We start from the raw sequence: 57671 nt of genomic DNA, 5'->3' as shown, positions 1-57671 counted from the left end.
TTAATGGCAGATTACATTGCCGCTTCGAAAATCGCAGAGATTTCTTCGTGGGTCGCTTGTTTAGGATTAGTAAAACCACATGCGTCTTTCAGTGCGTTGTCAGACAGAGTAGGGATATCTTCTAGCTTCGCACCAAGTTGCGCGATACCTGTTGGGATGTTCACGTCATTTGCTAGTTGAACAATTGCTTCGATCGCAGCTTCTGCACCTTGCTCTGGTGACATACCCTCAACGTTAACGCCCATTGCTTTTGCAACATCACGTAGACGCTCAGGACAAACTTGCGCGTTGTAGCGTTGAACGTGTGGTAGCAAGATAGCATTACACACACCGTGTGGAAGATCGTAGAAGCCGCCTAGCTGATGCGCCATCGCATGAACATAACCTAGTGACGCGTTGTTGAACGCCATACCCGCCATGAACTGTGCGTAAGCCATTTGTTCACGTGCTTCAATGTCTTCGCCGTGCGCTACTGCCGTTCTTAGGTGAGCTTGTACAAGTTCAATGGCTTTAATCGCTACAGCGTCTGTAATTGGTGTCGCTGCGATAGAAACGTAAGCTTCGATTGCGTGTGTTAGCGCATCCATACCTGTTGCAGCAGTCAGTGATGCAGGCTTAGCAAGCATTAGTTCAGGATCGTTTACTGAAATAAGCGGTGTTGTGTGCTTGTCAACGATCGCCATTTTAATGTGACGTTCCTCATCAGTGATGATGCAGAAGCGTGTCATTTCTGATGCTGTACCAGCCGTAGTGTTGATAGCGATAAGAGGCATCATTGGCTTTTCAGATTGGTCTACGCCTTCGTAGTCTGCAATCTTGCCGCCGTTAGAAGCAACCAGAGCAATGCCTTTTGCACAGTCGTGTGGAGAACCGCCACCTAGAGAAACAACGAAATCACAATCGTTGTCAGTCAGCAATTCAAGACCATCGTTAACGTTCGTGATGGTTGGGTTTGGTTGAGTGCCATCGAATACAACTGCGTCTACGCCTCGCTGGCTAAGAAGGTCTTGTACCTGCTTAACTACACCAATTTGATTCAAGATCTTATCAGTTACGATCAGACCTTTTTTAAAGCCTTGAGACTGAATACTATCAGCAGCATCCTTCAGACAGCCAGTACCCATGAAGTTGATTGTAGGGATGTAAAATGCAGTAGACATTGGAAAACTCCGTTAATTATGATTTTTAATTTCCTACATGTTGTCGGCATTCAAGTGGTCGACCATTGATCTGGAACAACTTTGAATTCGAACTACCACTTTGTGGCTAGTCGTTGTGATAGGGCTCATATAGCAATCGTTTTCATGGTTTTTGGCTGTGTTGATTGTCAGTAATAGATCGCGATAAATCGACTAAATTAGAGACAGTATGGAGCTCTATAACAATGAAAAATAAGGTTTTTCATTGAAAACTCTTCTAGTTAGGCTGGTGTCGACGTTTTATCTGAGTCATCGCTGCATTCAATTTCAGGTTCTTGTGACTCTTCAGAATCAAGCGTGTCTTCTGACTCCTCGTCATAGTATTTGACAAGAAAAGGGGTAAGCATGACAGACGATGGTAAAAAGTGCTTCATAGTACCTCCCGGTACCTAAGTGTATTTATTGTATGGTATTGGTTTAATATGTGGCAAAATTTGCGATACATCATGACTTGTGGCTTGTTTTCTATAAATTATTAGAACTATATTCAGGCTCACAAAATTGGTAGTAGAATGAACATCTGGTCTTTGAGCCAATGAACAACTAAAGATAAACGCAGCTCAACAGCGTGATTAATAGGAAATAAAATGAAGTACGACTGGATATTCTTTGATGCAGATGAAACCTTGTTCCATTTTGATGCTTATCAGGGAATGAAGCTGATGTTTTCTCGTTTTGGTGTGGACTTCAACGAACAGGATTATTCCTTTTATCAAGAAGTTAACCTACCACTATGGGTAGACTATCAAGATGGTCGCATTACGGCTGATCAACTGAAACACACGCGCTTCGAAAGCTGGGCTGAGAAATTAGAGACAACAACCGCTGCTTTAAACAGTGCATTCTTAACAGCGATGGCGGATATCTGCTCTTTATTACCGGGTGCACAAGAGTTGATGGAGTCTTTAAAAGGCAAAGTGAACATGGGCATCATCACTAACGGTTTTACAGAGCTGCAGTCAATTCGTTTAGAGCGTACAGGAATGACGGATTACTTTGAGCACGTGATAATTTCTGAAGAGGTTGGGGTAGCCAAACCGGATGCCGAGATTTTTGAATATGCGCATAAGCTTGTTGGCTTACCAGCAAAACAACGCGTATTGATGGTCGGAGATAACCCGCATTCAGATATTTTAGGCGGCTTGGATTTTGGTATTGAGACGTGTTGGTTGAACAGCCAAGAGAAAGCAGCACCAGCAGGTATTAACCCTCATTATCAAGTTAAGTCTTTAGCTGACCTGCAAGCTCTGTTATTGGCATAATTGCTTTTAGATTTTTGAGTGAATGATTGATAGCCGAGTGCAGTTATGTGCTCGGCTACTTATTTTTACCTACTGTAAGTTATCGATAGTGGTGCTTAAGTCTATCTTTGCTTTAAGCTCGCTTTGATTACCCAATGACAATAAAGAAAAGGAAGAGGTGTGTTTAAATCTCATCGCCATAGCTGCTACGGCATTGCTGCCATTCTACTTTGGAGCTGCTTAATCGCGCTGTCTCGAAGCGTATCTGAACAACTGGGCCCAATCGGTGGTGCGGCCAGCCTTTACACGGTGAGTGCGCTGTTGTTGATCTGTGTTATGGGTCTACCAAAGCTGTCACGCTTTTCTAAGTCTTATTTGCTGATTGGCGGCACCTTGTTCGTTTGTTATGAGATCTTCTTGGCTCTGGCTTTAGGAATGGCAAACAATAGACATCAAGCCTTGGAAATGGCTGTCATCAACTACTTATGGCCAGCACTGACGGTGTTATTTGCGGTGCTGCTGAGCGACAAGAAAATTAACTGGTTGGTTTACCCAAGTATCTTCTTGGCCTTCTTTGGCGTCGCTTGGAGCATCAGCGGCGATCAGGGGCTTTCTGTTGAACAAATCGCTGCCAATGTTGCTACTAACCCAAAAACTTATTCAATGGCGTTTTTCGGTGCGATTATTTGGGCTGTTTACTGTAACTACACCCAGCGTGTCGCGAAAGGGCAGAATGCGATTGTACTTTTCTTTATCGCTACGGCGATCACTCTGTGGATCAAATACGCATTGAGTAACGAAACCGGCATGGTGATGACAACCAGTGCTGCGATTGACTTAGTGTTGGCAGGCGTGTGTATGGGCGCAGGTTACGCGCTTTGGAATACAGCGATACTTGGCGGCAATATGGTCTTCTTGGCGACCATGTCGTATTTCACGCCTATTTTTGCGACCTTACTGTCTTCTATTATTTTGGGTTTGTCATTGAGCATGACGTTTTGGCAGGGCGTTTGTATGGTAACGATTGGCTCTTTAGCTTGCTGGTGGGTAACCAGAGACAAAAAGCCGACGGTTACGGCGTCGGCTTCTAAAAAGGTTCAATCAGAGTCTTAGTCAGCGAGAGGTTGATTGGTTAGCTCTTGGTTCTTAACTCTCGACTCTTAACTCGCGATATTGAGATTCAATTGAAGCTCATAAGGCATCTTCGATAAGCGTCGCTTAAGTTGGCGGCGCGTACGTTCAATATCATCGACCGCAATCGCTTGTTGGTCGTTGGTATGAATATCAACATTGATTCGTAATTCTGGACCAACCTTAGTCACACCCATCAGCTCCAAATCTTGCTCCGCTTCTTTGTCTACCGCGACAACGTTCTTATCTACCGCATCACAAATATCTTTGTTTGCCGACATCATAAGCAGTTCGCGCATGGCTTCACGTAACATGTCGAAAGGAACTTTGATGAAGTAGAAAGACATTAGCAACATCATCATTGGGTCGGCATACACTGCGTATTCTGCAAGCGGAGAAAAAGTAATTAACCAAGCCGCTACGAAACCCGCTGTTACCGCTACACTCAGTAGCGTATCCATCTGCCACTGCTTAGATTCAGCCTGAATCAGACCTGAAGAAATACGTTTGCTCTTATTCGCGATGTACCACCAAGCGTAACCACAACCCAACACGTTGAAAATACCAAACAGAGTTGCAATAGAAGCATCAACTTCACGGCCACCCGTCATTAGGGCACCAATCGCAGAGTAAAGTGAATAACCAACCACAAGAAGAATCACAACGGCTTTGATGGCAATAACAATCGGTTCGATAATTGCTCGACCAAACGGGAACTCAGTGTCCGAAGGGCGATTGATGTATTTCGAGGCAGCTAGTGACAATAAAGTTAACAGTAAGCTGATAAGAGAATAGACACCGTCAAATACTATGACCAGAGAGCCAACGAGAAGACCCAACACCAATCCGCCAATTGCGAAGCCTGATGCTAAAAGGGCTGAGAACAATAGTACTCGATTTTCGTTTTGGCTTTTCCTGTCACACATAATATTTTCCAGATGTTTTTGATAACTTCATTGTTCTAATAATGAGCTAACTTTACAAACTTTATCTGATGATGTTTATATGTCTTATTTAATTCGAACATATAAATCAATAAAATTCAGTGACTTAAGATCAGGGTGTGGTGTCAATAAAGTTGACGTTGAGTGTTTTTTGGTGATGGTGTGCAACTGAAATAGGATCGTTTATGATTAATAAAACACATTAGTCGCTAAGGTCTTATTGGTCTTCTAGATTTGACTGCGACTGCGATGGACAAGGAGTGAATCAATATGAAGTTTGACGATATCAGTGATAACGAGTTGTGGGTGATTGCTAACCCGATTATGGATAATCTGATGGACGGTTCAACCAAGGTCGATCATGAACAGCACTGTCGAGACTTTACTCAAAGGATGAAAGACATTGTTACGCCGGAATATTTAGAAAAGGTGTGTCACCATTATCAGCACAGTAATGGCTTTTTTGCTGAGCGAGAGCAAGTCGCGCTGTTTAGACGTTCAGACTCCATCGCTTTTGTGTGGAAACAAGCTTACACCATCGCCAAAGGCGAGTTTGTCGCCGAAATGGTATTGGTTGAAGAAGACGGACGCTACTTAGTGGATCACGTGATGGTTTTCTAGAGCAAGACTTAAGTATGGAGTAAAAGTCGTCCGTCTAGAAATCAAACAAATAATCACTAAGCTGGTCGGCCAACCAATTCATTCCTGGGTGCTCTGCCATGCCAGCCGCGGTAAACATACAGTAGTCTTCTTGTGTTAAACCGTAGGTGTGTTTGATCACGGCAAGCTCTTGTTCACGCAGTAAATGGCGAATCAATGGCTCAGGCATTACGCCCCATGCTTCTTCACGTAGAATCGTATCCAACATAAAGTCGAAGCTAGAGAAGCCAATGTAACGACGCGAGAAGGGCTCAAGCTCAGGGTTATCCTTTTCATTAAGATAAACCATGGTTGCTTGCATCGAATTTCTCAGTACTTCATCAGACACTCGTCGCATCGCACTCAAATCATGTCCTTTCTTACATACAGACATCATTCGAATCTTACCAAGCGGGTTGTAGATAATTCTTGGGTCATCGACGCGTTCGTAATCGACACCAAATGCGAAGTCGACTTGCTGAGTTTCAACTAGGTTAGCTAAGTCACCGCTCGATGCGAGAACGAAGTTGAATGAGGTAGAAGGGTACTTGTTATTTAAGGCGTGAGATAAGTCCTGCCACATTTCATCGGGTAGGGAGTCATCTCGTGCTATCCAAATTTCTGCGTTGAATTCGCCCGAAACATGCAAGCAGGTTTGTTTAATACGCGCGGCTGTCACCAACATGCCTTCGCAATCTTTGTAAATCGCTTTACCCGCTTCTGAAAGCTCAACGTGGTTTCCGCTGCGGACGAACAGCTCGACATCTAACTCTTTTTCCAAGGCTTTAATCGACATGCTGAGTTTGGTTCGGTTGCATTCTAACTGGCGTGCAGCTTCAGAAACTGATCCTAAATCAGCAACGGAACAAAAGGCTTGGACTTGAGAAAGGTTCATTTCATTTCCATATTGAGCGGGGGTCGGTGCATATTATCTGAATATTGTGCTGACTATCTTAGAAATAGTCCATCTTTGCATGATAACTCTATGACGAATTGACTAATTTGGTTTACTCTGGGGAAGTTCCGAACCTACAAGAAGTAAAGATGGAGGCCATGATGGCGAAACAATGGGACGAATACGCCGTTGATTGGGATAAAGATCCCGCAACTGCAGTATTCGCACAATCCGTATTTGACCAGTTAACACAGCTCGTTGATTTAAACGGAACCCGTGTCTTTGATTTTGGTTGTGGTACAGGACTACTCAGCCAGAAAATATCTCCTTTAGCAAAAGAGATCATCGCACTTGATATCTCTGAAGGGATGATTGAAGAGTTAGATAAGAAAGAGTTACCTAACGTTGAACCGGTAGTTGATATTTTATCGCGCGGACTTGCAGCGCAGCATCCAGCATTCAGAAACCAGTTTGACCTAGTGGTAGCCTCTTCGGTGTGTGGTTTTATCCCGAACCTACAAGACACAGTCAGTCTGATTTACACGCTGCTTGAAAACGACGGCACGTTTGTACACTGGGATTGGTACTTGGAAAGCGACAATGAAGACTACGGTGTAAGCCAACAGCGCTCAGAAAATGTATTGAGTGCAGCGGGCTTTGCAGTCGTTGAAGTCTCCACACCGTTCTCGATTGACACTCCACAAGGAGAGTTAAAGGTATTAATGGGTGTTGGACGTAAACAAGCGCTTCCAGATCTGTAATCGTGTGTATGCCTTGAGCTAGCATTCAGAATGCTCATTTAAACTACTAAACCCACATTAACGACTCTACCGTCAGTTATGTGGGTTTTCTCTTTTTGGCGCTATCGTTTTAAACAGAACGACTCAGCGCTTTCTCATTTCTTCACTATTAACTCTGGTTTCTCTATTTCTCTGTTTCTCATCTCGCTCATAGAAAACTCAACACCGCTAATTTACAAATCACTTATTTCCATTTTGGAAATATAGTCTTGCATACATTTCATTAGTGGAAATATAGCGGTGAGATATAAAATAAGCCCATAATAACATTAAGGGTTTAATCATGAGCCACCAATCTGCGTCATCTACTTCTTCACCACTTTCAGAGCAACAACAACGCTTTAGCAATATCATTTCAGATGCCAACCTGTCACCAAAACAGAAGTCGAGCTATCTTGCCTTAGAAGCTGAAGCCAGCTTACCGTATATGCCGGTAAGCAAAGAAGTAGAGCAAGCCTTACAACAAGGTGTGCTGTGTGACATGTTTGAAGGGCACGCCCCATTTAAGCCGCGCTATGTACTTCCAGATTATTCTAAATACTTACATCAAGGCTCAGAGTATTTAGAGCTTAGCGCGGCAACCAACTTCGATGAAGCATTGAACATGCTTACCATCCTTTACCACCATGTTCCGTCTGTCACTTCAATTCCGGTTTACCTAGGTCAGTTGGATGATGTGTTGATGCCTTTCGTGGGCGACTTAACAGAAGAGCAGGTATACCAAAAGATTAAGCTGTTCTGGATCATGTTGGATCGCACACTGCCAGACGCCTTTATGCATGTGAATATCGGCCCAACAGACAACATTATCTGCCGTACGATTTTACGTGTAGACGCTGAATTGAAGCAGATCGCGCCAAACTTAACCTTTATGTACGACCCAGCCGTGACACCTGATGATCTACTTCGTCATGCGGCGAGCAACATCTGTGAATGCAGTAAACCACATATTGCAAACTATCCAGCGCATGCCGAGGCTTACGGCGATAAGCGTTTTGGTATTGTGAGCTGCTACAACTCTCTGCCGTTAGCGGGTGGTTCAAACACCTTGGTGCGTATGAACCTTAAGCAAGTGGCGTTGAAGTCTGAGGACAGTGCTGATTTCTTACAACAAGTATTGCCGAACTACAGTGGCATCATGGTTGAGTTGATGAACGCTCGAAGCCGCTTCTTGCATGAAGAGTCTAACTTCTTCGAAGGCTTCTTAACCAAAGAAGGTTTGATCGAAGAGGATCGCTTTGCGCCAATGTTTGGTATTTACGGCATGGCGGAAGCAGTCAACATCTTGTTGGAGAAAGAAGGTCAAGCAGGGCGTTATGGTCACGATGAACTGGCGAATCAGCTTGGTCATCGTATCTCTGAAAAGCTGGCTGAGATCGTTGAACGCTCTGAAGTGAAATATGGATTAGAAGGTAAAGCTCTGCTGCATGCTCAAGGCGGTATTAGCTTAGATGAAGATGTGACGCCGGGTGTCCGTATTCCTTATGGTACCGAACCGGATCCTGTCTCTTACGTTCGTGCAACCGCGGGTCACCATAAGTTCTACACCTCGGGCATCAGTGACATTCTGACCATCGACGAAACAGTGAAATCTAACCCTGAAGCGATGTTTAACCTGTGTAAAGGCGCGATTCAAGCGGGTTACCGAGAGTTCACGGCTAACGTTGCATCAAATGATTTGGTTCGTGTCACGGGTTACATGATTAAGCTATCTGACATTGCCAAATATGACGAGCAAGGCTCACGCACCAATACCACCTTTTTAGGTGCCGAAGCTGCGAAGAACACGGGCATATTAGAGCGTAAACCACGCGTGGCGAGTTTAGAGATGTCGCCGACATACGAATAGCTTTAACGTGCGTGCGTTATGTGTATGGTGCGTTTCGAATACGAACAATGTGAATTATGAAAATTTCTGATCTAACAACTCAAATGGCTAGGGTTAAAAATAATAAGACAGAAAAACAAGCGAAGGTCAGCCGTGTGCTGACCTTTTCTTGTGTTGATGGACCGGGAAATCGCCTAGTGCTGTTTCTACAAGGGTGCAATTTCGATTGTATAACCTGCCATAACCCACACACTATTAATCACTGTAACCATTGCGGAGACTGCATAAGTGGGTGTCCAAGCGGCGCATTAAGCTCTGTAGATGGTAAGGTGAAGTGGGATCCGGTCGCGTGTACCAACTGCGATCAGTGCGTCGATATTTGTGATCATAAGTCGAGCCCCAAAATCACCACGATGACGGTATCCGAGGTACTTGAACTGGTTAGGCATAATCAGTTCTTCCTGAGTGGTATCACCGTTTCAGGTGGTGAGGCGACCATGCAATTGCCGTTTATCATCGAGCTATTTCAAGCGATTAAAAGCGATCCGCAATTGGCACACTTAACGTGTTTTATTGACAGTAACGGCTCGTTGCCTCAACAAGGGTGGGAGCGAGTATTACCTTACCTTGATGGCGCGATGATTGACCTAAAATCATGGCAATCGGAAACACATCAATGGTTAGTGGGTAGAGGTAATCATAGGGTGTTTGAAACCATTAACTACTTAGCAGATAAAGGAAAACTGCACGAAGTTAGGTTGCTACATATCCCAAATAAAAGCGATCTTGAGGACGAAATTGAACAAGTGGGGCGTTACTTGAAGACGCTACCAAGTGATGTTCGAATTCGACTCAATGCGTTTCAGCATCATGGTGTCATTGGCGACGCGTTAGATTGGCCGAAATGCACCGAAAAACAGATGCAGAGCTTTCACGATAAGCTCTACACCATAGTTCAAAGACCGATGCAAACTCCTGAGGTTTATACCTAGTCTTTAGATTTCTTAGGCGGTCAATCAGGCTTCTAAGAACGTTAACTTTCTAAAGATATTAAGTCTCTAAAAATATTAAGCTTCTAAAAACAGGTCACACAACCATTTGATCGCTTGATCATTCATGTTGGGTTTATTCCACACCAAGCTGTACGCCACCTTACCGTAATCAAAAGGCAAGGGCTTGCTCACTAAGCCCTGAGCTTGTTTAGCATGCTCAGCCCACTGTTTAGAGCAAGTGAACAGGAAAGGTGTGTGGTGACACAACACAGCCGCAGCGCCGAAGTCCGCGACCGATATTGCCATCTCTCTTGGTTGGTGGCATTGAACCAAGTTTTGTTCAAAGTAAGGCTGAGACAGTTCGTTATCTAAAATCCCAATGTGCTTGTAATCTAAGTAGCCTTCTACCGTCAGTTCTTGCTGAGCGAGAGGGTGGTGTGCGCCCATCAAACAAACCATTTCATCTGGAAGAATTGTTTCCCAAACCAGCTCTTTGTTATCGGTCGGCGGCTGAGATATATCATGAGGCAACAAGATCAAATTGACCTTGCCACTGAGTAAAGCATCGAAGCCGAGCTGTTGTTTCGAATAGATGTTGAGCTTCGCGCTTGGCGCGAGCTCAGTGGTAATTTTACTGATCTTTGAGGCAAATACTTCGAAAGTACTTTCACGCATCGAAAGTGAAAAACTGCCTTGGTACTCTTGAGGGGTAAAACTCTTTTGATGAAGCAGTCCATTCATGCTTGAAAGAATTGCGTGAACAGTGGGCGCTATCTTCAGAGCAAAGGGAGTCGGGATAAGCTTGGTACCATCTCGATAGAAAAGCTCATCATTCAGGATGTCACGCAACTGAGACAGGGTTTTGCTTACACTCGAAGGGCTGACACAGAGTTGCTCTGAGGTCTGAGTGACGCTGTGAGTGTTCAGCATAATATGCAGCGCAGTGAGGTGCTTAAGGCTCACCCTAGATAAGTGTAAGTAATCCATTTATGACTCACGCATTCAGGTTGGCTTGTGATTTTGCATGAACGACAAAACCGAACAAGCCAAATTGGATAAAGGTTATTTACGAGCTAGCTTATGGTGCGCTCTTGAAAAGTGGCCTGCGCAAAATGCGCCCACAATCGATAGTTCACCCGCTAAACACAGTACAGCACAAACTTCAGCGAGTGCTTGTGATTTACCGTTACCATGCAGCCCAAGTAAATCTAAACAGGCTTTTTGACTTGGCAAGCCGGTACCACCGCCGACAGTCCCAACCATTAAGTTAGGCAGTGTCACGCTAGCGTATAAACCGCCTTCTTTGTTGAGTTCCATACGCGTCATACCAATCGCTGACTCAGCGACACAGGCCGCGTCTTGGCCACAAGCGATATAGAGTGCCGCCAACGCATTCGCATAATGGGCATTGATACCGATAGTACCACTCAAAGCGCCACCGACTGTGGTCATTTGGCCAAACTGGACCATCTTCTCTGGTGTCGTGTGTAGGTACTTCGCGACAAGCTCTGCAGGGATATTAACCTCAGCAGTTACCTTTTTGCCACGAACGCTGCGCAAGGTTTGGGTATTGGCTTTCTTATCGCCTGACAAGTTGCCATCAAGGAAAGCGTGGTCAGGCTTAACTGGCGTATTTTCGATGATGTACTCAAACACGGCATTGGTTGCGATGGTCACCATATTCTGACCAGAAGCGTCTCCGGTTAGAAATTCGAACACCAAGTAAACATGGTTACCTTCGATGTTGATATTAATGTCGGTCAGCTTGCCGTGTGATGTTGTTGATTCTGCCAAGATCTTGAACTGGTCATACTGAGTCACAGCCCAAGCCACAAACTGTCCGGCTTCAACTAATCCTTGAAATGCAAAGCCAGGAGTACGTGTTACGCCTTCATTGAGCAACATAGCACTTGCGCCACCACAAGCCGTAATCAGCTTAGAACCACGGTTATAAGACGCGACAAGCGCAGCTTCTGTGGTCGCGAGTGGTACGAGGTAATCGCCCGTAGCAAATAGGCCATTGACTCTTAAAGGGCCAGATATTCCCACAGGGACTTTAACGGTGCCAATAAAGTGCTCAATGTTTTTCTCATAAGCTTGGAACTGACTTTGTGTATGAGGGTCGAGCAGTTCTTGCTGTGAATCTGCATTATCGAGCGCTGTCCAGCGACGTGTGAGATTCTTTTCTGTCAGGTAGGGGCTATGTGTCAGCTTATTTACTGGCTTTTCAAAATGAGGCTGAAGTTTTTTTTCTAATTCGTCTGCGGAGATGTCGCCTCCTAAAATAGAAACATAGTCACGGCGATGCAGATTTAGTTTTGGCATAAATAGTATGAAGTAAAGTTTGTGCAGCAAATTGGTTTGCGCTGATTCTACCGAGTAATAAACCAGAAACAAGCGCCTGATATAATGAGTTACAGTTTGTGTTGTTGTTGAAGCAAAAAGCAGCGAAGTTTCGCGAAATATAGGCTGTATTTGAGCGAAATTTAGATATGAATGTCGAGAAGGCTACCGATGGCTTCGTTTTGACGATCAACCACACTTGCACCAACGCGGTTATAACTTGCGCTTTGTGTCAGTTTAATCAAGGAATCGGTTGAAGATGAAGCAGGTTCAGGTTCTTTGTCTTTAAAGGAAATGGCTTGTTCAGGCTCTATTTGATTAAAGCTGAGATCGCTAGCTTCGAAAGTGTCGTCGGATTCTAGAGCGTGTTTGGAGGCTTGGTTGAGCTCGATTGCGGCTTCTTCAGCCATGTTGGTGGATTGCTGAATAATGGCGTAACCAGATTGAATACCAGATATCGACATATCAGAACCTTTTATTGACGTATGAAATGAGTCTAGGCGGACGATATTTTGAGCGCAATGGTGAACAGATGAAATTTACGGTGAAAATGTGAACTTAAGCTAAAATAGTGATGTCTGTCTATTAACTGAACAGGTCATTTAGCGCGTTTAATTCTTCATCAGTAAGCAAAGAAGGCTTCTCTGTTTCAAGGTTGCCGTCGATCTCACCCTGAAGTGCTTTTAATTGTTGTGGGCTAAGAAGCTGTATTTGCTGCTTAAATGCTTCAAATTGCTGTGTATTCATAGTGTGACCTTTGTTCAAATCAATATGCTCTTTAGAGCATAGTCTACTGATTCAGGAAATCAAACAAGATTAAGTGAATTTTAAATGATGTTTGAAGTTTCTTGAAACTAAGACAACTATAAATTCCTGTGGTCGTTTTTTGTCCGAGAAATGTTAGGAAAAGTTAAGGCTTGGTCAATCAAAGTCAGAAAATTCCTACAATGTAAAAACGCCTTCAACCTTTGTGGCACAAGGGTAGGTAAGTAATTTCTCTACCCAATTAGGGGTATGGGTAAAGCAATGTATAAATATTTGCGATGATCAAAAGATAAGCAATTGGCGTTATCTTTTTGTTTTTACGGTATTTTGTTTGTTGCTCAAGAAGCTTCTGTTTCAAACGACTTGTCGATCTTAACCTTAACTGCAAACTTGGTCGCTAAGGTATGCAGTTCTGGAAGCATACGATAGATCAAATGGAGCTGTTGTAGAACCATTTTGACAGAATTCTCATCTTCTTCTCGCCATTCACTCAAACGTTTATCCAGCTCCGGGTCATAAGCGTTTTTCACTTCACAATGCTCTTTATGAGAATAGAGCTGATCATTTAGAGCGTCGAGATGCTGGTGGATTACTCTGTGCGCATCTAGCACCAGTTTGTGTGTCGCTTCATCATCAATACGCGTTCTGTGAGCACCCAGAGCCGAGATATAGCTAAGCAGAGCATGATTGAGTGTTAAGAATCGGAAGCTCTCATCTTCAGAGGTACGGTACTTACCCGGTTCAACCAACATGCTACTGATGGCGGCAGTCAGGTTTGCGTCATTATTATGAGCGCTACGACGAGCGATACGATAGTTTAGGCTATCTTTCTTACCGACACGGTATTGGCCGATGATCTGAGCGAGATAGTTCTTGTTGGAATCGAGCGCATCCGCCATCACTTTGTGCAGTCGCTTCGATTGCCAATCAGGCAACACATAAATGACAGCAAGCACGGCGAGAGCACAACCAATAAAGGTATCCGCTAACCTTGGCAATACTACCGCGTAGCCTTCACCTAATTGGTTAAAGCAGAAGAGCACAAGCAGTGTGATAAAGCCGGTCGCAAACCCGTAGTTATTGATTCGAAACGCAAAGAACATCACGCCACTGATCACAATGAACACTAATTGGCTCTCTTGCGACGGGAAGAAAGTCAGTAACGGTACTCCGATCAATAAGCCTGCGACCGTGCCAATGACACGCGCCGTCAGTTTTTGACGGGTTGCACTGTAGTTTGGCTGACACACAAACAGTGTCGTCAGTAGAATCCAATAACCTCGTTCGATATCAAAACCCTGGATAATCCCGTAGCCCACCGTCAAAGTGATCGCCATGCGAATCGCGTGGCGGAATAGCATAGAATCGGTGTGCAAGTTAGCTTTGATCTTGTGCCACATTGCCGTCAAAGTATGAGGGTTGGTATCGTCCAATACACCTTCTTCAATCTTCTCTGCATCTGGGTTGCTGATATTCGAGAGCTGTTTTTCAACGGTTGCTAGGTTATTGAATAAGTAATCCAACTGGTTCAGCAGTGATTTCCATTTAGGATTATTCTGTTGGTGCAGATGATTGAGCGAAGACATCAGCTCATCAAGTGCTAATACAGACTTGTCACCATGCTGGTATTCAGCGCCAACTTTCAATGAGCTCGCTACTTCTTTACAAGCTGTTGCCTGCGCTTCCAGTAGATACTTAAATCGAAACAACACGTCAGAGCGTTCAAAGTGTTTTGCTAGCTCTTGATAACGATAATGGCTTGAGCTTACGCGTTCATGAATATCTTGTGCGATAAAGTAGGTGTTAAGAAATCGGTCACTAGGGCCGTCAATGTGTCCGCGCTTAGAGCGGTTAAGTAGCGTCGCCTTACACATGTTGAGTGCGTTAACGGTACTCGCGTTGAGTTTGGCTTCAATGATTCGGTGTGGCTGGGGAATCAAGTCTGAAACGGGGTAGAAGAGTTCCGCTTTTGAATCGATGTAATTACCGATTTGATCGAATACCGTGGCTAGGTTTTGCTGCACAGGTTGCATTGGCCACACTATCTGCCAAATCATCGACATGAAGTAGTACCAAGCGGCGCCAGTTAACAGTAGAAGCGGTTGAAACCAAAGGTTGGTGCTCTCGTGTGCACCAAGCATGGTATAGATGGCAACTAAGAGAGAGCCAAATGCGATACTCGCGTATTTAGGGCCAATTGCCCCGAGAATGATAAAAGAGAAGGTTGAAACAAAAAGCCCGATCGCGAACAGCCAAGGCGTATCGAAGAGAAGTTCAATAGAGAAAGCCGCAACGGCGAAACAGATAAAGGTCAGCGTGAGTGCTTTCAAGCGTCCGGTAAAGCTGTCATCACTTTCCGCAAGAGCCGCAGCAATAACGCCTAAGATCAAAGGCGTGATCAGTGTGTTTTGTTCATAATACCAAGCAGGCACCACCACGCCGAGCAGAGTGATGAGAATTAATACGCTGTAATTTATGGTTTTATTCGCCCAATAGAGGCGTAATTTGGCTGAAAAGTCCACAGTCGCTCACTTGACACACTAAAAACCATAATCCTAACAGAAATCAAGCACAAGAATTTGATACTTATCCATAATTGCCCGTAGGTGGTCATGAAAGCGTCGATAAGATATGAGATATTATTAATTCTCATTGCATCATGATATAAATTCAATATTTCCAATTAAGAGCACACTCCAATGCAGCTAAGCGCTAACAAGACTGCACAGTTTTTTATTCAAAATGAATATCATCAGGTTGAACTTGATGGTCCACGCTTGCTGTTATCTTCAGTAGGCAGTGAAGAGCGTATCCCATTTACTATTTGGAGTGGCAAGATCGCGATAAAGCGCGGATTGTTCTGGGGATCGCTACAATTTTTTGCTAATCAACAAGATGGAACACAGCGCAGTTGGTTAGTACAAGGCTTACCTTGGGATCAATGCCGTCAATTTGCACGCGCGTCAGTTAGTGCTTATCAGAAGTGGCACGACACTCAATGTGAACAATTGGCTGAACACGTACCTCAGTGGGAAGCTGAATTAACACGTCTTGAGCAATTACCAGCCTTTCTACCGCATTCTAAGGTCAACACTTGGGTTGATATGGTCAACTCAGGCTTAGAGAGTATGACAATGACGCTAGAAGAGGCCGCACAACGCATGCCAAACCGCATCGCAAGAATGCAGCCATGGTTATCTGAAACGGAAATCAAGCAAGCTGAAAGAAACCAGCAATGGCTAGAGACCGAGCGAAAAAACTGGGAAGTGTTGTTTGCGCAATGTGAGTCGTCACCACTGAACTTATCGCAGCAATATGCGGTGTTGATGAATGATGATCACAACCTTATTTTAGCGGGTGCAGGCTCGGGTAAAACCAGTGTTCTAACGGCTCGCGTCGCGTATTTACTGCAAAGCCATCAAGCTCAAGCTGAAGAGTTGCTATTGCTCGCTTTTGGTCGTGAAGCGGCAGAAGAGATGAAGCAACGTCTCGACAGCAAAATTGGTTTATCAGCAGAGAAGGTGCAAGTCAGCACTTTCCACCAGTTGGGTTTAAAGATACTGAATCAAGTTGAACCCGAACGTGTGGTTATTTCTCCTTTAGCGCTCGATGACAACCAACGCCAAGCATGGTGCATTGATTGGTTGAAGAAGCACTGGATGACACCGACCAACTTTAAACGTTGGCAAAAGCATTTGTCTAAATGGCCAATCGCTTATTTAACCGGTGACGATGAGCTTGGTAGCCACGTTTCAAACCTCAAATTGATCGGTTGGCTTGAAAAGCAGCTAGAACAGTTGAATGCGTCGGGTTTAACCAAAAAAGAAGTACAGCAACAGCTGATTGATCACCGAGACTATGCGCGCCTCAACAGCGAGCTTTCACTGTGTTGGCCATGTGTAACCGCGTGGCAAAAGGAGCTGAAAGAACAGAATCATATCGACTTCTCAATCATGATCAGCCGAGCGACTCAGTATGTCGAGAAGGGCAAGTTTATCTCACCTTGGAAGTTCATCATGATCGATGAATACCAAGATATCTCACCTGATCGTCTTGCCTTGGTTGAAGCACTGTGTAATCAGTCTAAAGCCGAGCATCAAGCCTCTATTTTTGCAGTAGGCGATGACTGGCAGTCGATTTACCAGTTTGCAGGTGCGGATGTGGATTTGACCACGGGCTTTAAGGATCGTTTTGAAAGTTCGACCATTCATCACCTAGATACGACTTACCGCTTTAACAATCAGTTAGGTGCGGTGGCTAATCGCTTTGTACAAGAAAACCCAATTCAGATTCCGAAAGAACTGAACAGCTTCAAGCAACAGAAGCAGAAGGCGGTGTACAGTGCGCCAAGTAAAGAAGTTGAGAAGACTCTTGATCAACTGAACCGTCAATCCAAAGGCAAAACCAATAAATCGGTGCTGCTACTTGGACGTAATCATTACCACAAGCCAGAGTTGTTGGAAGACTGGAAGAAGATCTTCACTTCCATTGATATCAAGTTCATGACTTGCCACGGCAGTAAAGGTAAAGAGGCGGACTTTGTCATTATTCTTTGTGTTGACGAAGGACAGTTCCCGACCAAGAAGAAACAGCTGCATATTGATGGCGCATTGACTGAATCATCAGACGCGTTCCCTTATGCTGAAGAGCGTCGTTTATTCTATGTAGCAATGACGCGGGCAAAAGAGAAAGTATGGATCACGCACAGTGGCGACGGCTCTGGCTTTGTGCAGGAGCTGCATGGTTCTGATTACCCAGTTGTTCGTAAAAAGTGATGTTACTTGACTTGATTGTCTAAGATTAGATCTTCAATCCCTGCCCTAATATCACAAGGCAGACGCATAAAGCATAAGGAATTTGCTATGGAACACGGCTCTATTAACTACATTGAATTTGCTGCGAAAGACATCGCCGCAACTAAGGCATTTTTCAGTCAAGTGTTTGGTTGGAGCTTTGAAGACTATGGCCCTGAGTATTCTGCGTTTGAAGGCAAAGGCTTAATGGGCGGCTTCTATTTGGCGGATCTGGCGTCGAATACGGATAATGGCGCGGCGCTGATGGTTTTTTATAGCCAAGATCTTGAGCAAACCGAGCGCGATGTAATTGATGCTGGTGGTCAGATAAACCGTGAGATCTTTAGCTTTCCCGGCGGCAGACGTTTCCATTTCAGAGAGCCAAGTGGCAACGAGATGGCAGTGTGGAGCGATAAATAGAGAGACTCTCGCACTGTTTTATGATTGAACTGTTTAATGTCTGAAAACGAGACATAAAAAAGCCTGCGATAAAATGCAGGCTTTTTAGTCTGTTCAGTAGAGAGCACATTTAACGTGCGATTACGTGCGCTCAGCTAGGTACGCTTCGTAGTCTGGGATCTCGATGATTACTTCTTCTTCAAGCAGTGAAGAGTTAAACAAGAAATTAGCGGTAGCGCGGTTAGTGGCCACAGGAATGTTCCAAACACTTGCGATACGAAGCAGTGCTTTTACGTCTGGGTCATGTGGTACAGCATTAAGTGGATCCCAGAAGAAAATCAGCATATCGATCTTGCCTTCAGAGATAAGCGCGCCAAGTTGTTGGTCACCGCCCATAGGGCCGCTGATCATGCTCTTGATTGCTAAGTCTGTCTCTTTACTTAGTAAAGAACCAGTCGTGCCCGTTGCGTAAAGGAAGTGCTTTTGTAGTTTTTCTTTGTTCTCTTTGACCCATCTTAGTAGCTCAGGTTTGAAGTGGTCATGAGCGACCAAAGCGATATGCTTATGTGTTGGCATAGTGCGCGTCGTTTTTTGCATGAATGTTCCCTAAATTGTTGTTTCGTTTTTATTGTTTTGAGTTCTTCAGCCAATATAGCACTAAGGATTCACACTGAATACCGGACGAAACTCAGAAGGTGACAATGAGTCGGCGATAATTTGATCTTTGAGAGTTGCAGGTGTCAGCGCTTCGATAATCGGTGCGCTGTGTTGCTCGTAAGGTTGACCGCGTAAGTAACTCGTGGCTTGTTTTACCGACAAGCGACCTTGCTCAACCATTTTATCGGTTGGCGCAAAAAGTACCTTGTTACGAAGTAAACCACGGTAGGTTCCGTGACTTAAGTAACTCGAAATTAACCCAATCTCTTCGGTTTTATCGGCCGCTCGTAGCTCACTGATCGCTGCTTCAATCGCGACGGCACTTCCGACTATATATTGGATATCCGGCTCCTCGATCACCTGTTGTACTAGGTTTCTTTGCAGTTCTTTATCGTTATCTGCCCAATAGCTGATCGCGATTTTGATATCACTCGACTTGATCGCATCATAAAACCCCAGTGCCACAGGCTTAGTGCCGCCACTTGCTTGTGGACCAAGTAACAGGGCGATAGGTGTTTCGCCTGATCCTTTCGGGTGTCGTTTCGACAAAAAATCTCCGACTTGGTATCCCATTTGGTACCAATCGACACCGACCGTACCTTTTAATACCTTCTGTTGTTCTTCATTGACGGTTAACTCATTTACCGTAGCAAACACAGGCGTCGAGCCAACCCAATCGCTGAGATTGTCATGATACGCATCGGGTGAAACCGTACCTAAAATAATGGCATCGGCTCCCCATTGCGTGCAAAGCACCAGTTGCGAGGCTTGTTTGGCCACGTTGGGGTAACCGCCAGCTTCCAATACTCTTAGCTCAACTTGCTGCTTTTCTGCTTCAGAGATCATTCCATAGTTTACCGACAACCAATAAGAGTCTTTGAGGTGCGGATAAATGGCACAGATTTTCTCTTTTTGTGATGTGGCATTGGCGGGTTTTATTGGGCTCAAAGGCTCACTAGCACCTGCGACAGTAGTCACTGAGGCCAGTAGTGAGAGAAGAATTATTGAAGCGAAAGGTCTAGATAGCATGAATTGCCGTTTTGTTGGTTTTAGATAAGAAACACTGCAAAATATAGCGTATTCTGCATGGGTAAAGAAGAACGTTTTAAGGTTTAGAGTTTATGTTGTTAGCTTCAGCGAGTATTGGACGCAAGCTGCTGGCCTCATTCTTAGTGATGGCACTGTTGGTTCTATTGTCTGCATTGATCGGTGTTTCTGGTTTTAGCTTTGTAGCCAAAACGGAAAGAAACGTCGTTGATTCGGCGCTTCCTGCCATGATCGAAGCTCGTCAGGTTTCTGAGTTGAGTAACCGTATTATTTCGTCAGTACAAACACTTTCTAATGCGAGAAACGAGGCCGAAAGAAAAGAGGCTGGCACCGTACTGTTTGACCAACTTGAGTCGCTTCTTCAACATATCAAAGAGCTTGGTGTCGACAGTTTCGATTCTCAGCTCCTCAATAAACTCGAAAACAATGTTCAAAGCGTTATTAACACACTGGCTGAGTTGGGTGTGTCGGTTGAGCGTAAGCTTTGGTTAAGCAAAGAGTTGTCGTCTCGTGTCGAAGAGATGCGCCTATTGGCCGAAGAGCTAGAGCAGTTGACGCGAACCCAAGTTTTGAACACGGCTACCATTGCGGTTGCTAACGTCACGCATATCTATGACCTGCTAGAAACCAAAGAAACGGATAAAGCCTACCAAGCCTTAGATGCGCTTGTAGAGGTTGACCTTGATTTGTCTGAGCGCCTACACGAATTGCATTTGCTGGCGTTCAAAATGCTTAACCAAATTGAAGAAACGCAAACCGTTACCAACGTAGAGCGTATTCATCAAATCCAATCAGAATTTGAATCCAACCTAAGAATCATGGCGCGCCGCGTTAAAGCGGTCGAAGATCCTACTCGTTCAGCGCAGATGTCTCAGCTTCTAGAAGAGCTCAGAAAACGCCAAGTCGTGTTCGATATTTCATTAGAACAATATGAGAACACCAAAAAGTCAGAGTTTCTGATGCAAAATACGTTGGAGCTGTTCTCTCAGCTGAATACAACGGTTAACCAACTGGTTGATGATTCAAACCGCAGTACCAAAAAAGCGGTTGATGAGCTGACCAGCACGTTGAATTTGGCTCAATGGTCACTGTCTGTGATTTCGGTTATTGGTTTGGTTATCGTTGCATTTATCGTGTGGCGAGTGGTGTATATCTCGGTTGTTAAACGTCTTACTGAATACTCATCGGCCTTGATGTCTATCGCACAAGGTCGCCTGAATATTGATATCTCGGTAAAGGGTAATGATGAGCTGGCTCATATGGGCGAGGCGATCATCACTGCCAGAAACACCGCGCAGGCGCTACAAGTGGTTGCGGTGGGTGAAGCAAAGGCGAAACGCGAACTTGAAGAGCACAAAGAACACTTAGAAGAGTTGGTCACAGACCGAACCTACCAGCTGCAAAAGACCAATGAGAAGCTGAACATCGAGGTAGGGAACCACGCTAAGGCTCGTAACGCCGCAGAACAAGCAAGCCGCGCAAAATCCGCTTTCCTTGCGACGATGAGTCATGAAATACGAACGCCGATGAACGGTGTATTAGGTACTGCAAGATTGCTCAAAGATACCGGGTTAGACCCGCTGCAATCCGGCTATGCAGACATCATTAACCGCAGCGGTAAGAACCTACTCGCGATTTTGAATGACGTGTTGGATTACTCAAAGATTGAAGCAGGGCATTTAGAAATCCGCACTGCTTCGTTTGATCTTCATCAGATGGTTCAAGATACCTACCAATTGATGGAAGGGCGTGCCGCTGAGAAGAAGCTGAACTTTGATTTCCATATTGAAAGTGATGTGCAACGCTATTGGCGTGGTGACGTAACGCGAATCAGCCAAATCTTGAATAATTTGGTCGGTAACGCGATTAAGTTTACGGAAAGTGGCTCGGTCGATATCTTTATCAGCTTAGATATCGAAGATGAAAATCGAGTGATGTTTGAAGTGTCAGATACAGGTGTCGGTATTGATGCTAGCGAACAAGCTTGTCTGTTTGATGCCTTTACCCAAACCGATAGCGGTCGCAACAAAACCGGCGGCACAGGGCTTGGATTAGCGATCAGTAAAAGCATCATGTTGGCAATGAACGGGGATATTGGCGTTCATTCTGAAGAAGGCGAGGGTAGCCAGTTTTGGTTCTCACTGCCACTTGAAGCCGGTGAGAAGATAGAAACGAAAGTACCGGTCATTGAAGCGTGTATTCGAGCTAAAGTACTTCTGATTGAAGATAACCCCGTAAACTGCATCGTTGCTGAAGGCTTCTTGCATAACTTGGGGCACGAGGTTGTGATTGCGACAACCGGACAAGAAGCGAGAGCCATATTCAGTGAGCAAGAGTTCGATATTGCGCTGGTGGACATTAACTTACCCGACTGCGATGGCGTCGAGTTAATTCAACAACTCAAAGACGATGCGCTTCAGCATAAAAGTGAAGAAGACGTAATTCGAAAAGTACCCCCAATGATCGCAGTATCGGCTCATGTGTTTAACGAAGAAGTGGAAAGCTATTTGTCGTCTGGCTTTGATGGATTCTTACCTAAGCCGTTAGAGAAGGAAGCATTATCGGAATTGATTGTTGAGCAGTTGGACGGTCACACGCTGTTGCTGCCTCAGCCGGATCCGTCAGATGCTGTTTGCTGTCAGCTAAACTCTAAACCTCAGGAAACCGAGCTAGACTTATCAGCATTGGCATTTGCAAGCTCGACACAACGAGCAAACCAAGACGCGGAACATAATCAAGGAGAACCGATTGTGCAGATGATTAACCCTAAGATTATCAAAGACGACTTGGCCATTCTCGGTCGAGAAAAAATAGTGCAGATTGTTGGGTTGTTTGACCAAAGCAGCCAAGTCACTCTCGATGAACTGATTGTGGCAAGTGCCGCTGACAACGCTCGTGAAATTAAGTCTTTAGCTCATAAACTGAAAGGGTCTGCCGGCAGCCTAGGATTATCTGCACTGTTTGCTTTATGCCAGAGCATTGAAGCGAGCGAGGATCCATTACTTCAATATCGCGATAATGCAGACTCATTACCTGAATTGGTGAAAGACTCGTTAGCAGCGCTCCGAGAGCAACTATAGAGTGGCTATTGGGCGGAAAGCCCCAAAATAAGAACAGAAAACAAAAAGCAGGCTATTTCTCCGTTTTAATATGAAGAAGTGACCTGCTTTTTTATTGTCGAATAAGAATCCAAGTAAGGCTTTCAAGGAACGGCTCTAAGCCATCTTGATATGTCCAGCAGCTTTGATCTTAACGTGAACCATATTGCCTTGTAGGTAGCTTAATGGAATCTCGCTGCGTTCAATGATCGCGACATTATCGCTGCATGCGCCAGCTTCAATCGCCAGTTGCTTTGATTGCGCTTCCAAGCCCTTTAAGGTCTCTTCACGAGAAGCGGGATCTATCGGTACGATCTTATCGAATTGACCTGATATTTCACCCAGCGCGACACCAATCGCATTAGCCACTTCAAAGTGCTCAGGACGAACCACTTGGCTCACACCTTCAAAATGATCTGGGAATAGGGCACTACCACCACCAACCATGATTACGGGTACACTCGCCGCAGAGGTCTTCATCTTATCGATGCCTTCTTCAACATCCGTGACCATTTGTTGATAAATCTTGCTTGCTTGTTCGGCTGAAACACCAATCTCATCACTCAGTTGATGTTCTGCCTGCCACTGCATTTGTCCTGTTTTGAGTGCAATATCGGTGAGCGTAAGTTCATCACCACCAAAGCTACGCGCCGTTTGCGTCAAGGTATGGCCAACACTTTCTGGGCCTAGCTCTATACGCTGCTGTTCAAAGCGAACCTTGGTACCACCACCAATGGCTAACGCCAAAATATCAGGCATACGGAAGTTGGTTCTCACTTCACCGATTTCTACCGCTAGGCTCGATTCTCTTGGATATCCATGAGTAAGCACGCCGATATCAGACGTAGTGCCGCCCACATCGACCACAATCGCGTCTTTTAACTTAGTTAAGTGACTCGCTCCACGAATCGAGTTTGTTGGCCCACAAGCCACGGTAAGAATCGGGTACATCAATGCGAACTGCTGTGACATCAGTGTTCCGTCGTTCTGACCGAAATAAGGCGTGGTGTGGATTTCATGATTGATGAGTGCACTGCAAAAGCCGTCAACGAATCGTTTTGCTGTCCCTTGCAGAGCCGCATTGAGGATAGTGGCGTTCTCACGCTCTAAAAGCCCTAAACTGCCCACTTTATGGGATAACGATAGGTTCACGCCCGGAAGTTCTTGTTGAATCCATTCTGCTGCTTGAAGCTCCTGGTCGCCGTTGACGGGAGAGAACACTCCGCAGATAGCAATGGAATCCACTTGGCCTTTCATTTTCTGGCAAAGCTCGCGGATCTCAGACTCTTGAATGTCGGCAATCAACTGGCCGTCATATTCATAGCCGCCGTGTGCTTGGTAGAAGTGCTGACCAAGCAGGTTTTGCCACGCTTCACTCCAACCACAAAGGGGCGGGACGCTATCACCACTGGGAAGCGCTAAGCGAATCATGCCGACTCTGTCTAAGCCTTTTCGTTCAACGATTGCGTTGGTGCATTGAGTCGTGCCAAGCATCGCGTGTTTCACTTGCTGACCATCAATGTTTGCTTGGTTTAATAGCGCAGAAATCGCGTTGTCGATCCCTGTTGAAACATCATGTGTGGTTGCGGTTTTTACTTTGGCAATCACATTTAAGTCTGCGTCGAGCAGCACACCGTCGGTATTGGTGCCACCTACGTCAATGCCCAAACGGCAGTAATCAAGCGTAATGTTTGTCATGCGACTACCTCTTCAATGCAGACTTTAGTTGTTCAATGGTTTGATACTCGACGGTGTAGCCAAAGTAACCCGGGCCCGCGACTTCAATACCTTTGTCAGTGCGCCATTTGGGGTCGCAAGGGTAAGCGATAAGGTCGATGCGCTGCCCGTAACGAAGTTGTTCGGTTGTGATTGGCTTACCCGTTTCATGATCCAAGATCGAAATAAGATCCGGTGTTGATGCCAGCAGGTTATCTTGGCTCATGTCTGCGCGGCTTGTACCTTTGTGCGCGAGAAGTAATTCGTTTTGGAACTGCACAAACACGTTATCGACGCCGGTATCTTCAAACTGAGCCAGCTTTTCAATCACGACACCACCTGTTGCAAAACCACCATCGGTTTCACGTTGAATATCAACAATCTTGCCACTGATGATGGTATGGCCGCCGACAATGTCTAATACGGCCTGTGTGCCACTTTTATTGTTGTCGTTCGCCAGTCTAATCGCTTCACCAATCTTCATTGCTTGGGTCAGTGTTGCAGGCAGTGCGCTGCGTTTTAGGTTCTTACCGTTCATTGGGTAATCGCACATTGCTGCAGAGCCGCCCATCTGCTCGGTAATTGGCCTCGCAAACTTTTCAGACCAAATACCGTCAATCGGATAAAGCGTGACGATATTGCCACGCTCATCGGCCAATGTGTTCGGTGCCGAAGGGAGACCATCAAGAAAGAAGGTCACCATCTGAGCTTCTGGGAACGCACGTCCCATCGCATCACAATCGATCACAGGAATGTTCTTTTGTGCTGCAACGAGAATTGGAATCAATGAATTGAAGCCGCCTACTTCGATAGGAAACGTTGCCGCTACTTCAGTGCCGAGCGCTTTTTCCATCGCTTCGAAAGCAATCAACATTTGATCTTTCGAATTGAGTTTCTCTACTGCGACTGTTGGTGCGCCAATCATTGAAGAGGGCACTGTCATCCAATCGTCTTGCACGTCTTCTAAAGGAATCATGCGTACAGGGTGCTTTGCCGTTGCAATGGCTACTTTCGCCATCAAGGCACCGCTGTATGGGTCACCGCCGCCGCCAGTACCTAATACCGTCGCACCCAGCGCGATATCATCAATCATTTGTTCAGTAATAATCACAACTACTATTCCTTATCACTTGAAGGAGAAAGCTTCATTAGGGCGAGGTAAATCACACCAGCGGCAAGAATGCCGTCTAACGCCGAGATGCTGGTGAACGAAAACAGGTTGAAAAACTCTGGTGCAGTACAAGCGCTGAATGCAGTACCAAATGCCCAAGAAGCCAAGCCTTTAAACATCCAAGCTGGAACTTGTTGGATGTTCTCAAAGCTCATTTTTGTCGAATCTAAAACATAATATTGAACGATGTAGACACCCGCAGCAGGCGCAATGGTTACGCTGAGTAGCATTAAGAAGTCGGTAAACTTGTTCACCATGCCGAGTTGAGCGATACCAATGCCGACGAAGGTCATGATCACAACCAGAACAGGGCGCGGAATCTTAGGTAGAACCATCGACATGCATAAGCCGCCAGAGGTTAGGTTGCTACTGTTGGTGGTCCATTGTGCAAATACCAGTACTATAATGGCCGCCATGCCTAAACCTAGGGTGAAGAAGACTTCGACTAGGTCGTCGGTGCCGGTCATTTTGGTCAAGATCAATGCGATAAGAATGATGGCACTGTTGCCGACGAGGAAACCGATACCCGCTCCTAAAATCGCATCACGGCGTGTTTTGGCGTAGCGAGCAATATCAGGTGCAGCAACCGCAGCTAGAATCCAGATAGACATAACAAAAGAGATGGCTTGGCCAAGCGTCAAAGGATCTTCAATCGATGGCGCTGCGCCACCTTGATAATCAGCAGCCATAAACAAACCGATGGTAATCAACGTCACCATCAATGGAACAGAATAGGTACTGAGTTTGCCTAAAGCACGAACGCCATAGATAGCCGTCATCATCATTAACACACTGCCGCCAATAAGAGCGGTGAGGTGTGAAATTATGATGTCGTATTTCGCCAGTGCATCGACCATGATGAAAGCGAAGAAATCAGCCTGGAATGCGAACCAGCCGACTAATGAGATGCCGTTGATGAAGCCAAGAATTTTACCGCCGTTACGGCCAAATACCGCGCTGCTCACCAGCGGGGTAGACACGCCAGCTTGAAAGCCAATGTTGGCACACAGCATCGCGATGATCGCCAATAAGCCTGAACCAATAAACGTGGCAAGCAGTGCGTCTTCAAAACCAATACCGCTGCTTAGAATCGAGCCGAGAAACAGTCCCGAAATGTCGATGCCGATTGCCAACCAAATAAGGCTGATGACCCACCAAGATCGTTTGGCCTTCTCGGGAACGGGTTCCAACTCGAAGTCATCTATCTTTTTGTGGCTGTGTGTTGCTTCGGGTTTATTCACGTAAGCTTCTGCCGCCATAGTGCCATCCATGCATTGTTATTCCATAAGTGTGAATAAAGCATACTGATGTATTTATTGTTAATAAATGAATATAATCAGATGTAAACATAACAAAAAACAAATGTGAGTGGCAAAGTGAATCCAAACAATAAGTTAGATAAAAGAGACCTACGTAGATTAGAGCTTTTTTGTGAAATTGTTGAACAAGGAGGCATCAATCAGGCGGTCGCAAGCACTGGGATTAGTCAACCAGTGCTGAGTAATCAGCTTATTGCCTTGGAAAAAAGCTTAGAATTAACATTATGCCAACGTGGTCGACGTGGTTTTAAGCTGACTCATGAAGGTGAGCAAGTGTATAAATATGCGAACCAACTAAAATCGACCTTAACCGACTTCGCTTATAAGTTACGAGGTGTACAGACGGAACTCTCTGGGCATGTGCGAATTGGATGTTTGGATAACACCGTCACTTTGCCTTATAACCCACTTCCCAAAGCGATCGAGACGTTTTACCAACGCAGTAACAGTGTAGAGGTGAGTGTTGATGTCGGGGATTTCACCCAGTTGAATGAGAAGTTAGCAAAGAGCCAGATTGATATGATGATAGTGGTTCTAGGGTCACATCAAAAATCAGCGTTTCAACATAAATACCCACTGTTTGAAGAGCACAGTTATCTGTATGCGCGTAAGGATCTGGCTGAGAAGATCATGGACAAGGATTTCTCATTGGATGGCTGTCGTATCAACATGGGCGGCTATGCCAAAGATGAGATGTTCCGATTACTGAATATTGAGCAGTACGATTCCGTAAAGCCTTTTGATGGCTGGCATGTCGAGTCGGGTGTGATTTTAACCTTGGCGGGCACACACCTGAGTTTTTTACCGTCTCATTTAATCGACCGTGGCCATTATGACCAAGCCTTGATTCCGCTTCAGCCCGAGAAGTGGAGCCTTAAGAGTCAGTTTTATGTGGTGTTGAAGCAACCTGTAGATTCCCTTTCCCCCGCCGCGCGTGCGTTTTTTGATGAGCTACACCAACCGGAAGCATCGGATTCAATATAGAGCACTTTTCGCTTCTCAATAGCATTTACGATACTTTTCCCCATAAACAAAAAACCTCTGCCAAGACAGAGGATTTTTGTTTTTAAAAGTTATGCGTGAAAACTAGCGGTTCTCAAAGCGGTTGTAATCCAACAGGCCGAACTCGATAGGTTGCGCTTGTTGATACCAGCGATGGACACGGTCACTGAACGGCCAAAACTCCGGAGAGCTGCGTCGTACCGCAAACTTATCTAGCAGCGCCACGTAGTCTTCTTCTGTGCTTAAGTTTTGCAGCGTTTTAACCAGAGTAGGAATCTCGCTCTCGGTTAATGATAGGTAAGCCGCAGGGTAGCTACCGACAACGCCTCGTACGAGGGTAAGGTCATCATTGGCGTAATCACGGTTACCTTCTTCATTAAACAAGCTAGAAATGTTGCTGTGCGCGTTATTGTGAATCATGGTGAACAGTTGCTCTTCGCCGTTTTCGCCTTCAATCATGATCATCACTAATTGAGGCACATGACGCAGGCCTTCGCCCTTTATCAAATTCACTTGGTTAAGCAGTGCTTCATTCTTCCTACCAAAACCTGTTTCAACAATCTCAAAGCGATTATCGAGAACAGGTGCGAGCTTATCTTTGATCATATCAAGCAGTTCGTGTTTCGGATCCGCCGTTTTGTAAACCACGCTGGTCGGCTGATCAAAAGGTGCAATGTTTCGCTGCAAATAGTCACTCAGTTGTGCGCTTTGGTTTTGGTACCAACTAGAGTGTTCAATGTGACGAACGTCTTTAGGAAGAAGGCTTAAGAAGTTACTCTCACCTTCAAGACGCAAGAAGTCCATGAACATGCGTGTAATCAGCTGGTGGCCAAAGTTGCCGTAAACATCGAAGCCTGCAACGAGAAGATAATGAATACGCTCTAGAAGAGCATAATCAAGAATCCACGCAGTCTTAGGTTGCGTGCCAACTAACCCTTGTACAACAGAGGCGCTATCGAAGTGCCTAAAGACGGTGAGAGCAGCATTCGGATTGATGCCATCGCCATCCCAAATGATGCCAGTGTCTAGGTGGACGCCACTCTCGAACCATTGGTTAGTGAAGTCTGATTTCGCGTTTAGGTATTGCGCTTGTTGCTTTGCGTATCTTACCCAGTTGGTCACAGGTACGGTGTTACTTTTTAGTTCGCTAGGTAGCTTTAAATTTTTCTTTTGACTTGCGTAGAAGGCGTTGATTTCCGGAACATCGGCTTTCTCTGGGTCGATGAAGAAAACCCAAAAACGGTCGTTAATTACGTTCAAGGCAAGTTGACCACGACACACAGGTCCTTTGATATAGGCCATGATGGTGTTTTGCGCGTTATCTAACATGAAGTTGAAGCGCGAGTTTACTGGCAGTGCTTCAAACGAAGTCATTGGGTTAGCTGAAACATCGATGTCGTAACTAGGTAGTTGTTTTACTTCGTAATTTACGTCGACAAACCAGGTATTCCACTTTTGTAGACGCTCTTTATTAAGTGCGAAAGGCATGTGCGTTTTGTCGACGATAGTGCCTTGTTCTGGAATCAGACGGTAGTAAACACGGTCTACTTTTGGATCGTCATAAGGGCGACGAGTCGTGATGCGCTGTACCGCTTCACCTGGTGGTGTTGCAGAGCGAACAACAGTGAAGAAGCGTGTTGGCTGAGCTAAATCAGAAAAATAGACATGAGATAAAAACAGGTGCTCGTAGATGTAACGTGCTGAAAGTTGACTCTTATTGTCACTCTTGTTTAAAAAGCTTTCGTAGACATTAACGAGCTCTTGTTCTGCATCAGTCAATGGAATGTGGTCGTTCATTAACGCGCCATTTTCCAACCAACTCATTAAAGTCGCGTATTCGGTTTTGTCTAAGTTTGGCATCCCATAAGGCATTCCCCAAGTTGGGTAATCTCTCTCGTATTGAGCGTATTCTTCAATGGTTGGGCACTGTTGGTCGCGATCGATTGAAAAGTCGAAACCTTCAAGCTGGGTTTGATCGGGCAGAGGGTGATTCTCTTTCTGGATCAACATACGAGAAACAAGACCAGCATCGAGGTTAGCCGTTGAGTTCTGCATACGCTCATTGAGGACTGGATGAAAATCCGCATCGCGCCACTCTTGCGTGGTTAACGCATCTTCAAACAAGCGAGTAGGGGCTGATGCAGTTAAGCGGGTGCCTTGATAAACGAGTGCCTTGCTCGCGCCTCGGTCTATACCTTCCACTGAAGACATTTTGAGTTGGCAAGGGGCGTCATAACAAGCGTGACAAACCACGCATCGGTTATCAATGATGGGCTTTACTTCGTCAATGAAGTGCTGCGCTTGAGCTGAAAGAATAGGTGCTTGGCGATCGCGTACTTGTTGTTCACCAAACAGTTCGTCGAAGTTTAAACCCGCGTAGACGGCACAACCTGAGAAGACGCTAACAAAAGCTAAAATGAAGAGTTTTTTCAAATTCATACGTATTTAAATATTAGGCATTTTCTATAATTATATCGAAAATGATTGAAAATGCTCATGTTCTAACAATTTTGTAGACAAGATCTTGATGGGACGAGTGACTTGTCGATGCGCGTCACTCGCTAGTGCTCAGAAATTGGTGTTTAGACTTAGCTAGATTTAAGTCCCAAGAGCTAAAAGCTAGCAGTTAAGAGTTAAGAGCTAAGACTCATTGATTGACGTAACAAACAGAGAAGGGGACAGACAATCGCTCAAACTCTTTGATCCAGCGCCACTGGTTGTCTTGCAGTTTATCGCCAGGGCCTTTGACTTCAATCCAATGAAACTCATCGCCCTTGAACGCAATCAAATCCGGCATCCCAGTTCTAAATAGCTTTAAGTCACTCAATATCACTTTGAAGAGGTCTACAACCAAGGCATTTGGAATTGAAGCCATGCCATGTTCGATGAGTGCCTTAGGAAAATAATTCCAATGAACAAAGGGGTTCGCGATACCTTGCTTTTCATCGTAAGTATCAAGAAAATGGTTCAGCCCATGTTTGGATATCGTCTGAAACACGGCTTCAATCTGTTCGGCTCGCTTGTCTACGAAATCTGAATGGTACAGATCCAATGGTCGATGTTGGTAACGATTGATAAAGGCGCCTTCAACGTCTGCGAAAATGACATCCCAGAAAGCCAAACCAAACAAGCCACACAGAAAACTGTTTTCTGAAAAGTAGACGTCCCAACCTTGGTTCTCAAAATGCTGCTTTACCGCAAGCTCGACTCGAGTTTGGCTGAGGTCTAATTCCAGTTTTAACTCTTTGCAGCTCGGCTTTATGGTTCGTGAAACTTTGTGCCCCTGTTTCCGTAGCAGCCGGTCTTCAAGCTTAATAGCGATTTCCAACTCTGACACATCCGATGGAGTAGCTTTCATTTTCGTGACAATGTCACACATTAAGTCTAGCGTACCTTGCTTATCATAGATGCGTGCAAGTCGTTCTCTGCTCGGAGGAAGTGTAGATTGTCTGAACCAAAAGATTGCTTGGTCGTTTAGATTAAGCCTTTCAAGATCGCGAGCAACATCATTGATCAAACGCGATCGTTTTCTGGCAATACTTCTGTGTTCTGATTCTTCAGGAATCGCATTTAAAAGCAGTTCCAGAAACTCGCCATCTTTGCGGTCACCTTCTGAATACAAGCGTTGAATATCGCGCATCTGGATTAATTGATTGAGCTGATCCCTAGAGGTGAAGAAGCGGCGTTGCTTGCTTAATGGGTAGTTCTCAAAGGTGTTTAGCCCAAGGTCGCTTAACACGAACTGACTTAAGTCTTGATAGGTGTTGGCAAAGAACAGCAACAGTAATACATCAATCACTTGAGATTCGATGACGTAAATACAGTCGAAAGAGAGGTTTTGAAATTGGTCAAAAGGTTGCTGATCAAGCCGTAACAACAGCTCGTCTTTCTTGGCATTTCTATGGCTCTTAAGGGCGGGGAATACACTCAACAGCTCTGGTTTGGTGAGCAAGTGAAACCCGAGCTCGACCTCACTAATGGCGAGGTCATGCTGTTCTTCGGGATGACTCAACCCAATGAAGCCTGAGCTGTTTAGCTCTTGCAGTACGGTCTTTAGATCTGGGATCTCAACATAGTTGAGTTTATCGCTGCGAAACCAACGGCCTTTACGAGAAAGCAAACGAACCATTAGGCATTGGCTTGAAACAGAAAGACGTTTGTATGCGGACAACCAACGACATTCATCATCACTCAGAAGATCGGGGTAGAGCGTTTGAGCGTGTTCAACCAGTCGATTGAAGTTGTCGAGATAATAAGTGGGGGAGAGCTGAAGAGTGGTTTCGGTCGTCAATGGAGAAGTCGCTTGATACAAAAAGAGCCTAACCCTAAGGTTAAGCTCTTCAGTAACAAATTCAATCTTTTCTGTTGATTAAGCTTGTGATGCTTTTAGTTCAGCAACTTTAGCTTCAGAGATTGGTTTAGTGATGATTGCTAGAACAATACACACTGCCATCATAACTGCAGAGATTGTGTAAGCTAGGCCGTAACCTTCGCCGTTTGACATTGAGAAGCCAACAACTGCTGCACCGATAGCGCCGCCGATACCCCATGCCGTGTAAAGCACGCCGTAGTTAGTACCGTAGTTTTTCAGGCCGTAGAACTCAGCAGTTAGTGTTGGGAATACTGCTAGAAGCGTACCGTAACCAACCGCTGCGATAGCCGTACCAATGATTAGCGTGAATTCAGAGTTGAACGTAGCGAATAGAGCCATGTTCGCGCCTTGAAGGATGAACGCTAGAAGTAGAGTACGTACGCCACCGATTTTATCTGCAAGCATACCCGCAGCAACACGGCCGCCTGAGTTGAATACTGCAAGGATAGACGCTAGGTAAACTGCGTTTGGCAGGTTAGCTTGAACGCTAGCAATTGTAGTGATGTTACCGATGATCATTAGACCAACAGATGCAGCGAATGCGTACATGATCCATAGAGAGTAGAACTGAGGAGTCTTCAGCATTACTTTCCAAGTTAGGTCTTCAGTCTTCTTAACCGCTTTAGGAGCTTGGCCTGCTTTTACTTTAGGCTCAGCTGGCGTGTAATCCGCTGGTGGGTTGTTGATTGTTGCTGCTAGAGGTACTGCGATTGCAAGTACACCAACACCAAGAATCATAAAGCTAGTTTGGATACCCATGCTGTCGATTAGCGCAGAAGTTACTGGTGCTAGGTAAATAGCCGCAAGACCGAAGCCTGCTGCGATAAGACCGTTAACCATACCTTTCTTAGAAGAGTGGAACCACTTCATTGCTGATGGAGACAGACATGCGTAACCGAAGCCGATACCTGCACCTGTTATAATACCGAACGTGATGTTCAGCATCATAGGCGTTGTAGCGAAACCAGAAGCAATCATACCTAGGCCTGTAAGCGCTGTACCTAAGATAAGGATCTTACGTGGCCCCATACGGTCTTGTAGGATGCCCGCAACAAGAAGACAAACAGAGAATGTGATAGTTGCAATAGCGTAAGGTGAAGATGCTTCAGCAGCACTCCAACCAGCTTCAGTTACTAGCGCTTTGTTAAATACACTCCAAGCATACAGGATGCCAAGACAAAGGTTGATACAGAAGCCTGCTAGCAGGATACGTGTTGCTTTATCAATCTTGCTCATTTTTATTCTCAGTTTTGTCATCGGTTAGTGGAGAGCCACTTAACTAAAGACGGGTTATTGTGATTGTTTCTTCAAAATTAGTTTGCGTTTATCAACAGATAGCGCAAAAGAGCGCGGATTATAACCAATTAAAAAGTGATTGGAATCTCTTTTTCCATTTTTGGTAAATTAAATTCAATTTGTTAATAAGTTGTTTTTCATTGGTTTTTGAAATGTTTTTAACACCTCTCTATTTTGTTCTTTTTCGCTCTGTCTTCTTATTATTTCAGGGATTTTGAGGTGATGGTTTTTGAATAGACGCGTATTGCGTGCGGATATCACAGAGTTACAAATAATTTTAATTAATTTCCAAGGTTAAATTTGTGTAACAAAATAAATCGTAACAGCGCTTTGTTCATATGAGACAAGGAGTAACGGAGTTTTATTAAAAACAGAATGTTAAGCAATTGTTAAGGGTGATTTTTGTTAGTACTTTTGCTTACATTTTGTTCGATTGGAGGGGTTGTGTTGTCCGTAAAAAGTGGGAAAATAGTATGCAAACTGAGATTCCAAATTTGAAAGGATGCGTTTCCAACTTATGGTGAGGCGAGTATTATGAAACTGTTTTTAATTTTATTGATGTCAATTTCTGGTGGTGTAGCGGCAGCTGACCATGTTCACTCTTTCCTATTCGGCTTCTATGTTGCGGCTCTAGCAGTTGGTAGTTGCTACTGGCTTGCATTCCGCAGTACGCGTTTCCCACAGTTGGCATTAGTGCTATTGATGTGTGGCTTTTTTGCGAAAATTGCAGTGACTGTTATCGGTGTTTCTTGGGGTATCTCGAACGATATCATTCAATCGCCGTTCATTTTCTCATTGTCATACCTGTTCTTCTTAGTGGTTGTGTCTTACGTTTGGTTTGCATACCGCGATAAATTGACGCTAAAACAACGCGCTAAGAAGGTAGAAGAGTCTCGCAAGCAAGCGGCAGCATAATTCGATTTGATTCTTAAAAAGCCTTCTTCGGAAGGCTTTTTTGATCCTGCCTACCTGAACTCTATTATTTGGTTATGACGGCAGATAAAAGAAACCCCAGTATGGTGACATACTGGGGTTACTTGTTATGTATCTATTATCTAGCAGTTACCATCTACCAAAGACTACTCTGAAGGTGTGTTATTTCTTCATCATCTTAGCGAGATCGGCGAACGGGTTGTGTGTCGCTGACTGATGATCATCTAAACTCGCTTTTGCATCCACACCATAACGCTCATGGTCAGTGTATTTTGAATGCTCATGATCGTGACAGTACAGGCACAGTAGCTCCCAGTTGCTGCCATCTTCAGGGTTGTTTGTATGGTCGTGATCCACGTGGTGAACGGTAAGCTCTCGGAGGTTTGAGTAAACAAATTCGCGCGCACATTTACCACAAACCCAAGGGTACAGTTTTAGTGCTTTTTCGCGGTAGCCTTTCTCTTGGCGAGCATACGCTGCACTCGAACCTGTGAAATCAGAAGACATTGCCAAATCCTTATCAATTGTAATATCCCGATTTTATCACAGCTTTCTTGAAGCTGTCGGTATGTCGTTCGTAAAATCATTGCTAAATGATGCAGTGGACTTATCTATATTAGATTGAAGTTTGAATACAGACTTACCTTCTACACACTAACGCTTAAGCGGGTTATGTCTTTCTGGAATAAGCCATGCTTAACAGTTTGAAAATAAATTGTATTCAGGGGTTTTAACCGCAGGCATGTGACCTAATATCAGTTTGTGAGACCCTATATTAATAAGGAAATATCATGTCAGAACAATACACTCCGCCAAAAGTTTGGGTTAACGATACTGCTGGTGGTAACAAGTGGGCAAACATCAATAGTCCTGAATCTGGAGCTCGCTTTGATAAAGAGCTTCCTGTTGGTGACCATGCTTTTCAATTGTATTCTCTTGGCACACCTAACGGTCAAAAAGTCACTATCTTGCTTGAAGAGTTGTTAGCGGCGGGTGTTAAAGAAGCTGAATATGATGCGTACTTGATCAACATCGGCGAGGCTGATCAGTTCTCTTCTGGCTTTGTTGGCGTGAATCCAAACTCCAAAATACCAGCACTTGTCGACAAGTCTGGTGACGAAGACGTGAATGTATTCGAATCGGCATCTATCTTGATGCATCTAGCAGAAAAATTTGGTCACTTCTTACCAAAAGAAGGGGCAGCAAGAACGCAAACCATTAACTGGTTGTTCTGGGCACAAGGCTCGGCACCATTCCTAGGCGGTGGTTTCGGCCACTTCTACGCTTACGCGGATGAAAAGCAAGAGTACCCAATTAACCGCTTCGCAATGGAAGCTAAGCGTCAACTAGATGTGTTAGACAAACAGCTCGCAAATAACACATTTGTGGCGGGTGACGAGTTAAGCATTGCTGATATCGCGATTTGGCCTTGGTATGGCAACCTTGTGCTAGGCAAAATTTACGATGCGGCCGAGTTTCTACAAGTTGAGTCATACACCAACGTTGTGCGCTGGGCGAAGCAACTAGAAGCGCGCGAAGGCTTCCAACGCGGCCGAGTGGTTAACCGTTCATTTGGCGAAGAGTGGGAGCAAGTACCAGAGCGCCACTCTGCAGAAGACATTGACCGAGTTTTAAAGCTTAAGCCTTAGTTCTTTTTTGAACGTGTTTTTGGCAGATATACCCTATCGGTCTTAATGTTAATGGCTAATTCAAACGCCATATCTCAATCGAGATATGGCGTTTTTCCGTTTTAAGGTAGGGAGAGGTTTTGTAATTGGAATGAGAGTCTCAATTATCATTTTGTTTTTCTTATTCAATCGCTTATGAGTAATGGTCTTTGTGGTTAAGACAAAAAACAATAGTCATCGAGGTGGAGTAAATCTATAAGATAACGGTCCACTTTAAATTACGACTAACTTCGCTCAATGAAAAAAAACTTAATTGCGTTGGCTATCATATCCACGGCTCTTTTAGGGTGTAATCACGACTCACTAAGCTATAGTGGTGGCCCTGATACGGCTCCTCCAACAGATATTGTACCACCAACGGACATTCTTCCTCCGACAGATATTGTTCCACCAACGGATATTCTTCCGCCGACTGACATTATTCCACCAACAGATATTATTCCCCCAACAACTTACATCGGTTCACTGTTGTCGAGCGGGGCGTTTGTTTCTGGAGATGTGTACTGTGACGGCATTCATCTTGAAAACGGAACGTTCAGTGTAAAACAAGGCGTGAGTTTTAGTTGTACCTTGGGTCACCTTACTTTAGGTGATTTCACGGCTCCTTTCCCCGAAGTCACAGAAAGCACGATTTCAAATGATGCGCTTCATGCGGCATTTGAGTTGACAAAATTACATGGAGACAACGTTACCAAGGTACTCGAATCAATTGATGTTTGTGAGACTGAAAGTGCTATCTGTCTAAATGAGCTGGATGCTTTTGATATTGAGGATGTGTTCTCGCAGCTTGATGATCAAGATGCTGTCGATGCGTACTTTTCATCGAAAGAAGAGGAGTCTACAGATGAAGTAGGTAAGGCTCCTAGTTCACACGTAGACACAACTGTTGTTCCTGCGGTTGACCCTAATGCGGACAATAACCTTAACGCTGGTTTTGTTTCTGCAGACGCGGAGTCTACCTATGCTTATAAGCCAAGTGTTGAAGGTAAGGTTTTAACTCGCAGTAAGCTTACAGACGCTAATGGTACGCCGATTTCTGGGATCAGTTTCTTTTCGGCTAACGCGACGGGCGTGACGGATGAAGAGGGAGTCTTTGAGTACCTGTGGGGCGACAGAATCGTTTTTGGTATTGATACGTTTGAGTTTGGCTCCATTACGGGTAATCAGGTTGCTTATAAATTGTCTGATGTGACCAATAATGTGGTTGAGAAAGCGAATATCCAGTCATTACTAGAGCGCTATGCGGTTGATCATGTAAGTTATTATGAGATATCTGAAGAAGTCCAAGATACCTTTTCAAATTACCCTAACGTTATAAATGAGTTGATCAACCTAACTCTGCCAAATGGGGGGCTGATAGAGGGTACAGACTTCGAACTTCCTAATGAGTTTGTTGGTCAGTTTAGCCAAGGGTTAACGGCAGTCATTGATGAGCAGCTGCGCCAAACGCCTCAGTTTATGGATTATGTTCGTCAACCTGCCGTTTTATCTATGAATTCTGGTCAGTATGTAACAGAGTCTCTGCAGCAAATCTTCCACAACGTCACCAAATTCCATGTCTTCAATGACAATGGTAGCTTTTACGGTGCGACGGGGTATACCCGTGGTATGCGAGCTCTGAACATATCGAACAGAGCATTCCCTGTGGTGATGCCAAGAACTGATAAAAACCGTGAGCTTTACTTTGGTGAGCAACAGGCTTGGACTCGTGAAGGTAAGCCTTACATCGCACAACACCCAAGCATCTCGATGCCTCCGATTCCTTTAGTCTCTGAAGACAACGCGACTTATGGTTTCCCATTCGTTACTGCAGGCGAGATAGGCAAAGGTAAGGTCGTGTTCATGGGCAATGGCTTATATCCAAGTATTCTGTCATGCCCAGAGAATTATTGGGCTAATCGCACATTACATATCGACAGCAACAAACAACAGTGCACTGTTTCGACGTTTGAAAACCTACTACATGATGACCAAGGCAGCATGAGGTTGTTTTTCTCGAACTTGTTTGAGTGGTTCAATAATGGTTTGCCTATTGCTGGGATGAATGCAGTGACCAATATTGACCAAGCCTATTCGGCTTATCACCACTCCACAATGGGTAAGCAGTACACGTTTTTTGTTAGTCCTCAGTATGGTTTTGCGTCAGTAGAAAAGCGTGGTTCAGGTGACTTTGATGATTTGGATGCGAGTAATACGCCGATTTTGATCCTTCAGGCATACCCACCTAAGTTGGTTCAAGATGGCATGACTAACCAGTTTGTTGCTGACTTGGATAACCCGAACTTAAACCAAGACGATATTACGGCTCTTATTAACTATGTTAATGACGGTGGCAATATCTTGTTTATGGATGCGATTCAAACGACTAATCCTGAACCTGTTGGACGCTTGGCAGATGCCGTAGGTGTATCTCTTGGTGGTGAAAACGTTACCCCGACAAACCAAGCTTTCTGCGGTAGCTCTTATTACTGCCAAGCACCTTATCCTAATCTTCACGTGAAGAGTCAAAAGGAAATGGTGGTTCTTGAGCGTTTTCAAGATAACCAAGGAGAGCCTCCATTCACGGTAAATCAAGATGGTACGGTTGAGTGGATCAAAGATGAGTCCAAGATTAAGTTTGAGATCCCGACTTATGAGGTTACTAAGTTAGACGCTGAAGGGAAGCCAGTGCTTGATGCGTCTGGTGTAACAGTAATGGAGAAAAAATCCGCACGTATCTTTGTTGAATCTGCAGAAGAGCGTGAAGCGGCGATCAAAGAACTGCAATCTGCATTTGTTGGAACTGATCTTTGTACAAACGATTATGAATATGAATTTAACTGTATTGAGACTCGTTCTGGAGACGGTGTTACTGTTCGCGGTGCTTATTATCGCGCAGACTTTGATCGCTATGAAGTAAGTGAAGCTGTTGTTGGTAGCATGGTTAAAGCGGCGAACTTGGGCACTAACTTTACGGCGCTTTATGAGCATGAAATTTACTATAGAACAAAAGGTACTCAAGGTAAGCGTCTGTCTAACAGCGAATTGAATCAAGCGTTTGATAACCTGTCTGTTTGGATGTGGAATGACAACGCATACCATTTTGAAACAGAAATACAAGATGAGTTGGGGTTCAAGCAGGCTGTTCGGTTCCTTAACTGTTATACAGAAGACTTACATCAAACAGACACAATGGATGCACAGTGTCCTGTTGACCTAAAAGCGTCGTTAGTCGCTAATGGAATGATTCATGGCGAAGGTGAGTTATCTGGGCAGTTGAATCCTAGCTATCCATTAAATTACATGGAGAAACCTCTGACTCGTATTATGTTGGGGCGCTCATTCTGGGATCATGAAATCGTTGTTGATACCACAATGTATCCGGGTCGAACTTCGGGGGCATCTTCGTCAAGTACGGTAATGGTTCAGACCAACGGTAAAGCGGTGACGTATTCGGCAGGAAACAATCAATCGACAGGTCTGTGGGCACCTCAATTACAAGAAGTAACCATTCAAGATGGCGTGGCAGCTACGATTACTGTGATGATCGCGGATGATCTTACAGGTAAGCCGAATCACGAAACGAGTTTGAAACGCCCTCCACGTATGCAAACCAGCTTTGACTACAATGGTTCGAGCTTAACTTTCAAGGTTCCATATGGTGGCCTTATTTACATTCAACCGAAAGTAAAAGAGCTTGGTGAAGTCTCGTTTAGCATTGATGGCGCGTTAAAAGCGGCTTGGTGGAAAGAGGGACAGTGGATTAACACTATTCAATCGGCAGACGCACCAATTGCAGAAATCGATACGGGTTCATTTATTTACACTACACCAATCAGGAATCTAGAATCCGCTGATTTGAACCAATTCGCAACAGATATGAATCGATTCGCTGAAGCGGCAAGTGACTTCTACGGGCGTGATGAGAAACAAAGCACTGGTTTACACCGTAGGTTCACTTATCCAGAACTGAATGCGTTCCGCCATCGTTTTGTGAATGACGTGCAGATTTCGATTGGCGCTGCTCACTCTGGCTACCCAGTGATGAATTCAAGCTTTAACGCAAATCGGACATACATTCCAACCAACCCTGTGAACGATTGGTTGTTGTGGCATGAAGTTGGTCACAACTTAGCATCAGCTCCTTTCCTTGCGGCTGGTAGTACAGAAGTGACCAATAACCTTCTTGCGTTGTATATGCAGGAGTTAGAGGGGCGCAATGCAAACCCTGAAATGGATCGTATTAAATCGGATATTAAGAAAGCACCTAAATGGTTAGAGCTTAATAATGAACATGCGTGGTCACATGGTGATGCAGGTTTACGATTAGTTATGTTTGGTCAGCTAAAAATCTGGGCAAAATCGAACTTTGCAATTGATGATTGGTATACACGCGGCGCAAGCCAATCTGATGTGTATGGTGAAGATGAAGGCTGGAACATGTTCAAATTTATGCACCGTAAAGCTCGAGGTGATAGAGAAGGCGACTCGAATACAAACTATTGTAGTGCTAGCGAGACTGGGCTTTCTGGTGGAGACCTAATGATGGTGTGCGCTTCTTATGTTTCAAACTATGACTTAAGTGACTTCTTTGAAGTTTGGAACGTGGGCGAAACGTCCATGACTAATGCTGATGGCACGAAGTCTTATAGTGGCGGAATTAGCTCTAAAGGTCTTAGTGCGGTTGAACAATTAAAACTAGAGAAACCAAACAACAGTCCTTTGAATGTTGATTCAATTTACTAACGCTAATTATTGCTAAAGCATTTTATAGCTTAAAAACAAACGCCACACTGAAACTACGTGTGGCGTTTTTGTTGGAATGCTCTAGAAATTTCAGCTAGATCAGTCTTCTACATGATGTTTAATACTTCGGCTGCCATTGGTTGACTGTCCTTGCTAGAGAAAGCAGGTTAAACTGTTCGCATCATAATTCTAAAGGATGGTGCCATGTACCACGGTCATATCTATTTCCCTCTGCGATTTGCAGAGCAAGCAGAAACACTGCGTCAGAAAATTTTAGCGGAACGTAAAGATGTATTAGAGGTTTTCCCATTAATACAGCGTTTGGTTGGTCCACATAAGATGCCAATGTTTGAGATTCACTTTGCGAACAAAGAGTCGGGCATTGTTGAATGGCTTGAGCAAGAACGCGGTGATATGTCGGTGCTTATTCACCCTGTAACTGGCGGTGAAGAAACTTTGGATCACACAGTACGAGCGATCTGGCTTGGTCGTGAATTGGGTGTCTTTGAAGAAACGCTTACTAGCTAATCAAATATACCAATATTGCACTTAACTCATTCCGACCGGAAAATACATGAACAATAAAAAGGCTCCTCAAATGAGGAGCCTTTGTTTTAAGGAGCCGTTTTACCAAGAAACCGGTTATCAAGAGCCTCTGGTTATCGGGCTGAACCGTTAACCAGAGTAGGGGGATTAAGCCTCTGCCGTTACCTTAGAGTCACTCATCTTTTTAAGAGCCGCGTAACCAAAGCCTGTTACCGCTGTACCTGCTGCAATCGCCACTAGGTACATTAGAACTGGAGAGATAGCACCAGGAATCAGTAGTACGAATAGACCGCCGTGTGGAGCCATTAGCTGAGCACCAAACATCATTGATAGAGCGCCAGTTAGTGCGCCACCTGCCATACAAGCTGGGATAACACGCATTGGATCTTTCGCTGCGAATGGGATTGCACCTTCAGAGATGAAACATAGGCCAAGAACGAATGATGCTTTACCTGCTTCACGCTCGCCTGCTTCAAACTTGTCTTTCACTAGGAAAGTCGCAAGGCCCATACCTAGAGCTGGAACCATACCTGCTGCCATGATTGCAGCCATTGGTGCGTAAGTTTGCGAAGCCAGTAGACCAACACCGAATGTGTAAGCGGCTTTGTTTACCGGACCACCAAGGTCGAAACACATCATTGCGCCTAGAATCACACCTAGAAGAATCGCATTAGACGTACCCATGTTGTTTAGGAAGTCTGTCATTGCGCTCATTACGCCAGAAACAGGACCACCTACGATGTAAACCATCACAAGACCAGTGAACAAACTCGCGATAAACGGAATGATCAGGATTGGCTTGAGGGCTTCCATGGACTGTGGAAGTTGAACCTTGTCGGCAATGAATTTCGCTGCGTAACCTGCAATGAAACCTGCCGCGATACCACCTAGGAAACCTGCGCCCGTTGAGCTAGCCAGCATACCGCCAATTAGACCTGGAGCCAGACCCGGACGGTCGGCAATCGAGAATGCAATGAAACCAGCAAGAACAGGAATCATCAGTGCGAATGCAGAACCACCACCGATAGTCATCAGTGCTGCTGCCAGTGTGCCTTCTTCTTTAAACGCTTCGATACCGAATACGAAAGAGAGTGCGATGATCAAACCACCCGCAACAACCACAGGAAGCATGTGAGATACACCTGTCATCAGGTGCTTGTACACGCCTTTCTTCTCGTCAGCAGGCGCTGAATTTGAAGACGCTGTGTGTTGGTATGGTTTAGCTTCTGCGAATGCTTTTTCCATCTCTTGCTTTGTTTTCTTCAAAGCAGGGCTTGTTGTAGTTTTGTACAGCGCTTTGCCGTTAAAACGATCCAGAGGAACGTCGATGTCTGCTGCGATGATAACTAGATCAGCGTCTGCGATTTCTTGGTCTGTCAGTTGGTTTTTCGCACCTACAGAGCCGCGAGTTTCCACTTTGATTTGGTGACCTAGGCGTTTGCCTTCTGCTTCAAGCGCTTCAGCTGCCATAAAGGTGTGTGCAACACCAGTTGGGCAAGCGGTAATCGCTACGATCTTCTTGCTGCCTGTGCTTGCTGTTGTAGAAGAGTTTGGAGAGGTACCGGTCACTTCAACAGTGCTTTCAGCTTGAGAAGCGTCTAATACCGTTGCTTCTGCTACCGCTTTCTCTAGAAACGCTTTTGCATCTGCAGTGCATTCAGAGATAGCCGCTTGGTACACTTTCTTACCAACAAAACGTGCTTTATCAACATTTTTGTTAGCTGCGATAACTACAACGTCGCTGCTGTCGATAGCGTCTTGCGATACAGTTGAATCAGGTAACACGCTTGATTGACATTCAATAGCAGCGTTCCAACCTAGTGCTTTTGTCGCTTGCTCTAACAAGCCCGCGGCGATGATGCTGTTTGCTACGCCACTTGGGCAAGCTGTGATAATGGTAATATTCATAATAAACCTTTTGTCCTATTTGCTTGTGTCTAACTGGCTAGTTGGAGCACTAAGCGCCTGTAATTGGATATTTTGTAGTACTGAATCCAGCTCTTGTTGGCTGGTGATGCCCACGCCTACCTGTGAAACTGCTAGAGCAGATAGGGCGGTTGCGAATTTAATAAGTTCTGGTTTTGGCATCTGCTGCATGTGACCCCAACAAAGGCCTGCGACTAATGTGTCACCTGCGCCTACTGTGCTTACCACTTGCATACGCGGCGGTTGAGCATGTAACCATTCACCTTGGTTTAGCCACATCACGCCTTCTGCGCCAAGTGATACCACGATGTTATCGATGCCTTTTTCACTTAGGGCTTGGCCTGCGTGTTGGCATTGGTCACGTGTTGTCAGCTCTGCATTGAACAGCTGAGACAGCTCTTCATCGTTTGGTTTGATTAACCATGGTTGTGCATTGATACCGGCTTTAAGTGCGTCACGGCTGCTATCAAATAGCACCTTCTTACCTAAATCGTGTAAGCGTTGAACCCAAGAAGCGCAAAGCTCAGGAGAGATACCTTGTGGCAAGCTGCCTGCAATGACGAAATAATCGTGCGTTTCAGCAAGTTCTAATAGGGTTTCTTCGAACGCTTTAATCGCGTCAGCATCAACAGGAACACCTGGGAAGTTGATGTCGCTTACTTGGCCTGAATTCTCTACCAACTTCACGTTGATACGAGTCGCGCCGTCGACACGGATAAAGCGGTCAGTTGCGCCCATCTGTTCAAACAGTTGGCAGAATGCTTCTTCGTTGTTGCGACCAAGGAAACCTGTTACGGTCACTTTCGCGCCAAGCTCTGAAAGAACTTTTGCGACGTTTACGCCTTTGCCCGCTGCATGCAGAGAGCCTTTGCTTACTAGGCTAACTGAACCTACATTTAGTGCGTCGATAGCGCCTGTCAGGTCTAGAGCAGGGTTAAGCGTTACAGTAACGGCTTTGATTTGTTTATCAGACATATCGACTCCTTAACCTTCGCCAAGGCCTGAAGCGATAGCTTTGCCAATCGATTCAAGTGCTTGTGCTGCGTCTTCACCTTCAGCAACAAACTGAAGCTGGTGGCCGTGTTTAACGCCAAGAGCGATCACTTTCATCAAGCTCTTCGCGTTCACTTCTTTTCCGTCGCCATCTAGGTTTGACACGCGGATTGTTGATTCAAACTTCTTCGCTTCAGCGACTAGCATTGCGCCCGGACGAGCGTGCAGGCCGTGTGCGTTTTTGATTTTGAATACTGCGCAGTTGTCATCGTCTTGAGAAGCTGTAGAAACCGCTTCACCTTTCAGAAGACCAATCACTTGCGCTGCGTCAGCGGTTAACAGTTGTTGCTGTTTACCTTCGAAAACCATCTTGCTTAGGTTTGCCAGAATAGATTGGTGCGCGCTGTTGCAAGCTGCGAATGCCACCAATGCTTTAACTGGTGTGCCTTCGTATTCACAATGGTTCGCTGTTGAAACGAAAGATACGCCAGTGCGTGTTACGCCTTTGTCGCTGCCCAACAACCACAGGCCTTGGCCTAGGTGAGTTGGTGTTTTTGTTACTAGGTCAGCAACGAATGCGTTGTCTGTGCAACCTGTGTTCTTAAGTAGGCCACCCGCAACTGCAGACATTTGAATCATGTCGCTCGCAGGGAACAGTAGCTGAACTAAAGAAGCGTCTAGGTCGGCTTCTAGTTGAACTTCGCCGTTAAGTAGGGCGATGATTTCGTCTTCTGATTTCGCTTGCTTTAATTTCTCTTCAACACCGTCAGCCGCTAGCACTTTCGTTAGTTGCTTAAGAATGCCCAAGTGCTCGTCTGATTTAGCTGCAATACCAATCGCAACGTAAACACGGTTGCCGTCTGCCCAATCAATACCTTCAGGGAAGTGGTGTACCGCAACGCCTGTCTCTTTCACTAGGCCACGAGTATCCGTCGTTCCGTGAGGAATCGCGATGCCGTTACCTAGGAACGTAGAGTTCTGGTTTTCACGGTTCAGCATTCCGTCAACGTAACCAGAGTCAACTAAACCTTTAGCTGTCAGGTCGCCAGCAATGTTTTGGATTGCTTTGAATTTGTCTTCGGCAGTTTGGCCTAGAGTGATGTCAGATTTTGATAATTTAAGCATGGTGCCTCTTTAGCGTATCGCTTGAGAATTTGTGTATCGCTACGATTCAGTCTAGAGCAAGGTTTATGGAGCTTAACTCTTTGCTTGCTCTTTTTTATCCTGGCTGAATCGGTTCAGCATTCAGTGTAAAAAAATTCAGCAAAGCCGATTTTGGTTTTCAAAATAGTTTTGCTGCGTGTCGTAATTTCAGTTTCGTTAACAACAAGAAGCTGAATCACGACAAATGGCGCTCAATCCATTCAAAAAGATGATTGAAGTCACTTTTCAGATTTTGCTGAATCCTTTCAGCTTTTATACTGAATCGATTCAGTATATAATTCAACTAATCCAAGGATCAGAAGATTGGTTATATGATCCTACGCACAAAATACAGGTCACCCATATGACACTAGATGAGATTGCCAAACTAGCCGGTGTGTCGAAAACCACAGCCAGCTATGTGATTAATGGCAAGGCGCAGAAATACAGAATCAGTGAAAAGACACAGCAGAAAGTCATGGCAGTGGTGGAAGAGTATAACTACCGACCAGACCATGCTGCTTCGTCGCTGCGCGCTGGTAATAGCCGTTCATTTGGTTTGATTATTCCCGATCTGGAAAACAGCAGTTACGCGCGTTTAGCAAAATTGATAGAGCAGAACTCACGTAAAGTGGGTTATCAAATTTTGATTGGTTGCTCAGATGATGACGCCGAAACCGAACGTAAAGTTGCGGAAGCGCTTGTTAGCCGTCGTATCGATGCCTTGCTGGTGGCGAGCTCAATGCCAGACGCCAATGAGTTCTACTTGAAACTGCAAAACTCAGGCACACCCGTTATTGCGATTGACCGTCCTTTAGATGATGAGCACTTTGCCTGTGTGATCAGTGAAGATTTCGAGGCTGCATTTGAACTGACGCATTCGATTCTTGATGACAGTATTCATAGTGTTGGTTTGATTGGTGCACTGCCTGATCTGAACATTTCACGTGAACGTCAGTTGGGTTTTGAAGCGGCGAATAAAGCACATACTCAACAAACAGGGCTAACAGAAAACAAGCCGATGGTAGTGGGTTATGGCGAGCACTTTGACAGAGAATCAGGGCGTGAGATTTTTGAGGGCTGGATTGCCAAAGGCACAGTGCCTGATGCCATTGTCACTATGTCTTATACCTTACTAGAAGGTGTGTTGGATGTGATGGTCGAAAAGCCAGAACTGATCAGCCAAGTAAAGCTGGCAACCTTTGGTGATAACCGTTTATTGGATTTCTTACCTTTTAAAGTCCATTCACTGCCTCAGCAGTTTGAAGTAATTGCCGACAGCGCTTTTGCTTTGGCGCTGAATGCATCGGCTAAGCGTTACCAAGCTGGCATTGAACTCGTGCCAAGAAGCTTAGTGAAACGAGGCTAAACGCGGTTATATTAGGCTAATTCGTAAACGTATCTAGCTTGGGTTTAACAATAACCCCAGTTCTACGACCGCAACAATGCCGAGCAACAAAGCCAACACTTTCCAAAACTGGATTGGGTTTCGGTTTATCAAAGGTTGCTTGGCTTTGCTTTTCACCAAGCTTTGGTTTGGTGTGTAAAGGTCTGCTACAAAATCCCCCAACACTTGATGACGTTCGCTTGGTGATTCCGCGCAGGCTTTTTGTAACACTAAATCCACCCAACTTGGTAAGTCCGCTCGTTTCTGAGTTATGGGTTGGTATTCCCATTGATGGTGGCGAGATTGTTTAAGCGATTGGGCAGTCATTTCAGAGTAGGGCAATGCACCGGTTAGCATCTCATAGCCGATCACAGCGATAGAGAACAGATCCGAGCTTGTGGTGGCCGTGTTGTGCTTGATGGTCTCTGGCGCTATGTAATTGACCGCGCCTAATGGAGTGTCGTCTTTGTCGGTGAGCTCTCCCTCTTCAAGGCCTCTCACTAACACCGCACCAAGGTCGATGATTTTTACCTCACCATCACGTTGAATCATGATGTTTTCCGGCTTTAAGTCTCGGTGCACCATGTCTGCACGTTGCAGTACTCGAATGCCTTGAGTGATCTTTTCTAGTATGTCGCGTACTTCATTGAGTGACGGTTTTGGATTGTCGTACATCCATTGTCTTAGCGTGATGCCTTCAACCCATTCGCAGATTTGGTATAAGAATTGCGAGTTCTCTGGCGTCGGGTAAACCTTCATTACTCTCTTGTTTTTTAACAAGATCCCCGCCCATTGTTCATTAAAGAAAGCTCTGAGTTGCGAAGGGCTATCGTGATATTGGACGGAAGGGACTTTCAGCACGAACTCGGTCTGTGCCTCTTTCTGCATCACACGATACACATGGCTTCTAGATCCTGCATACAACACCTCAAGTACCATGAAGTTGTCGATACTTTGCCCGAGCTTTAAAGCGGGTGGGATAGCACGTTTAGCCAGCTTCTCATGGAACTCAATCAGCGAAGGTTTAGGCAGATGGCTGACTTGCACAATCAAGCAGCTCACGTTGTCCGAGCTATTGTGGCTTAAAGCCGTGTTACAGATGGTTTGTGCCGCGTATTCGAAATCCGCTCCGGGTTTGTCGATGTGTTCCTTGAAGGTGTTGGGAGAGACAAACTCGTGCACGCCATCAGATGTCAGGATAAAGCAGTCGTTTTTCTTGATAGGCAGGGTTTGATAGTCAACGTTGAGTTGGTTGTCCATGCCTAAGGCGCGTGTAAGATAATGCTTCTGTCCCATATTTTTACGGGTGTGGTCGCGGGTCAGTTGGCGTAATTCTCCATCTCTGAGTAAGTAAATGCGGCTGTCGCCAACGTGGAATATATGTGCGGTGTTTGATTTTAATATCACGCTGCTGAACGTCGAAACGAGGGCATTGTGGTTCACTTGTTGTGCGGGATGAATATTAGAAACAGACGTGTTGAAGAGCCAAGAATTGAGGGACGTTAAGACCTTTTGCGCCGAACGTTGAATGCTCCAGCTTTGGGGAGTTGCGTAATAGTCGTCGATAAACTGCATCACGCTGGTGTGACTGGCTTTCTGGCCGTATTCACTGCAACTTGCCCCGTCTGCAATACAGGCAACACTGCCTTTAAACTCTTGCTCAGTACGAGTTTTGGGGTGCTTTACAATGATGGCGTCTTGATTTTCATCACGTATGCCTTTATTCGAATAACCACCAAACTTAAGCGTTAACTGGTTGTTGGATTCTGGCGTGACGACTTGCCCTTGGCTGAATGAAATTGTCATAACTGATCTTCTTCTTAACTGTTCTTCTTCCCGCTTCCTTGACAGAACATCCTAGGAAGAACAAAAGCCCTAGTGAACTTAGAGCCTTTGAACGAAGCACCTAGCATTGATGTATCCGCTAAGGTGCTTCTCCCGATTCAATAATATCAATGCTTCATAGTACAGACCTAGCTTGAAACATTAATCAGCGTGACACTGCCATCGTCGTTTACTTCGGCGATTTGACCGTTAGGCTCTTCCATGAACAGTAGAGTCACAAAGCCAAGTACCGCTGTTGCAGCAATCACTAAGAAGAAGGTTTGGTAGCTCACGAATGACAACACAGTTAGGTAAACTACTGCACCCACGTTACCGTAAGCGCCCGTCATACCTGCAATTTGACCTGTCATACGACGCTTGATTAGAGGAACCGTTGCGAATACCGCACCTTCACCCGCTTGCACGAAGAAAGAACACGCCATCGCCGCAACAACCGCTAGCCATACAGGCCATGTGCTGTCGACTTGACCCATTGCGAAGTAACCCACAGCAAGACCAATCGTTAGAATAAGCAGTGTTGGTTTACGACCGAATTTATCTGAAATCCAACCACCACCTGGGCGAGACATTAGGTTCATAAAGGCATAAGCCGATGCAACCATACCTGCAAGAACCGGTGTTAATTCAAAGGTTTCAGAGAAGAACAGTGGCAGCATAGAAACCACAGCCAGTTCAGAACCAAATGTTGCGAAGTACAATACGTTAAGTACCGCTACTTGCTTGAACTTGTACTGGTGAATCTCAGGCACTTCTTCTTTAAATACGTTCTTGTTTACTTTCCAAACTTGCGACACTTCGTACACGTAAAGTGCTGCTAAACCTGCATACACAGAGTAAACCGCCATGTCAGACAACATGTTGATGTTGCTTGGTGATAGCTTCCAAGTCAGTAGCGCTAAAGCGGCATACATAGGGATCTTCATAATAAGTAGGAAGAAAAAGTCACCCTTTGATGTCACTTCCATTGCTGTTACTTGAGCAGGCTTGAAGTAAGTCGAACCTTTTGGTGTATCTGACACGTTTTTGTAGAAGATAAACGAGAACGCTAAGCTCATTACGCCGGTAATACCGACCGCATAACGCCAGCCGTCTTCACCACCAAACGCTAGAGCGAGAGTTGGAAGTGTGAACGCCGCTGCTGCTGAACCGAAGTTACCCCAGCCGCCGTAAATACCTTCTGCAGTACCCAGTTCGTTGTGTGGGAACCATTCAGACACAAGACGAATACCGACAACGAAACCTGCACCAATGAAGCCCAGTAGGAAACGAGCGATTGCTGCTTGAATGAAAGAGTCTGCCAGAGCAAACATGAAACAAGGGATAGAACAGACCGCGAGTAGCGAAGAGTAAACCAACCTTGGGCCGTATCTATCGGTTAGCATGCCTATTGCGACACGTGCCGGAATGGTCAATGCAACGTTGAGGATCAGGAGGGTTTTGATCTCTTCAGTAGAAAGACCAAGCGTAGTTTTTACCATTTGCAGTAGTGGGGCAAAGTTGAACCACACAACAAAGGTAATGAAAAAGGCCATCCAGCTTAGGTGTAAGACCTTCATCTTACCCGTAAATGAAAGCAGCGAAAATTTAGTGTTATCCATGGTTTAAATCCTTTAAATCTGGAAAATTACCCGGTTTGTGCACCTGCGTTACTTCCGAACTTAGAACGCTTTTAATGTGCATAAACCCTGTGCCGAAATTGCGCACGCTAATAAGCGTTTGCATGATGGTGTCGGCGGTTTAGTTAACTGGCGATAGCAAGTGGTGCGAGAACTTGAACTTGTTCTCCTTGTTTGCGAACTTCAAATTTCACGAGCTTGAGCTCAGGCTGTTCAAGACATTCGCCAGTTTCTAAGTGGTAATGCTGCTTGTATAAGGGTGAGGCCACGTAAGGTTCTCCGCTTAATGAACCAATTATACCACGTGACATCACATTCGCCTTGCCGATAGGGTCGTAATTAGAGAGCCCATAAAGCGTGTCGCTGCGCTTGCAGTAAAAAATAGCCACTTGGTTATCGTCTACTTTGGCGCAAATTCCCCCGTTTGGGGTTAGATCGCTGGTGCTGCATACGGTTGTCCAATTTTCCATGACTTTCTCCTAGTCTAAAATTGAGTTTTTATTTTTTTATTGATGAACCTGATGAACCTGATGAACCTGATGAAATTTATGAAACCTCAGTCACTTCGATTTGGTCTGCTTTAGCGAGCTTTTCATCGCGTTTTGAATTCGAAGCATCACTCAAGCTCGGCTTAGGAAAACGCTGCTCTCGCTCTTTGATGAAAGAGAGGCTAGTGTCCATTTCTTCACTGTTGATGTAGTGCTGGAAGCGCTTCATCTTCTCAGGGTTTTCAATGGTGGTTTTCCATTCACACTGGTACTTCTCGATGTTGAGTGCGATGTCCGCTTCGAGTTCTTCAGCTACGTTGAGCTTGTCTTCAATCACGACTTGCTTGAGGTATTCGATGCCGCCTTCAAGGTTCTCCATCCATACTGATGTGCGCTGTAGGCGGTCTGCGGTACGTGTGTAAAACATCAGAATGCGGTCGATGTATTGCAGCAGTGTGGTTTCATCAAGGTCGGTAGCGAAAAGGTCACCATGGCGAGGGCGCATACCGCCGTTACCACAGATGTAGAGGTTCCAACCTTTGTCGGTGGCGATAATGCCAAAATCTTTTGATTGGGCTTCTGCACATTCACGAGTACAGCCAGAAACCGCAAACTTGATCTTGTGTGGTGAACGCAGGCCTTTGTAGCGGTTCTCAAGTCGAATCGCTAAGCCAACACTGTCGTCGACACCGTATCGACACCAAGTGCTACCGACACAAGATTTCACGGTACGAACCGATTTACCGTAGGCGTGGCCCGTTTCAAAACCTGCATCAATCAGCTTTTTCCAGATGATAGGCAGTTCGTTAAGCTGTGCGCCAAACAAGTCGACACGCTGACCGCCCGTGATTTTGGTGTACAGGTCGAACTCTTTAGCGACTTCGCCTAAAACAATCAATTTATCTGGAGTGATTTCACCGCCAGCAATACGCGGAACTACCGAGTAAGTGCCGTCTTTTTGCATGTTGCCAAGGTAGATGTCATTGGTGTCTTGCAGCTCGATATGTTGATCTTCAAGGATGTAATCGTTCCAGTACGAAGCCAGAATCGAACCGACAGCCGGTTTACACACAGTACAGCCCAATCCGTTGCCGTGAGAATCTAACAGCTCGTCGAAGGTCTTGATTTTGTTGACGCGAATGATGTCGGTAAGCTCTTGGCGAGAATAAGCAAAGTGCTCACAGATATCGTTAGAGACTTCCACACCCAAGTTACTCAGCTCACTATCCAGAACTTGTTTCGCAAGGGCAGAACAACCGCCACAACCTGTTGAAGCGTTGGTGGTTTCTTTTAGAGCCGCCATCGTGGTGCAGCCAGCTGAAACGGCCTCTTTAATATCGCCTTTGGTCACATCAAAACATGAACAGATCACAGCGCTATCAGGCAGAGCTTCAACACCCATTGCCGAACCAGAATCATCGGCCACGTTAGGTAAAATTAGCACGGATGGGTTTTCAGGAAGAGGCATGTCATTTTGTTTGATTTGCAGTAGCGAACCGTAGGCTTCTGCATCACCCACTAACACAGCACCAACAATCTTTGTGCCGTCAGCCGAGATGATCAAGCGTTTATAAACTTGTTCAATTTCATCGTTATAAGTATACGATTGAGCGCCTTCCGTCTTGCCGTGTACTTCACCAATACTGGCCACATCAACACCCAGTAATTTGAGCTTGGTGCTCATGTCGGCGCCAGTGAACGCAGCGTCGTCAGTACCGTCAGAGACAATATGCGAAGCCGCGATTTTTGCCATCGAATAACCGGGCGCCACTAAGCCGAAGATCTTGTTATCCCAAAGGGCACATTCACCAATGGCGTAGACGTTGTCGATATTGGTTTGACAGTGGTTGTTGATCACAATACCGCCGCGCTCGCCAATTTCGACATCAGAGCTTCTTGCTAGCTCATCTTGAGGGCGAATACCCGCAGAGAATACGATCATGTCGGTTTCTAAATGGGTGCCATCGGCGAAGTTCATGCGGTAGCGAGCGTTTTCGCCATCGACTATTTCAGAGGTCGCTTTCTCGGTATGAACTTGCACACCAAGGTCTTCAATTTTTCTGCGTAATAGGGCACCGCCACCGTCATCTAATTGAACCGCCATCAGGCGAGGCGCAAATTCAACCACATGGGTTTCTAAGCCAAGGTTTTTGACTGCGTTTGCGGCCTCTAAGCCAAGCAGACCACCACCAATCACCACGCCCGATTTGCTGCCTTTACTTGAGAGCTCAATGGCGTCTAAATCTTCGATGGTGCGATAAACGTGGCAGTGTTCTTGGTCGTTACCGGGAATAGGGGGAACAAAAGGGAATGAGCCGGTCGCCAAGATTAGCTTGTCGTAACTTTCAACGTGACCACTTTCAGTGATGACTTGTTGATTGGCGGTGTCTAGCTTGGTAACCTTCTGATTCAACAAGTAGTTCACGCCGTTGCTTTGGTAATATTCTTCACTGGTCAATGACAGGTCATCAGCGCTTTTACCATTAAAGTAAGCCGTCAGCTGAACACGGTCGTAGGCCAGCCTTGGTTCTTCACTAAAAGTAATCACATCAAACTCATCACTGTCTGATTGCAGGATGTTGTCGATAAATTTGTGTCCAACCATGCCGTTACCAACAACGACGATTTTCTTCTTGCTCATAATCCATTCCTTATTCTCGGCGCCACCATCACTAGCATCTAATTTCTAGTCGTTAGCAGATGAATACCGGGTTGAGATTCCACTCAATTCATAATCATCAAGAAAAACAAAAATGTTTTTTCTAAGTCTTGGTTTTTAGTGGAGCAAGGAGGATGCCAGATTACAGTTCGTTTATTTAAATAAAAATTTATTTATAATTTTCAGTGCCTTAAAAAATAGAGGTGGTACGCAATTACCCCTAAAGTGGTATGTAAATTTTTTGTTAGATTTATATAAATGAGCGTTTGTGGTGCAACTTTCTGCAAGGTGGTGCAAAAATTAAGTTTCGATCTTGGTTAAGTTCTGTTTGGTTCGTTGTTGATATTTGTGTTTTTATTAAGTTGTTGTTTTTAGATGAAATTATTTGCTATTCATCAGCTGCTATTAAGTGGCGTGTTATTTGCTTATTTTCAGTTATTACAATTATGGATAATTGAGCGAGAAACGGATGACCGATTCAAACAGCGGCTGGATAAAATCGACCTGTGCTTATTGTGGTGTAGGGTGTGGAATAGAAGCGAGACCGACATCGTTAGGAAAACTAGAAGTGCGTGGTGATAAAGATCATCCATCAAACTATGGAAAGCTATGCACTAAAGGGATTGCGCTCGGCGACACCGTCACGCCTTTAGGTCGTCTTACACAGCCTGCTTATATTCAGAATGAGCAAAAACAAGAGCTGGATTGGAACAGTGCCACTCAGTTGGTCGCAGACAAATTCAATCAAACCATCGAAGAATTTGGGGCCGATTCGGTTGCGTTCTATGTTTCTGGTCAGCTGCTTACCGAAGACTATTATGTTGCCAATAAACTGATGAAAGGCTTCATTGGTAGTGGCAACATCGACAGTAACTCTCGCCTTTGTATGGCTTCAACCGTGGTCGGGCATAAGCGTGCATTTGGCGCAGACACAGTACCGGTTTGCTACGAAGATCTCGAGCAAGCCGATCTAGTTGTGATTACAGGCTCCAACCTAGCATGGTGTCATCCGGTACTTTTCCAGAGGCTAAGAGCCGCGAAACAAGCCAACCCTGCATTGAAAGTCATCGTCATCGACCCGCGTTATACCGACACCTGTGAAATCGCAGACATTCACTTGGCATTGGAATCTGGCTCAGACGTGGCGCTGTTTAACGGCTTATTGGGCTATCTCGACGATAACGACAAGCTAGATGCAGACTACATAGAAAACCACACTCAAGGCTTTACTGAATCAATTCGATCTGCGACTCACTACCGTTATACAGAGTCAGGTTATACCGAATCAGGCTGGGGCGACAAAAGCGTTCCTGAGCTCACAGGGTTAACAGAGCAGCAGCTAAAACAGTTCTACAGTTTGTTTGCATCGAATGAGAAGGTGCTGACCATTTACTCCCAAGGCGTGAACCAATCGACACAAGGGTGTGACAAGGTGAATGCGATTATTAACTGCCATTTAGCCACCGGGAAAATCGGTAAGCCGGGCATGGGGCCATTCTCAGTAACAGGTCAGCCGAACGCAATGGGCGGGCGTGAGGTGGGCGGTTTAGCCAATACCTTAGCGGCGCATTTTGAATTTGGTGATCCACAATCACACCAAACCGTCAGCGAGTTCTGGCAAACCGACAGCTTAGCCACACATGCGGGTTTAAAAGCGATTGACCTGTTTGATGCCATGAATGAAGGCAAAATCAAAGCCGTGTGGATCATGGCAACCAACCCAGTCGTGAGCCTGCCTGACAGCGAAAAAATCAAAGCCGCATTAGAGAAGTGCCCATTTGTGGTGGTGTCTGACTGCATTGCCGATACGGAAACCACTCGCTTGGCTGATGTAGTGCTGCCCGCGCAAGGGTGGAGCGAGAAATCGGGCACCGTGACTAACTCTGAGCGTCGAATCTCACGCCAACGCCGTATATTACCAAGCCCAGGGGAAGCCAAACCCGATTGGTGGATATTAAAAGAAGTCGCACAAAAAATGGGATTCAAAGAGCAGTTCGAGTTCCGCCACGAAGGCGAGATCTTCAAAGAGTATTGCGAGATGACAGCGCTCGACAATGAAACAGGCAAAGCGCGAGACTTGTGCTTAATTGGACTCACGCAACTGGATGAGAAAGGCTATGGCGAACTTACTCCACAGCAATGGCCAGTGCTTGAGTATCAACCAGAGATCATTGAGCAGCGTATGTTCACCAATGGTGAGTTCTTTACAGAATCTGGCAAAGCGCAGTTTATTGCAGTTGAGCACGACAAACCGATTGCCGATACCAGCCTGGAATTCCCACTTATCATGAACACAGGGCGAATCCGAGACCAATGGCACACCATGAGCCGCACAGGCTTGGCGGCAGGTTTAGGTGAGCATACCCCTGAGCCTTTTGTTGCGATGCACCCAGATACCGTTTCAGAACTGAACTTGGATGAGTTTGGGCTAGATGCTTTCAACCACGCCACTATTAATCCAGTGGTGAAAGTGCGCAGCGCACAAGGGGAGTGCCAAGCCCGCTTAGTAGTGACCAAAGAGATGCGCCGCGAACAAGTCTTCATGCCTATCCACTGGAACGCACCCACCGCCAAAGACAGCAAACCATGCGAACTAATCTTGCCTCATACCGATGCCGCATCAGGTCAGCCAGAATTCAAACACACACCTGTTGTCGTAGAGCCGTGTGGTTATCGTAGTGAAGCCGCACTGGTCAGCGACAAAGTGATGGACTGCAGTGGCTTTGATTACTGGGTTCGCCAAAGAGTGGAGGGCGGTTTTCTGTATCGCATCTCATCATCTAAGAACCCTATGGAGCTGGTTATTCAGCTTGCTAATACCCTCGATGCCTTGCCAGAACCTGACGCAGAAGCGATTAAATCACTCCATTACCACGGCAATAAATCATTCAAGAACTACGGCTCTGCCAAGCTGGGTCAATCTGGTGTAAAGCAAGCCTTCGTGGTGAACAGTAAGCTAGACCATCAAAGCATCGACTGGCTGGTGGAGTGCCTAACAAGAGAAGCCGATGAAGAGTTCGAAGCCGAGTTTTTGAGTACTATGGCGAAGTAGTTACTTCCTCTTACTTATCCATACCTACAGCGTAAACGCCGACAATCATGTCGGCGTTTTTGTTTGAGAATACAACTTCCAAGATACAACCTTCATAGCCTGAATTGCGGTTTACTCACACATTAGGGAGTTTTCTGCATTTTCCAGAAACTATATGGAAAATTTCTGCTTTTCGTCATGTTTGATACGAAGATAAGTAGGTAAGATTATGTTATTAAATGAGTTATTAGACCAAGTGTAGTGTGTCTTGGAAACTAGACAGAATTGTTTCAGGGACAAAATGCAGAATTATTCTGTCTAATATAGCTGTTAGGCTAATAATCATATCTTAAAAATCAGAGGGCTTATGGCTGATATTGTTGAAGAAATGGACATATATTATGAGACTCTTAATGAGCGTCCAGATCTTGGTTGGTTTCTACAAGGGCATATGGTTGTTGAGTTCATGCTCAGAAAGCGTTTAAGTGAACGAACCCCTGAACTTGCACATCAGCTACGCAAGGCTAGCTTTTTTAGTATTCTTAAAGCAGCTCATAATAACGGTATCGTTAGTCAAAGTGCGTATGACGTACTTAGTCAAATAAACAGTATTAGAAACAAGTACGCACATGAACTTACATATCGTCCTACATTAAAAGAATGGATAAGCCTGTGGGCATCAGCTCAAAATGCGTTTTCTGATATGACGGATGGCATTGAACAAGGTTTAGCAGAACTAGAGTCCGTCCAACGGCTTGAGGACGCAGATAAATTTAGCTTAAACGAACTTTTTGTTCAGATTTGTCATGACATTTAAGCCATTATCCATACAAGCGTTTAAGACAGATTCCCAATGCATGGTGCGTTCGGCATACTTCAGTTTAAGTGTTTATGTCACAATGGTTTAGGCAGGGTAGTTGGCGTTCTCACCCCTTAATTGGGCGTTCTACCGCAATCAATCATCTAACCTTTTCATAGCTTTACGGTAAACATCGCTACGTTCGCGTTTTCCGTTTTCCGACTGCTGCGTATTTCGGTGATTGC

42 protein-coding genes are annotated in these 57671 nt (G+C 45.2%); 17 read left to right on the top strand and 25 right to left on the bottom strand.

Features of this window, described 5'->3' with window-relative positions:
* Positions 1-11: 11 nt before the first annotated feature.
* The gene (gene yiaY, locus AB4138_RS08820) at positions 12-1160 is read right to left on the bottom strand and encodes an L-threonine dehydrogenase (protein WP_017069430.1); all 1149 of its coding nucleotides are present in this window, start codon (positions 1158-1160) and stop codon (positions 12-14) included.
* Between the two features lie 260 nt (positions 1161-1420).
* Positions 1421-1573 carry a hypothetical protein gene (locus AB4138_RS08815; RefSeq protein ID WP_017060903.1) on the bottom strand — a complete coding sequence of 51 codons (153 nt, stop codon included), beginning with the start codon at positions 1571-1573 and terminating at the stop codon, positions 1421-1423.
* A 213-nt stretch (positions 1574-1786) separates the two neighbouring features.
* Between AB4138_RS08815 and yjjG the strand changes: the two genes are divergently transcribed.
* Together yjjG and yddG are read left to right on the top strand one after the other, a co-directional pair.
* A complete protein-coding gene (yjjG, locus tag AB4138_RS08810) occupies positions 1787-2461 on the top strand; it encodes a pyrimidine 5'-nucleotidase (protein ID WP_372305688.1) in 675 nt (224 codons plus the stop codon).
* Between the two features lie 159 nt (positions 2462-2620).
* The gene (gene yddG / locus AB4138_RS08805) at positions 2621-3553 is read left to right on the top strand and encodes an aromatic amino acid DMT transporter YddG (RefSeq protein WP_372305685.1); all 933 of its coding nucleotides are present in this window, start codon (positions 2621-2623) and stop codon (positions 3551-3553) included.
* Positions 3554-3600: 47 nt separating this feature from the next.
* On the opposite strand, the gene AB4138_RS08800 is transcribed toward yddG, so the two are convergent.
* A complete protein-coding gene (locus AB4138_RS08800; RefSeq protein WP_017064786.1) occupies positions 3601-4497 on the bottom strand; it encodes a cation diffusion facilitator family transporter in 897 nt (298 codons plus the stop codon).
* A gap of 288 nt (positions 4498-4785) precedes the next feature.
* On the opposite strand from AB4138_RS08800, the gene AB4138_RS08795 reads away from it, so the two are divergent.
* Positions 4786-5136, top strand: a complete 351-nt coding sequence (locus AB4138_RS08795; RefSeq protein ID WP_052880051.1) for a hypothetical protein — start codon at positions 4786-4788, stop codon at positions 5134-5136.
* Positions 5137-5170: 34 nt separating this feature from the next.
* Here AB4138_RS08795 and AB4138_RS08790 read toward each other — a convergent pair whose 3' ends face one another.
* Positions 5171-6049, bottom strand: a complete 879-nt coding sequence (locus AB4138_RS08790; RefSeq protein ID WP_016797108.1) for a LysR family transcriptional regulator — start codon at positions 6047-6049, stop codon at positions 5171-5173.
* Between the two features lie 161 nt (positions 6050-6210).
* On the opposite strand from AB4138_RS08790, the gene AB4138_RS08785 reads away from it, so the two are divergent.
* The 3 genes from AB4138_RS08785 to AB4138_RS08775 all read left to right on the top strand — a co-directional run bounded on the left by AB4138_RS08785 (position 6211) and on the right by AB4138_RS08775 (position 9669).
* On the top strand, positions 6211-6810 hold the full coding sequence (locus AB4138_RS08785; protein ID WP_372305682.1) for a class I SAM-dependent methyltransferase: 600 nt from the start codon (positions 6211-6213) through the stop codon (positions 6808-6810).
* 322 nt (positions 6811-7132) lie between these two features.
* On the top strand, positions 7133-8698 hold the full coding sequence (locus AB4138_RS08780) for a YjjI family glycine radical enzyme (RefSeq protein WP_372305679.1): 1566 nt from the start codon (positions 7133-7135) through the stop codon (positions 8696-8698).
* Positions 8699-8754: 56 nt separating this feature from the next.
* A complete protein-coding gene (locus tag AB4138_RS08775) occupies positions 8755-9669 on the top strand; it encodes a YjjW family glycine radical enzyme activase (RefSeq protein WP_372305676.1) in 915 nt (304 codons plus the stop codon).
* 75 nt (positions 9670-9744) lie between these two features.
* On the opposite strand, the gene AB4138_RS08770 is transcribed toward AB4138_RS08775, so the two are convergent.
* From AB4138_RS08770 to yccS, 5 genes are all read right to left on the bottom strand, one after another.
* Positions 9745-10656 (bottom strand): LysR family transcriptional regulator, encoded by a 912-nt coding sequence (locus AB4138_RS08770; RefSeq protein ID WP_065584590.1) that lies wholly within the window; start codon positions 10654-10656, stop codon positions 9745-9747.
* A gap of 75 nt (positions 10657-10731) precedes the next feature.
* Positions 10732-11994 carry a hydroxymethylglutaryl-CoA reductase gene (locus AB4138_RS08765; protein ID WP_372305672.1) on the bottom strand — a complete coding sequence of 421 codons (1263 nt, stop codon included), beginning with the start codon at positions 11992-11994 and terminating at the stop codon, positions 10732-10734.
* A gap of 161 nt (positions 11995-12155) precedes the next feature.
* Positions 12156-12476, bottom strand: coding sequence for a hypothetical protein (locus AB4138_RS08760; protein WP_017060893.1), 321 nt, complete (start codon positions 12474-12476; stop codon positions 12156-12158).
* 121 nt (positions 12477-12597) lie between these two features.
* Positions 12598-12783: a hypothetical protein gene (locus tag AB4138_RS08755; protein ID WP_029235859.1), complete on the bottom strand. Its 186-nt coding sequence runs from the start codon at positions 12781-12783 to the stop codon at positions 12598-12600.
* Positions 12784-13115: 332 nt separating this feature from the next.
* Entirely contained in the window at positions 13116-15299 is a 2184-nt protein-coding gene (gene yccS, locus AB4138_RS08750; protein WP_372305669.1) for a YccS family putative transporter, read from the bottom strand.
* A gap of 177 nt (positions 15300-15476) precedes the next feature.
* Between yccS and helD the strand changes: the two genes are divergently transcribed.
* Positions 15477-17552 carry a DNA helicase IV gene (gene helD, locus AB4138_RS08745; RefSeq protein WP_372305666.1) on the top strand — a complete coding sequence of 692 codons (2076 nt, stop codon included), beginning with the start codon at positions 15477-15479 and terminating at the stop codon, positions 17550-17552.
* Positions 17553-17639: 87 nt separating this feature from the next.
* On the top strand, positions 17640-17990 hold the full coding sequence (locus AB4138_RS08740; RefSeq protein ID WP_017071128.1) for a VOC family protein: 351 nt from the start codon (positions 17640-17642) through the stop codon (positions 17988-17990).
* A gap of 120 nt (positions 17991-18110) precedes the next feature.
* Here AB4138_RS08740 and AB4138_RS08735 read toward each other — a convergent pair whose 3' ends face one another.
* Together AB4138_RS08735 and torT are read right to left on the bottom strand one after the other, a co-directional pair.
* On the bottom strand, positions 18111-18566 hold the full coding sequence (locus AB4138_RS08735) for a methylglyoxal synthase (RefSeq protein ID WP_017060888.1): 456 nt from the start codon (positions 18564-18566) through the stop codon (positions 18111-18113).
* Positions 18567-18626: 60 nt separating this feature from the next.
* Positions 18627-19655 carry a TMAO reductase system periplasmic protein TorT gene (gene torT / locus AB4138_RS08730; protein WP_029235253.1) on the bottom strand — a complete coding sequence of 343 codons (1029 nt, stop codon included), beginning with the start codon at positions 19653-19655 and terminating at the stop codon, positions 18627-18629.
* Positions 19656-19747: 92 nt separating this feature from the next.
* Between torT and torS the strand changes: the two genes are divergently transcribed.
* Positions 19748-22753, top strand: coding sequence for a TMAO reductase system sensor histidine kinase/response regulator TorS (gene torS / locus AB4138_RS08725; RefSeq protein WP_017060885.1), 3006 nt, complete (start codon positions 19748-19750; stop codon positions 22751-22753).
* Between the two features lie 135 nt (positions 22754-22888).
* Here torS and AB4138_RS08720 read toward each other — a convergent pair whose 3' ends face one another.
* The 3 genes from AB4138_RS08720 to AB4138_RS08710 are packed head-to-tail and all read right to left on the bottom strand — an operon-like array spanning position 22889 to position 26929.
* Positions 22889-24469 carry a hydantoinase/oxoprolinase N-terminal domain-containing protein gene (locus AB4138_RS08720; RefSeq protein WP_017064777.1) on the bottom strand — a complete coding sequence of 527 codons (1581 nt, stop codon included), beginning with the start codon at positions 24467-24469 and terminating at the stop codon, positions 22889-22891.
* A 4-nt stretch (positions 24470-24473) separates the two neighbouring features.
* A complete protein-coding gene (locus tag AB4138_RS08715; RefSeq protein WP_229647755.1) occupies positions 24474-25598 on the bottom strand; it encodes a DUF917 domain-containing protein in 1125 nt (374 codons plus the stop codon).
* Positions 25599-25603: 5 nt separating this feature from the next.
* The gene (locus tag AB4138_RS08710) at positions 25604-26929 is read right to left on the bottom strand and encodes a cytosine permease (protein WP_372305663.1); all 1326 of its coding nucleotides are present in this window, start codon (positions 26927-26929) and stop codon (positions 25604-25606) included.
* Positions 26930-27022: 93 nt separating this feature from the next.
* On the opposite strand from AB4138_RS08710, the gene AB4138_RS08705 reads away from it, so the two are divergent.
* Positions 27023-27961 (top strand): LysR family transcriptional regulator, encoded by a 939-nt coding sequence (locus tag AB4138_RS08705; protein WP_017069448.1) that lies wholly within the window; start codon positions 27023-27025, stop codon positions 27959-27961.
* A gap of 102 nt (positions 27962-28063) precedes the next feature.
* Here AB4138_RS08705 and AB4138_RS08700 read toward each other — a convergent pair whose 3' ends face one another.
* The 3 genes from AB4138_RS08700 to AB4138_RS08690 form a co-directional block, all read right to left on the bottom strand.
* Positions 28064-30418: a fatty acid cis/trans isomerase gene (locus AB4138_RS08700; RefSeq protein ID WP_065584599.1), complete on the bottom strand. Its 2355-nt coding sequence runs from the start codon at positions 30416-30418 to the stop codon at positions 28064-28066.
* A 208-nt stretch (positions 30419-30626) separates the two neighbouring features.
* Positions 30627-32291 carry a VRR-NUC domain-containing protein gene (locus AB4138_RS08695; RefSeq protein WP_372305660.1) on the bottom strand — a complete coding sequence of 555 codons (1665 nt, stop codon included), beginning with the start codon at positions 32289-32291 and terminating at the stop codon, positions 30627-30629.
* A gap of 57 nt (positions 32292-32348) precedes the next feature.
* The gene (locus AB4138_RS08690; RefSeq protein WP_017067032.1) at positions 32349-33587 is read right to left on the bottom strand and encodes an OFA family MFS transporter; all 1239 of its coding nucleotides are present in this window, start codon (positions 33585-33587) and stop codon (positions 32349-32351) included.
* A 594-nt stretch (positions 33588-34181) separates the two neighbouring features.
* On the opposite strand from AB4138_RS08690, the gene AB4138_RS08685 reads away from it, so the two are divergent.
* A complete protein-coding gene (locus AB4138_RS08685) occupies positions 34182-34562 on the top strand; it encodes an NADH:ubiquinone oxidoreductase (RefSeq protein WP_372305657.1) in 381 nt (126 codons plus the stop codon).
* A gap of 180 nt (positions 34563-34742) precedes the next feature.
* Here AB4138_RS08685 and AB4138_RS08680 read toward each other — a convergent pair whose 3' ends face one another.
* A complete protein-coding gene (locus tag AB4138_RS08680; protein ID WP_017060876.1) occupies positions 34743-35087 on the bottom strand; it encodes a YajD family HNH nuclease in 345 nt (114 codons plus the stop codon).
* Positions 35088-35371: 284 nt separating this feature from the next.
* Here AB4138_RS08680 and yghU point away from each other — a divergent pair, with 284 nt between their 5' ends.
* From yghU to AB4138_RS08665, 3 genes are all read left to right on the top strand, one after another.
* Positions 35372-36229, top strand: coding sequence for a glutathione-dependent disulfide-bond oxidoreductase (gene yghU, locus AB4138_RS08675; RefSeq protein WP_017064768.1), 858 nt, complete (start codon positions 35372-35374; stop codon positions 36227-36229).
* A 276-nt stretch (positions 36230-36505) separates the two neighbouring features.
* Positions 36506-40993 (top strand): SslE/AcfD family lipoprotein zinc metalloprotease, encoded by a 4488-nt coding sequence (locus tag AB4138_RS08670; protein ID WP_372305654.1) that lies wholly within the window; start codon positions 36506-36508, stop codon positions 40991-40993.
* A 204-nt stretch (positions 40994-41197) separates the two neighbouring features.
* Positions 41198-41521, top strand: a complete 324-nt coding sequence (locus AB4138_RS08665) for a DOPA 4,5-dioxygenase family protein (protein WP_017060873.1) — start codon at positions 41198-41200, stop codon at positions 41519-41521.
* Between the two features lie 165 nt (positions 41522-41686).
* Here AB4138_RS08665 and fruA read toward each other — a convergent pair whose 3' ends face one another.
* The 3 genes from fruA to fruB are packed head-to-tail and all read right to left on the bottom strand — an operon-like array spanning position 41687 to position 45583.
* Positions 41687-43447: a PTS fructose transporter subunit IIBC gene (gene fruA / locus AB4138_RS08660; RefSeq protein ID WP_372305651.1), complete on the bottom strand. Its 1761-nt coding sequence runs from the start codon at positions 43445-43447 to the stop codon at positions 41687-41689.
* Positions 43448-43462: 15 nt separating this feature from the next.
* The gene (gene pfkB / locus AB4138_RS08655; protein WP_372133095.1) at positions 43463-44440 is read right to left on the bottom strand and encodes a 1-phosphofructokinase; all 978 of its coding nucleotides are present in this window, start codon (positions 44438-44440) and stop codon (positions 43463-43465) included.
* Between the two features lie 9 nt (positions 44441-44449).
* Complete coding sequence (gene fruB, locus AB4138_RS08650; protein ID WP_372223749.1) at positions 44450-45583, bottom strand: fused PTS fructose transporter subunit IIA/HPr protein; 1134 nt, start codon at positions 45581-45583, stop codon at positions 44450-44452.
* 382 nt (positions 45584-45965) lie between these two features.
* Between fruB and cra the strand changes: the two genes are divergently transcribed.
* Complete coding sequence (cra, locus tag AB4138_RS08645; protein WP_050654049.1) at positions 45966-46970, top strand: catabolite repressor/activator; 1005 nt, start codon at positions 45966-45968, stop codon at positions 46968-46970.
* A 33-nt stretch (positions 46971-47003) separates the two neighbouring features.
* Here the strand turns inward: cra and AB4138_RS08640 are convergent, their stop codons facing one another.
* From AB4138_RS08640 to nirB, 4 genes are all read right to left on the bottom strand, one after another.
* The gene (locus AB4138_RS08640) at positions 47004-48794 is read right to left on the bottom strand and encodes a protein kinase domain-containing protein (protein WP_372305647.1); all 1791 of its coding nucleotides are present in this window, start codon (positions 48792-48794) and stop codon (positions 47004-47006) included.
* A gap of 167 nt (positions 48795-48961) precedes the next feature.
* Positions 48962-50431 (bottom strand): NarK family nitrate/nitrite MFS transporter, encoded by a 1470-nt coding sequence (locus AB4138_RS08635; protein ID WP_017060867.1) that lies wholly within the window; start codon positions 50429-50431, stop codon positions 48962-48964.
* A gap of 143 nt (positions 50432-50574) precedes the next feature.
* Complete coding sequence (nirD, locus tag AB4138_RS08630; RefSeq protein ID WP_012600889.1) at positions 50575-50919, bottom strand: nitrite reductase small subunit NirD; 345 nt, start codon at positions 50917-50919, stop codon at positions 50575-50577.
* 76 nt (positions 50920-50995) lie between these two features.
* On the bottom strand, positions 50996-53578 hold the full coding sequence (nirB, locus tag AB4138_RS08625) for a nitrite reductase large subunit NirB (protein ID WP_372305644.1): 2583 nt from the start codon (positions 53576-53578) through the stop codon (positions 50996-50998).
* A gap of 472 nt (positions 53579-54050) precedes the next feature.
* On the opposite strand from nirB, the gene AB4138_RS08620 reads away from it, so the two are divergent.
* On the top strand, positions 54051-56648 hold the full coding sequence (locus AB4138_RS08620; RefSeq protein ID WP_372305640.1) for a molybdopterin oxidoreductase family protein: 2598 nt from the start codon (positions 54051-54053) through the stop codon (positions 56646-56648).
* Positions 56649-56994: 346 nt separating this feature from the next.
* On the top strand, positions 56995-57444 hold the full coding sequence (locus AB4138_RS08615; RefSeq protein WP_372305637.1) for a hypothetical protein: 450 nt from the start codon (positions 56995-56997) through the stop codon (positions 57442-57444).
* Positions 57445-57671 lie beyond the last annotated feature (227 nt).

The organism is Vibrio sp. 10N.286.52.C3 (assembly GCF_041468865.1).
GTDB lineage: Bacteria > Pseudomonadota > Gammaproteobacteria > Enterobacterales > Vibrionaceae > Vibrio > Vibrio crassostreae_C.
Note: the sequence above shows the minus strand (reverse complement) of the source record. Positions and strands in the feature narration are given on the sequence as shown.

What these genes read in the sequence shown, in the direction of transcription:
- torS (WP_017060885.1), top strand. Translation starts at nt 19,748, where the DNA reads ATGTTGTTAGCTTCAGCGAGTATTGGACGCAAGCTGCTGGCCTCATTC.
- AB4138_RS08640 (WP_372305647.1), bottom strand. Translation starts at nt 48,794, where the DNA reads ATGACAATTTCATTCAGCCAAGGGCAAGTCGTCACGCCAGAATCCAAC.
- AB4138_RS08665 (WP_017060873.1), top strand. Translation starts at nt 41,198, where the DNA reads ATGTACCACGGTCATATCTATTTCCCTCTGCGATTTGCAGAGCAAGCA.
- AB4138_RS08775 (WP_372305676.1), top strand. Translation starts at nt 8,755, where the DNA reads ATGAAAATTTCTGATCTAACAACTCAAATGGCTAGGGTTAAAAATAAT.
- AB4138_RS08615 (WP_372305637.1), top strand. Translation starts at nt 56,995, where the DNA reads ATGGCTGATATTGTTGAAGAAATGGACATATATTATGAGACTCTTAAT.
- AB4138_RS08815 (WP_017060903.1), bottom strand. Translation starts at nt 1,573, where the DNA reads ATGAAGCACTTTTTACCATCGTCTGTCATGCTTACCCCTTTTCTTGTC.
- AB4138_RS08790 (WP_016797108.1), bottom strand. Translation starts at nt 6,049, where the DNA reads ATGAACCTTTCTCAAGTCCAAGCCTTTTGTTCCGTTGCTGATTTAGGA.
- AB4138_RS08690 (WP_017067032.1), bottom strand. Translation starts at nt 33,587, where the DNA reads ATGAGCAAGATTGATAAAGCAACACGTATCCTGCTAGCAGGCTTCTGT.
- fruB (WP_372223749.1), bottom strand. Translation starts at nt 45,583, where the DNA reads ATGCTTAAATTATCAAAATCTGACATCACTCTAGGCCAAACTGCCGAA.
- AB4138_RS08710 (WP_372305663.1), bottom strand. Translation starts at nt 26,929, where the DNA reads ATGGATGGCACTATGGCGGCAGAAGCTTACGTGAATAAACCCGAAGCA.
- AB4138_RS08770 (WP_065584590.1), bottom strand. Translation starts at nt 10,656, where the DNA reads ATGGATTACTTACACTTATCTAGGGTGAGCCTTAAGCACCTCACTGCG.
- nirD (WP_012600889.1), bottom strand. Translation starts at nt 50,919, where the DNA reads ATGGAAAATTGGACAACCGTATGCAGCACCAGCGATCTAACCCCAAAC.
- AB4138_RS08765 (WP_372305672.1), bottom strand. Translation starts at nt 11,994, where the DNA reads ATGCCAAAACTAAATCTGCATCGCCGTGACTATGTTTCTATTTTAGGA.
- yghU (WP_017064768.1), top strand. Translation starts at nt 35,372, where the DNA reads ATGTCAGAACAATACACTCCGCCAAAAGTTTGGGTTAACGATACTGCT.
- nirB (WP_372305644.1), bottom strand. Translation starts at nt 53,578, where the DNA reads ATGAGCAAGAAGAAAATCGTCGTTGTTGGTAACGGCATGGTTGGACAC.
- AB4138_RS08680 (WP_017060876.1), bottom strand. Translation starts at nt 35,087, where the DNA reads ATGTCTTCTGATTTCACAGGTTCGAGTGCAGCGTATGCTCGCCAAGAG.
- AB4138_RS08670 (WP_372305654.1), top strand. Translation starts at nt 36,506, where the DNA reads ATGAAAAAAAACTTAATTGCGTTGGCTATCATATCCACGGCTCTTTTA.
- AB4138_RS08635 (WP_017060867.1), bottom strand. Translation starts at nt 50,431, where the DNA reads ATGGATAACACTAAATTTTCGCTGCTTTCATTTACGGGTAAGATGAAG.
- torT (WP_029235253.1), bottom strand. Translation starts at nt 19,655, where the DNA reads ATGCTATCTAGACCTTTCGCTTCAATAATTCTTCTCTCACTACTGGCC.
- AB4138_RS08720 (WP_017064777.1), bottom strand. Translation starts at nt 24,469, where the DNA reads ATGACAAACATTACGCTTGATTACTGCCGTTTGGGCATTGACGTAGGT.
- AB4138_RS08800 (WP_017064786.1), bottom strand. Translation starts at nt 4,497, where the DNA reads ATGTGTGACAGGAAAAGCCAAAACGAAAATCGAGTACTATTGTTCTCA.
- AB4138_RS08785 (WP_372305682.1), top strand. Translation starts at nt 6,211, where the DNA reads ATGGCGAAACAATGGGACGAATACGCCGTTGATTGGGATAAAGATCCC.
- AB4138_RS08685 (WP_372305657.1), top strand. Translation starts at nt 34,182, where the DNA reads ATGAAACTGTTTTTAATTTTATTGATGTCAATTTCTGGTGGTGTAGCG.
- yiaY (WP_017069430.1), bottom strand. Translation starts at nt 1,160, where the DNA reads ATGTCTACTGCATTTTACATCCCTACAATCAACTTCATGGGTACTGGC.
- pfkB (WP_372133095.1), bottom strand. Translation starts at nt 44,440, where the DNA reads ATGTCTGATAAACAAATCAAAGCCGTTACTGTAACGCTTAACCCTGCT.
- AB4138_RS08780 (WP_372305679.1), top strand. Translation starts at nt 7,133, where the DNA reads ATGAGCCACCAATCTGCGTCATCTACTTCTTCACCACTTTCAGAGCAA.
- cra (WP_050654049.1), top strand. Translation starts at nt 45,966, where the DNA reads ATGACACTAGATGAGATTGCCAAACTAGCCGGTGTGTCGAAAACCACA.
- AB4138_RS08760 (WP_017060893.1), bottom strand. Translation starts at nt 12,476, where the DNA reads ATGTCGATATCTGGTATTCAATCTGGTTACGCCATTATTCAGCAATCC.
- fruA (WP_372305651.1), bottom strand. Translation starts at nt 43,447, where the DNA reads ATGAATATTACCATTATCACAGCTTGCCCAAGTGGCGTAGCAAACAGC.
- AB4138_RS08740 (WP_017071128.1), top strand. Translation starts at nt 17,640, where the DNA reads ATGGAACACGGCTCTATTAACTACATTGAATTTGCTGCGAAAGACATC.
- AB4138_RS08735 (WP_017060888.1), bottom strand. Translation starts at nt 18,566, where the DNA reads ATGCAAAAAACGACGCGCACTATGCCAACACATAAGCATATCGCTTTG.
- AB4138_RS08795 (WP_052880051.1), top strand. Translation starts at nt 4,786, where the DNA reads ATGAAGTTTGACGATATCAGTGATAACGAGTTGTGGGTGATTGCTAAC.
- helD (WP_372305666.1), top strand. Translation starts at nt 15,477, where the DNA reads ATGCAGCTAAGCGCTAACAAGACTGCACAGTTTTTTATTCAAAATGAA.
- AB4138_RS08700 (WP_065584599.1), bottom strand. Translation starts at nt 30,418, where the DNA reads ATGAATTTGAAAAAACTCTTCATTTTAGCTTTTGTTAGCGTCTTCTCA.
- yjjG (WP_372305688.1), top strand. Translation starts at nt 1,787, where the DNA reads ATGAAGTACGACTGGATATTCTTTGATGCAGATGAAACCTTGTTCCAT.